Genomic DNA, 56,805 nt, shown 5'->3' with positions numbered 1-56,805 from the left:
CCCGCATCCAGCCGATCGCGTCGGTGACGCCCCAGACCTGGTTGGCGTCGACCGCGATGTGCACGTCCGGGCCGACGGCGCGCCGGGCGATGGCCAGCCGCCGCACGTCGTCCTCGAGGTCCGCCCCGACCTTCAGCTTGATCAGCTGGTAGCCGTCGGAGACCGCCTGCTTGCACAGCCGGGCGAGCTTCTCGTCGTCGTAGCCCAGCCACCCGGGGGTGGTCGTGTACGCCGGGTAACCCTCGGCCAGCAAGGTTCGTTCGCGCTCGGCCTTGCCCGGGGCGGCGTCGCGCAGCATGGCCAGCGCCTCGTCCTCGGTCAGCGCGTCCCGCAGGTAGCGCCAGTCGATCTGGGCCACCAGCTGCTCCGGGGTCAGGCCGGCCAGGAGCTTCCACAACGGCTGGCCCGCGCGCCGGGCGGCGAGGTCCCAGACCGCGTTGACCAGGGCGCCGGCGGCCATGTGCACGACCCCCTTCTCCGGTCCCAGCCAGCGGATCTGGCTGTCGCCGATGAGCCGCCGGGCCAGCGCGCCGGGATCGGCCACCAGCTCGCCGACCGGCAGCCCGGTGACCATCGTGGCCAGCGACCGGATGGCGGCGACCTCGATCTCCGTGCCGCGGCCCACGGTGAAGACGAACCCGTGACCCTCGCCGCCCGCGGTGGTCCGCAGCACGACGTACGCGGCGGAGTAGTCCGGGAACGGGTTCATGGCGTCGGAACCGTCGCGGTGCCGCGACGTCGGGAACCGGATGTCGAAGGTGTCGACGGACGAGATGCGCTCAGTCACCGAGGCTCCTGCTCTGTGCTGGCCCGTGCCGACGTACGACCGCGACAGGCCCCAGACATCTGATGTATTTATAGGCTCCTCCCTGCTCCTGTGTCTACAGCGGGTCAGCGGGATGCCGAAGAAGTTAAAAAATCAGATGTCTCAGGAGCACGGTGCCTGACGACTGGCGCCGGGGAAGTACCGGTGCCAGTCCACGCCGACACCTCGGGCACACGTCTGCCGGATCACCGCGGCGAGGTCCGGGTCGATGCGCCACATCGCCGACTTCCCGTCCAGGACGGCCAGGTCGTTGCCGCTGAGCCGGGGCGAGCTGAGGCGCAGGCCCTGGGTGTGCAGCCGCAGGACGTCCCGGCCGGTCGCGGTGTCCCAGACCTGGGCCCCGGCCCCGTCGACGACCGCCACGGTGCGTCCGGCGGCGTCGAAGGTCAGACCGGTCGTCTCGTCGAGGCCGCCGGCGCGGGCCACGATCCGTGGCGCGTGGGGGTCGGCCGCGTCCAGGACGGTGGTGGTCGTGTCGCTCGCGTACGACGTGACCCCGATCAGTCCGGCCGGTCCGGCTTGCACGATCCCGGGGTGCGGGACCCGCAGCAGAGTGCTGGTCCGGCGGCCGTCGAGGGTCCAGCGTTCGATGACGTCCTGGTCACCGGTGCGCCGGCTGAGGACGATCCCCGAGCCGTCGGCCGGCACCGCCGTCCCGACGACATCGGCGGCCGGCAAGGTGCGGACCGAGCGGTCACCGACGCGCCAGACTCTGGCCGTACGGTCCGGGCCCAGGGCGCTGACCAGGGAGCCGGTCCGATCCATGCCCTGCATCAACCCCAGCCCGGCCGGCGCCGGGACGGACCGGGGGTGGTCCAGGTCGGTCAGGTCCCAGAGCTGGGAGCGGGTGTTGCCGCGCCAGTAGATCGCCCGGCGCTCGTCGATGCTGCTCAGGTGGAGGTAGCTGTTGGCGGTGGGCAGGAGCCCGGCCTGCCGCCACGTCTCACCGTCCCGCCGCCAGAGCCGTTCCCCCAGCGTGCGGGTGTCGTAGGTGACCGCGAAGCGGCCGGGTGGGTGCACGTATCCGCGGCCGAGGGTGGTGGCCCCCGCGGCGGCGTGCGCCAGGAGCAGCACGTCGCGGGCCTCGACAGTGGGAGCGAGCCGGTACGCGGCCAGAGCCAGTGCCGCGGCGTCGACCGGCCGGGTGGCGATCAGGTCACGGGCGGCATCGGTGGCCCGCAGGGACAGTGCCTCGTTGCGCTGGCGGGCAGCCCGGTGCTGGGCCGCCGCCGCGGCGACCGCTGTCCCGGCGAGCAGGACGGCCAGCACCGCCAGCCCCGCGGTGAACCGGCGCAGCCGGCGGGTGGTGCGCTGGTCAGCTCGGCTCCGGGCCTCCTCGGCGGCCAGGCCGGCGGCGACGAACGCCCGCTCGCGAGGATTGAGCCGGTCGCGCAGCCGGGCCGCCTGTTCGAGGCGGGTGCCGCGGTAGAGGGTGTCGGGGTCGTACCCGTGGGCCTCCCAGACCGCGGTGGCCTCGGTGAGCCGGTGCTGGGCGCGCAGGTCGTCACGGTCGTCGGCGATCCAGCCGGCCAGCCGCGGCCAGGCCTTGAGGAGCGCCTCGTGGGTCAGGGTGACGCTGTCGCGCTCGATGGTGATCAGCCGGGCGGCGGCCAGCCGGTCGAGCAGGGCGTCCGGCACCTGCAGGTCGGCCCGCCGGACCCGCCGCTTGGTGTCCTCGGTGCCGTCGCCGGGCACCACCAGGCGCAGGAACAGCAGCCGGGCCGTGCCCCGCTCGGCCTCGGTGAGCTGGTCGAAGGTGTGCTCGGCGGTACGCGCGAGAGCGTGCTCGATGCCGCCGACATCCTCGTAGCCGGTCAGGGTCAGGACCACGCCGCGCCGCCGCCGCCAGGTCTCGGCGAGCGTGTGTGACACCAGCGGCAGCACGGCGGGTTGCCCGCTGACGTCCGAGACGAGCCGGGCCAGCAGCGCCGTCTCGATCGAGGCGCCCGCGTGGGCGGCCGGTCCGGTGATCGCCGACCGCAGCTCCTCGGTGGACATCGGGCCGACCAGCACCTGGGCCCGGTGCAACGCGGCCACCAGCTCCGGGTGGCGGGCGCAGCGACCGTAGAAGTCGGCGCGGACGCTGATCACCACCCGGCTCTGCGGGCCCGCGGCCGTGGTCAGCGCCCGGATCAGCCACAGCCGGGCGGCTTCGTCGCAGAGCGTGAACACCTCTTCGAACTGGTCGACGACCAGCACCAGGTCGGCGGCGGCCTTCGCCAGCCAGCCGCGCAGGGCCTGCGGGTCGGCGGTGAGGTCGTCCCGGACCCGGTCGGCGGGCTCGTCGGCGAGCTTCGCGATGGGCACCGCCAGCTCGGTGATCGGGTCGGCTCCCGGGGTCACCACGATCGCGGTGCGCGCGCTGCGGGCGACCAGGCCGGCCCGCAGCAACGACGACTTGCCGGCCCCGGAGGAGCCGAAGATCCCGACGAACGGCCGTTCCTCGACCAGCGTCAGCAGGGTGTCGGTCAACGCCTCGCGGCCGAAGAACCGGTCGGCGTCGTCCACCTGGTAGGGAGCCAGACCCACGTACGGCATGGGCGCCTCGCCGTCCGCGCCCGGCTGCGCGGCCGCCAGCTGCCGCCACCGCTCGGTCCAGTCGCCGATGTCGCCGTCGCAGGCCCGGACGATCGCCACGGTGACGGCCAGGCTCGGCAGCCGGCGGCCGGACAGCGCCTCGGACAGCGCCGCGGCCGAATAGCTCGTCCGCTTGCCCAGCTCCCGGTACGAGGGCAGGCCGGCCCGCCGCCGCAGGCGCCGCAGGTCACCGGCGAACCGCAGCAGGGGAGTCTCCTCGGACTCCAGCGGACGTTCCTGTCGGGGCACCGGCCCTCCATTCGTCGCGGCCATTGTCCTCGCCGATGTCCAGCGTTGGTTGTTCAGCAGCCGACGCCGAACACGAACAACGCCGCGCTCCCTACGGTCGGGATCGTTCCGCCGGCGCACCCGCCCGTGCAGTATTGAGGAGTTCGTGCATGCGATACACCCGCATCCTGGCGGCCGCATCGGCCGTCGTCCTGACCTTCCCCCTGGCCGCCTGTGGTTCCAGCGAGAAGACGGCCGACAAGAAGACGGCGGCCGGCACCGGCAACGCCGGCGCGCTGATCGGCGTCACCATGCCCACCCGGTCCTCGGAACGGTGGAACGGCGACGGCGAGAACGTCAAGAAGGAGCTCGAGGCCCTGGGTTACAAGGTCGACCTGCAGTACGCCGAGGACGACATCCCCACCCAGATCAACCAGCTGGACAACCAGATCACCAAGGGCGCCAAGCTGCTGATCATCGCGCCCATCGACGGCACCGCGATCACCACCCAGCTGCAGAGCGCGGCGGACAACAAGATCCCGGTGATCTCGTACGACCGGCTGATCCGTAATTCGCCCAACGTCGACTATTACGCCACCTTCGACAACTTCCGGGTCGGCGTGCAGCAGGCGACCTCGCTGCTGACCGGCCTCAAGCTGCTCAACGCCGACGGGTCCAAGGGCTCCGCGAAGGGCCCGTTCAACGTCGAGTTGTTCGCCGGCTCGGCGGACGACAACAACGCGACGTTCTTCTACAACGGCGCCATGTCGGTGCTGAAGAAGTACCTGGACGACGGCACACTGAAGGTGCCCAGCAAGCAGACCGACTTCAAGAGGATCGCGATCCTGCGGTGGAAGCCGGCGGTCGCCCAGGACCGGATGGAGAACCTGCTGACCTCGACCTACCGTTCCGGCCTGAGGGTGGACGGTGTGCTGTCGCCGTACGACGGGCTGTCGATCGGCATCGTCTCCGCGCTCAAGAGCAACGGCTACGGCACGGCCGGCCAGCCGTACCCGGTCGTGACCGGCCAGGACGCCGAAGTGGCCTCGGTGAAGTCGATCATCGCGGGGGAGCAGTACTCGACGATCTTCAAGGACTACCGGGAACTGGCCAGGACCAGTGCGCAGATGGCCGATGCCGTGCTCAAGGGCCAGAAACCGACGACGAACAACAACAAGGACTACGAGAACGGCGTGAAGGTCGTGCCGTCGACGCTGCTCGACACGGCGATCGTGAACAAGACCAACTACGAGAAGATGCTCATCGACAGCGGCTTCTACAAGAAGACCCAGCTGCAGTGAGGATCGTGGCCCTGGCGGCTCTGGCTCTCGTCCCGATGACCGTCGGCGCGGGGGTACCGGGCGCGATCCCGGCGGCGGCTCACGGCGCTGCGCCGTCGCCCTCGGCGCCCGGGACGGGCTGGCGGATCAGCGGCGACACAGTCACCTGGCGGTCGCCGGAGGCGATCCCGGTCGGTGACGCGGCGGTCGAGTTCTGGACGGGGGTGCGGCGGCTCGGGGTGGCCCGCCGGCTCGACGCGCACACCTTCGCCCTGCGCTGGTCCGGTACCACCGCGCCGACCGGCCTGACGGTCCGGGCCGGCGGGCGCCGGCTGGACCGCGCCCCGGCCTCGACCCGGCGCTCCGGCCCCGTACCCGGGACGGCCGCCCCCGGCCCGGCGCTGCCCGCGAATCCGGTGGATCCCGGAGTTCCCGGTCCCTACCGCATCCGGTCCGGCGAGTACACGCTGCCTCCGCTGACGCTGCCCGGCTATCCGGCTGCGGTCGAGATGCAGGCGCTGGTGACAGCGCCCGTGGGTGCGCCCGGCGCGCGCCCGCTGGCGCTGTTCCTGCACGGCAAGCACGCGACCTGCTACGGCGGGCCGGACAGCACCGCTTACCGCTGGCCGTGCCCCGCGGGCAGCCGGCCCCTGCCCAGCTACCGCGGCTACCGTCAGGCCCAGGACCTGCTCGCCTCGCAGGGCTACCTCACCATCTCGATCTCGGCGAACGGCATCAACGCGCAGGACGAGTCCGACGGTGACGGCGGGGCGCAGGCCCGGTCCTCGCTGATCCGGGCGCATCTCGCGCGGTGGGCGGAATGGGCCGGGACCCGGCGATCGGGCGCGCCGGCGATCGCTCGGGCCGCCCCGCCCGCCGACCCGAGCCGGGTACTGCTGATCGGCCACTCCCGCGGTGGCGAAGGGGCCAACCGGGCGGCCATCGACAGCCTCACCCCACCGCCCGCCGCGCGGGACGGCTACCACGGCCCGGTGCGCTGGACAGTGCGCGGCATGCTGCTGATCGGCCCGACGGCGTTCGGGCAGAACCAGGCGCCGGATGTGCCGGCCGCCGTGCTGCTGCCCGGCTGCGACAACGACGTCGCCGACCTGTCCGGTCAGATGGACGTCGACGCCACGCGGGGCGTCAGCAACGGCGCGGCGATGCACAGCGCGCTGTTCATGGTCGGCGCCAACCACAACTACTTCAACACCGAGTGGACGCCGGGACAGGCCGTCGCGCCGGCCGGTGACGACTTCCCGCGCGGTGTCGACGATCCGGTGTGCAGCCCCGGCCGGCCGGCCCGGCTGACCGCGGCCCAGCAGCAGCGGGCCGGGGCGACCTACATCGCGGCCGCGGCGCGGGCGTTCGTGGCCGGTGACGACCGTGTCCGGCCCCTGCTCGACGGCACCGGCGTCCGGGCCCCGTCGGCGGATCCGGCCCGGGTGCTCAGCCACGCCGTGGGCGCCGGCCGGACGCCCGCGGTGCTGCCCGACGAATCGCTGACCGTCACCGGGCACGGCCGGCTCTGCGAGCAGGTCGACCCTGATCCCGGCCGGGCCTGCCTGGCCCACCCGGACGACAGCCTCTGGGCGTGGTCGCCGCACTTCGTGGGAATCGACCTGGCCACCGACGAGCCGGGCCGGCACTCGGTCGAGCTGACCTGGTCGAAACCGGGGGAGGCGACCGGTCTGCGTCCGGCGCGCCCACGGCCGGTCGCCGGCGATCTGGCCCTGCGGCTCATCGTCCCGCCGGGCAGCACCGGTACGCGGATCGGCGTCGTCGCCACCGACCGCCACGGCCGTAGCGCCGACCTCGGCACGGTGACGCTGGACGGGCTGCCCTTCTCGGAGAACCTGCCCCGCTACTGGGCGCAGGAGGTGCGATTGCCGTTGCGGGGCCTCACGTCGCTCGCCGAACTGAGGCTGGTGCCGCGGAGTCCCGGCGGAACGGCCTGGCTCATCGACGCGTGGGGGTGGCGGCCGGGCCTTCCGGCAGCACGGCCGGACGCGTTGCCGCGCATCGACGCCGATGACCTCACTGTCGACGAGAACGATGCCGGCGAACGTACGGTGCAGGTGCCGGTCCGGGTCACCGGCCGCGGCGCCGGCCGGGTGAGATTGTTCCTGGCCGACTTCTCCACCGGCCGGACGCGTTCCTGGGTCGCCGCGGTCCGCCCCGGCCGCAGCACGGTCCCGGTGCCGTTCACCGTCGCGGGCGACCGGCTCTACGGTTCCGACCAACGGCTCGTGGTGAAGGTCAAGGCCCTGCGGGGCGTGCAGGTCGGCAGCTGGATCGGCCTGGTCCGGGTACGCGACGACGACCCGGTCCCGCAGGTCACCGTCGAACCGGTCGACGACTCGGTGGTGGAAGGTGACCCGCTGCGGTGGCGGATCACCCTGTCGGACCCCATCGAAGGCCGGATCTACGTGGACGCGACCGTCCGGCCGCCGGGTGCCGAACCGGAACTGTCCACCACCGACGTACCTCCGGACTGGCTGACCGAGGGGGGCGGCCAGGAGGCGGAACCGAGCCGGCCGCTGTCGGAGCTCGAACACTTCGGCGTCTCGGCCCAGCTGACCCCGGACCGGCTGACGGCCGAGCTGACGGTGCCGACGATCGCCGACGAGCTGCCCGAGCCGGTCGAACGGATCCGGCTCGCGCTGTCCGGCTCGGGGCGCGGCCTGGCCGACCTGGGCACGGTGACCGGAAGCGTCTCGGACCCGCCCGGCGCGCGGCGGTAGCCCTACCGGCCGATCCGTCACGGGCCCGGAGTGACGGATCGGCCGGTAGGGTCGGGCCCGTGGATCTGGAAGACATCGCTGCCCGGCTCGGAGTGCCCGTCGAGGACGTCGAGCGCGTGCAGCGGCTCGCCGGTGACCGGCCGTCGGCTCCGCTGCCCGCCAAGGCGGACGCACCGGCGATGCTCGAGCGGCTGGCGGTACGGCCGGACGACGCCGCGGAGATCATGGCCGGCTGGCCCGACCCGGACTCTCCGCGGTGGACGCCCGAGCTGCGCTGGCTGCTCGACCGCACGACCGCCCTGGTGCGCGCCGACCTCGGGGGCTTCGACTGGCTGGCGCCCGGCCCGGTGCTGCCGCGCGACCGGGGACCGGCCTGGCGGCACCTGTACGTGTACGCGTATCTGGCCCTGGTGGACGTCGTCACGGCGTACCACCGTGAGCACGGCATCGCCAGGGCGGTGTCGTGGCTGACCCTCGCGGATCTAGGCCGCAACCTAGCCGTCGACCGGCGGATGCGCGGTGAGGGCTGGCCGGTCATGCAGAGCTGGCTGACCTTGCACGCGCGCGGCGGCCTGTACGAGCTGGGCCGGCTGCAACACCAGCGCGGCGCCACGGCCATCGGGCTGCACGTCCCCGAGTCGGGCCCGCTGACCCCGCAGGCGGTCACGGCGTCGCTCGACGAGGCCCGGGCGTTCTTTCCGCGCCACTTCCCCGAGGAGCGGTACACGGAGTTCTCCTGCGGCTCCTGGCTGCTGGATCCGCAACTGCTGGAGTATCTGCCCGAGGACTCCAACATCGTGCGGTTCCAGCGCCGGTTCGAGCTGGAGCCGTACGAGGAGCCGGAGGGCCTGGACGCGGACGAGGAGGCGTTGCGGTTCGTGTTCCGTACGCTGAGCACACCGCTCGACCAGCTGCCCCGCGCAACGACCCTGCAGCGCGCGATCGTCGACCATCTGAAGGCCGGCGGCCACTGGCGCTGGCGCAAGGGCCGCTTCCCGCTGTGAACCTCCTTCGTTCGGTCATCGACTAGGTTCCTAGGATGCTGGAGGGGTGAGTTCGCCCTCGGCGCCTACCTCGGTCGTGACTTTCCCGCCCTGGTCGCCTTCGGCGCGTACCTGCTGTCGTTCGCCGCCCTGATCGCCATGCACTTCGCCGTCCGCCGTTCCCGGCAGGCGACGGTGGCCCTGCTGGCGGCCTTCGGCCTGCTGATGGGGGTGGCGGTCGCGCCGACGCTCGTCTACTACGCCAGCACCGATCCGCGGGCCCTCTGGCAGGCCGCGGCCGCGACAGCGTTGTTCGTCGCCGCGTTCGGCGCGGCCGGCTACGCCACCCGGCGCGACCTCACGGCGCTGGCCCGGGTGTCTTTCTGGGCGCTGGTGGGCCTGCTCCTGTTCGGGATCGTGCTGATCTTCGTGAACATCCCGAACGGGGCCCTCATCTACTCCGTCCTCGGCCTGGTGATCTTCGCGGCTCTCATCATGGTCGACTTCCAGCGGCTGAGGCGCTCCTCCGACGTCGCGTCCGCGCCACTGCTGGCGGCGGCCATCTTCCTCGACATCCTCAACGTGTTCCTCTTCTTCCTCCGCACATTCCGCGGCCGATGACGGCCTGACCTCCGGCGCCGCAGCGTGAGCAGTGGCTGCCGGGAGTGATGCGGCCGGCGGTCCTGGCTCTCATGCCCGCCGGTTCGTCTCGGTGATGATCAGCGCGGTCAGCACCGCCACCAGGCCGGCCAGCCCGGCCGCCGGCGGCAGCACCACAGCGACCGGAACGGCCGCGAGCAGGACCCCGGCCGCGATCAGCCGGGGCGCGCTCAGCACCGCGTGCATCCGGTACGCGAACAGCAGATGCCCACCGAGGTACAGCGCCGCACCCCCGTAGAGCGACAGCGCGTACCACGCGCCCAGCGGCTTCGTGTCGCCGGCGTGCGCCACCACCCCCTCGACGCCGAGCGCGGTGAGCACGATGCCGGCGACCAGCGGGAAGTGCCCGTACGTGTAGGCGTCGACGGCCAGGCTGACCCGGGCCTGGCCGTCGGCCCGCAGCAGGCGGCGTTCGGCCGCGGACGCCACCACGTCGAAGTACAGCCACCAGAGGCAGACGGCCACGCCGACGCCCAGCACCGCGGCGGCCAGCAGCGGCACGCTGATCGGCTGGCCGCCCGCACCTACTCCGATCGCGACGACCGACTCGCCCAGGGCCAGGATGATGAACAGGCCGTGTCGTTCGGTCAGGTGCGCCGGGCTGTGCAGCCGCCAGGCGCCGTGCCGGGCGGTGACGTAGATGCCGGCCCAGTCCACCAGCAGGGCGACCGTGAACAGCACCAGCTGGGCCCAGCCGCCCAGCAGAGCCCCGAGCACCAGCAGGGCCGCACCGACCAGCAGCGGCAGCCAGGTGATGGTGATCTGGCGCCGGAGCCCCGCGTCACCGGTCGCGGCCACGGCGTAGACCATCAGGTGCACCGACCGGACGAGCAGGTACGCGCACACCAGCACCAGTGGGCCGGGCAGGCCGCCGGGCGCGTCGTGCCACGCCTCGGGGATGGCCAGGGCGACCACGAACATGGCCGCCATCGCGACGACCATGCCCGCGCGCAGCAGACCCCGGTCGGCCCGGGAGTGGTTGCCCAGCCAGGTGTAGCCGGACCAGGTGCCCCACAGCAGGGCGAGCACCAGCAGGCCCTGCACCGCGCCGTACGCGGTGTGTTCGTGGGCCAGGTAGGCGGTGATCTGGGTGGTCGCGAAGACGTACACCAGGTCGAAGAAGAGCTCGAACGGCGTCGCCCGGTGCTGCTCGCCGGCCGGGCGTACGCTCGCCAGCACTCTGCGTCGCCGCGCCATGCTAGGCCGGGACCAGCGCGGGCGGCCGTACGGGTACGCGGGGCCGCCGGCAGTAGTAGACGAACGCCGGGGGCACGTTGGCCCACACCGTCCGGCCGGTGACCACTTCGTCGAAGCAGGTGCCCAGCGACCGGCGCAGCCGGCGGGCGGGCGGGGCCCAGCGGGCCAGCGTGTAGGCGAAGGTGGTGAACGCGCCGTCCGGGGCCAGGCTGCCGGTGACCGCGTGCAGCAGTTCGTCCTGCCGGCTCCCGGCGAACGCCGCCCACGGCAGTCCGCTCACGATCACGTCGGCGTGCCGGTGACCGCGTTCGGCCAGCACCTCACGCAGGTTGCGGGCGTCGGCCACGGCGACATCGAGCTGCGGGTACCGGCCGGCCAGCAGCCCGGCGAACCGTTCGTTGATCTCGACGGCGATGTGGTGCCCGCGGCCGGCGAGCCGCCGCTGGACGGCGGCGGTGAACGCGCCGGTGCCGGGACCGAGCTCGACGACCACCGGGTCGCCGCCGCGGGGCACGGGTGCGGTGATGAGGTCGGCCAGCGGCCCGCTGCTGGGAGCGACGGCGGCGACGGTGAACGGGTCACGCAGGAATTCGTGCAGGAACGCGGCGCGGTGCCCGGAGCTCATCGTCCAGCTCCCTGCGCGGCGTCGGCCGGGTCCAGGACCCGGGAGAGCCAGGCGGTACGGGTACGGCGCGCCGCGGCGGACAACCGCGCCTGCGGGTACAACGCGTCGAACCCGTGGAAGCCGCCGGCCCAGACGTGCAGCTCGGCGACGCCCCCGGCGGCCCAGATGCGACTGGCGTAGGCGACGTCCTCGTCGCGGAAGACCTCGGCCGAGCCCGTGTCGATGTAGGCGGGTGGCAGGCCGGACAGGTCGTCGGCGAGAGCGGGGGAGACCTGGACGGGCACGGCGCCGGGATCGAGATCGCCGAGCAGCGACCGCCAGCCGAACGCGTTCATCTCGCGGGTCCATGTCCCCGGGCCGCCGGCGAACTGGCGGCTGGAGACGGTGGTGTTGCGGTGGTCGAGCATGGGACAGATCAGCACCTGGGCGGCCAGGGCCGGGGTGCCGCGGTCGCGGGCCAGCAGGGCGACCCCGGCGGTGAGGCCGCCGCCGGCGCTGGTCCCGGCCACGACGATGCGGGCCGGGTCGATGCCGAGCTCGCCGGCGTGCTCGGCGACCCAGAGCAGGCCGCGGTAGCAGTCCTCGACCGGGGTCGTGCCGGTGTGCTCCGGGGCCAGCCGGTACTCCACCGTGATCACGACCGCGCCGAACTCGTCCAGCCATTCCAGCGGGATGTCGAGCTGGGAGAAGCGGTCGCCCATGACCATGCCGCCGCCGTGCATCCAGTACACACACGGTGCGGCGGTGGGACGGGGGCCGCCGGACGGGCTGAGGACCGACAGCGTGATCGGGGCGTCGTCCGTACCGGTGATGGCGACCTCGCGCCGGTCGACGGCGCGGCCGGCGAGCAGGGTTTCGACGGGTCCCGACGAGTACGGGCGGATCTGGGCGAGGACCTCGTCGGTGAGTTCCGGTACGGGTGGCAGGCCGGCCAGGAGTCGGCCCAGCTCGGGGTCGAAGGGTGGACGGTGCTCGGTCATGGTGAAGTCCTGTCGCTGAGAGGGGTTCGTGGGGGAGGGGTGCTCAGAACGTGGCCTTGCCGCCGACCGGTACCTCGTCGGTGTACTGCGACTCGCCGGCCAGCAGCGGCTGGAGCCCGGCCACCAGTTCCTGGGCCGCGGCGGTCGCGAAGAACCGGCTGTGCGCCTCGGCACTGGTCCAGCCCTCGGTGACGTGCACGGTGTCCGGGTGGCCGGCCGAGCGGCCGACCAGGAAGACGACGCAGTCGTCGTCGGACAGTGACGGCGCGCCGAGCAGCAACGCGAGCACCGCGTCACCCTGGCCGGGCCGGGCGGTCATGGTGGCGTGGAAGCCGTGGTTGATGGTCATCGGTTTTCTCCTCGATCGGTGCCGCTGGTTGCAGCTCCCAATCTGGCGGCGCCCGGGCGGATCCTGCTCAGTCATCCGACTGCCGGATCCGCGGCGATCGCGGCCGGTGCGGCTTAGGTCATCTGACAGATGCGCGGCAGCGGTCGGTGCTCGACGATCGACGGCGTGACGAGCCCATCAGGACGGGAAACCGCAGCACCGCCCGCCGTGCTGCGGACGCGTGAGGTCCGCGACCGCGCGTTGTTCGACCTGGACGACGGGCCGGTGACGCCGTCGAACCGGGCCGACCTGACGGCGACCACCCGTCTGCTGAACGTGCTGCTGGCCAGCCTGCTCGTGTCCTCGTTGCAGTACGACCAGCACGCGGTGGCCGTTCCGGCACCCTCGGCGCGAGCGCTGGCGGACTTCCTCCGCGCCTGCGCCGGTCACGACCGTGACAGCGTGCGGCTGCTCGCGGCGCGGATCCGGGACCTCGGGGCCACCGGCGACCACGACCCGCAGCAGCTGAGCGCCCGGTCCCGGATCGCCTTCCGGGCCTTCCCGGACGGCGACCTGACCGCCGTCGTGACGCAGAACCTCGTCGGCGTGCGGATCCTGGTCCAGACGCTGCAGGAGGCGGTGCGCTGGGTCGGCGCCGACGATCCCACCACCCGGCGGCTGCTGGAACGGCTGCTGGAGGACAAGGAGGACCAGGCCGGCCGGCTCAGCGCCGAGGCGGCCCATCAGCAGGCGGCGACAGAGCATCCCGGAGCCCGGCCCGGGACGTGACGCCCAGCTTGGGAAAGATCCGGTACAGGTGGGCGCCGATCGTGCGGTGCGACAGGTACAGCCGTTCGGCGATCTGCTTGTTGGTCAGCCCGCTCGCCGCCAGCTGGGCGATCTGGCGTTCCTGGGCCGTCAGGGCGCTCAGCTCACCCTCCGGTGGCCGGGCCGGCCGGTGCCCGGCCGCCCGCAACTCGGCCTGGGTGCGCGCGAGCCACGGCTCGGCCGCCATGGCGGCGAAACCGTCGCACGCGGCGAGCAGGTGCCGGCGGGCCTGCGCGGATGATCTCGTACGGCGCAGCCGCTCACCGACAGCCAGCCGGACCCGGGAGGCGTCGAACAACCAGCGCTCGGCGGCCGGACCGGCCAGCAGCGCCTCCAGGCGGTCCACCGGCTCGTCGCCGCCGAGCACCAGCGCCTCGGCACCGGCCTGGATCAGCGCCATCCGTCCCGACAGCGCCCCCACGTCAGCGGCCCGCATCGCCTCGACGTGGGCCCGGGCCTCGACCGTGCGCCCGGTCCGCACCGCCGCCTCGACCAGGTCGAACATGACCCAGGTGCAGTGCGGCACGTACGCGGCCAGTACGCCGGGCGGGCTCATCGCGGCGGCATGCCGGAACGCGGCCTCGAAGTCCCCCTGTCCCGACGCGGCGAGCGCGCGCGGCTGGTGGGCGAACAGGGCCGCGGCCGCCACGCCCCGCGGCAGCGCCCAGTTGGTGATCTCGTCGGCGAGCGCGTACGCCTCCCCGAAACGGCCCCGGCCGGCGGCGACCAGCGCCCGGTTGTACCGGAAGTACCACGCGAAGAACGGGAAGCCGCTGGTGTCGCAGATCCGTTGCCCCTCCAGGGCCAGCTCCTCGTCCTCGTCCCACCGGCCCACCAGGAAGTCGTCCAGGCACAGGTGCATGAGGGCGCCGAGGTGCCGGCGTGGCGGGCCACCGTCGCGGCCCTGCCGGACGAGGCGCCAGGACGGCTCGCGGCAGTCGCCGAGGCGGTCCAGATAGACCGAGGCCGTGCCGACGCGCATGATCCGGGTGGGATCCGCCTCGTCGGCCAGCGACCGCAGGATCGCGTCGATCCGGGGCAGCGCCGCCGCCCCGGTGCGGACCGGATCGGGGAAGGTCTCGCTGACCAGGGCGAGAACCTCCGGCGGGGCCGGCCGCAGCCGGCGCAGCACCCGGAAGTAGGACTCCCAGTACTCCGGCGTGCTGCCGTACCAGCTCACCAGCAGCAGCGTGTGCACGGCCTCGACCAGCGCGGGGTCATCGGCCCGGTAGCCGTGATCGCCGGCCTCGATGGCGCCGACCAGCAGCCGGTGCGCGGTGTTGACGTCGCCGTCGCCGTTGAGCATGAGGAAGGCAGCCGCGTTGGCCACGTGCAGGGAGCCGGCGGCATCCGGGGCCGCCCGGCGGGCATCGCGGAGCAGCGCCTCGGCGTCATCGACCCCGCTGGCCTCGGCACCGATGTACGCGGCCTCGGCCAGCCGCCGCCCCCGGCCCGCGCTCGTCGTGCTCAGCTCCGCCGCGCGGACCAGGGCGGCGATCGCGGCGAACGCGTCCCCGCGCAGCATGACCCGGTGCGCCGCGTCCTCCAGCAGTTCCGCCACCGCCTCGTCCGGGCCGGCCGCGGCCGCGGCCAGGTGCCACGCCCGGCGCTCCCGGTCGTCGGTCAGCGCGCCGGCCAGGGCGGCGTGGGCCCGGCGGCGTTCCTCGTGCGTGGACACGGCCACGATGGCCGACCGGATCAGCGGATGCCGGAACGCGATCCGCGCCGTGGCGTCGTCCACCCGCACCAGCTGGGCCCGTTCCGCCGGGGCCAGGTCGGCCAGGCTGATCCCCTCGGGCCGGGCGGCCCGGAGCACCCGGACGTCACCGGTGCTCTCGAAGGTGGCGAGCAGCAGCAACTGCCGGGTCGGTTCCGGCAGGCCGGCGAGGCGCGCGGCGAAGATGGCCTGGAGGCGGTCGCTGAGCGGCACGACCTCGGGCTGCGTCACCGGGCGCCGCGCGGCACCCAGCAAGGTCGCGGGCAGCTCGATCAGGGCGAGCGGGTTGCCCTGCGCCAGATCCAGCAGCCGATGGCGTACCCGGGCCGGCATCTCCGGATGGTTGGCCGTGACCAGCTGCCCGGCGGATTCACTGTCCAACGGCTCGACGACCTGCTCCGACAGTCCGCGCCGGTCCAGGAAGCTGCCCGTTCCGGCCCGGGCCGACGCCAGCAGTCCGGCGCGGCGTCCCGCCAGCCGCCGGGTGATGAAACCCAGGACCACGGCGCTGGCCCGGTCGATCCAGTGCACGTCGTCGACCAGCAGCACGACCGGCGCCCCGGCGGCCGGCTCGGAGATGAGCAGCAGTGCGGCATTGCAGACCAGGAGCACGTCCGGTGGCGAGCCGGCGCCGAAGCCGAGCGCCACCGACAGCGCCTCCCGCGGGCCGGGCGGCAGCCGGTCGAGGTCCGCGAGCACGGGCAGGAACAACTGGTTGAGACCGGCGTAGCTGACGTCGGCCTCGAACTCGGATCCGGAAGCACGCAGCACCCGCAGGCCCCGCTCGCCGGCGAGCTCGGCCGCCGCGGCCATCAGGGCCGACTTACCGACGCCCGGGTCGCCGCTGATCAGGCGGGCGCCGCCGTGCTGCCGTACGCCGTCGAGGAAGGCGGCGAGCCGCTCGAGTTCAGCGTGGCGTCCGAAGAGTCCGATGGGGGCCACACATACCTCACGCGCCTGTCGTTGCCGGTCACCTGCTGCCGGGCACGGTATATCGGCTCATGCGCGCTGCGGCACTCCTGGCGCGGGCACCGGCAGGATCGGGCAAGACTTCGCGAGCTTTGATCAACGGCCGCTCAGGAGAGGTGAAGCCTCGGCCCGGTGCACCCTGAGGCCGTGGTCGATGAAGTCGAGCATCCAGGTGAAGCTGACATCGACGTCGGCGGCGATCTGGAAGCTGCCGGCGGCTTCCAGGGTCGCGAATCCGTGCAGCATGCTGCGCAGCATCCGCAGGGCGTGGATCTCCTGGTCGGGGTCCAGCTGGTAGCCGTGCAGCATGGCGGTCCACGAGGCCAGCACCCGCTGGACGGCCGGGATGAAGGGGTCGTCGGGCCCCCTGACGGCGGCGACGTTGCCCGCCGCGTACCGGCCGGGGTGGGCCAGCACCCACGAGCGCATCGTCTGGGCGCCGGCGACGAGGGCTTCGCGGCCGGATCGCCCCTGCGTGGCGTCGCGGATGGTGTCCGCGAGCTCGTTCATGGACAGCACGGCGATCCCGTGGGCCAGGTCGGCCTGGCTGGCGACATGCTTGTAGAGCGACGGCGTCCGGACGCCGAGCCGTTCGGCCAGCAGACCCATGCTGAGCCCGCTGAAGCCGACCTCGTCGACCAGGTCGGCGCCGGCGGCGGTGACCGTGGCCCGGTCGAGTCCGGCCCTAGGCATTGGTCAGCGTCCGGGCGAGGAACGGCAGCGACAGCGCGACGACCTCGTCCGGGGTCTGGGCGTGCGGGTAGTGGCCGGCGCCCTCGATGACCGCCAGCTGCCCGAGCCCGGCCGGCAGGTCGGCGATGATCTTCTCGCCCTCGGCGCGGGGGTCGGCCCAGTCGGGGTCGAGGCTGCCCATGACGATCAGCACCGGGCACCGGACGTCGGGCAGCCGCGCGCCGGCGTCGGCCGGGCTGGTCTTGCACATGGCCTGCAGGGCCTTCATGCGGCCGGGCCCGCTCATCGTGGTCTCGATCCGCGCCAGCTCACCGGCCCAGTCGGCGGGCTTGGCCGGGTACGCCACGTCGAGGTACTTCTTCCAGGCCGGCAGGCTGCCCAGGGCCATGGTCAGGCCGAGCTGGACGGATCCGGTCCGGTAGCGCTTCACCCGCAGCAGCCCGCCCAGCGAGGCCGTCTGCGTACGGGTGAACGGCGCCAGCTCGATGACCCCGGCGATCAGCTCCGGCGCCGTGGCCGCGGCGATCGTCGCGGCGCCGCCGCTGATCGACTGCCCCATGATCACGGCCGGGCCACCGAGGTGACGCACGAGCGCGACCAGGTCACCGGCGATGTCGGTACGGCTGTAGCCGCCCCAGCCGGGACTGGAGTCCCCGCAGCCCCGGATGTCCATGTTCGCGACCCGGTATCCGGCCGCGACCAGGGCGGGGGCGACGAACCGGTACGAGTGGCGGCTGTCGCCCATGCCGTGCGCGAGGACCACCAGGGGCCCCTCGCCGGTCACGTCGTAAGCGATCTTGTTACCGGCGATGCTGAGGTACTCGGTCATGACCTTCTCCAACGGCTTGGCTAACTGCGTTATCCAAAAGCTACTGCTGTTAGCCAAAAGTGTCAAGGTCACTGTCCGGGCGCGGTCAGGGGCGCTGGTCGGCCATGTCGGGGGTGAACTGCTCCACCCGTCCCCGGCCGTTGCCCTTGGCCCGGTAGAGCGCCAGGTCAGCGTGGTGCAGCAGGGCCGCGGCCTCCTGGTGCTGGTCGTCGAGGGTGGCGATGCCGATGGAGACGCCGATCGTGATCGTGCGGTCGCCGATGACGAACGGGTCGGCCAGGTACGCGCTGATGCGGTCGGCGACGGCACCCGCGTCGTCGGCGGTGCGCACGCCGCGGCACAGCACCACGAACTCGTCGCCGCCGAACCGGCCCACGTAGTCGTCCGGGCGGGTCGCGTCGACCAGGCGCAGAGCGACCTGCTTGAGCAGTTCGTCGCCGACGGCGTGCCCGTACGTGTCGTTGACCGGCTTGAACCCGTCGAGGTCCAGGAAGAGGGCGGCCAGGGCACCGTCGGCCCCGGTCTGCCGCCGGCGCCGCCAGTCCAGGACCGCGTTCTCGGCCCGCTCCATGAACAGCGCCCGGTTGGGCAGCCCGGTGAGCGCGTCGTGCAGGCGGGACCGGGCCAGCCGCGCGGAACTGAGCAGCGCGACCGCCCCGATCAGCAGAATCATGATCATGGCGAGGCTGAAGGCGCCGAAGATCTGCCAGGCGACCCGGCCGGTCGACTGGACCGGGGCGAGCAGGGCCGACTTCGACGTCGTCATGACCACTCGCCACGCCGTGCCGGTCACCGGCGCCGCGGAGAAATAGGTGTCGCCGACGACGCCCTCGTTCTGCTTGCGCAGCGCCGACAGCAGGGCCGCCTCCGGCGCCTCGGTGGCCGGCCGGGCCGATCCGGTCGAGGTGATGACCCGCCCGGCGCCGTCGATCAGGTACGAACTGACACTCGGCAAGTTCAGCGTGCTGGAGAACAATGCCGAGAGCTCCTCGACCGCGACCGGAGCCACGAGCACCCGGATCCCGCCGGGCGCGGCGAAGGGCTGGAAGGCGGGCACGCTCGCGCCGCTCGGGGTCGTCACGACCTCACCGAAGGCGAGCCGTCCGGTCTGCTTCGCGATGCGGAGTCCCGAGCCGTCCGGTAGGCGCCGCGCCACGGCCTCGTGGGACGGGGGATAGCTGGCCAGCTCGGTGCCGTCGGCCTCCAGGACGGCGTACCAGGGCGTGCCGAGCTGCTCCAGCAGCTTGCCGGAGTCCCGGCGCAGCTGGGCCGGGGTGCCGGAGAACGCGGTGACGCCCACCGCCCGGGTCTTGCTGTCGCTGGCCCCCAGCGTGCCGGCGATCGCATTGGCGCCGTCGCGGGGCCGCAGGCCGAACTCGTCGAGGATCTTCACCCGGGAAGCCTCGACGGTCTCCGCGAGGTAATAGCCCACACTGCCCACCAGTGCCACGCTCAGGAACACGGCGAAGCAGACCGCCAGCTTCCGTACCATCACTCATCCCTCACGCTAGAGGCCACATCTGTCCTATCGGCCGGTGGCGCGGGCTTCGTGAGCGGGGCGAGGACCTCGGCGAGGGAAGATGATCCTGACGAGAGGGGACATGCGTGGGGTCGACACCGCTGGAAGGCCGGCTGGCCGCGGCCCGGGCCGAGGCGCTGGTGGGCCGGGACGCGGAGCGGGCGGTGCTGGACCGGATGCTGTCCGGGGCGGCGGATGCCCCGCTGGTCGCGTACCTCCATGGGCCCGGCGGCATCGGCAAGTCCTGGCTGCTGCGCTACGCCGGCCGGCAGGCGGAGCCGGCCGGGCGGCGGGTGGTGCTCATCGACGCCCGGTATCTCGACGCGGACCCCCGCCGGCTGGCCGAAGCGGCGGCCGTGGCGTGCGAGGAACCCGGCGTCGTGCTCCTCATCGACACCTTCGAGCGCTGCCAGCCGCTGGAGGCCTGGCTGCGTGACACCTTTCTGCCGCGGCTGGCCCGGGGTGCGGTTGTCGTGCTGGCGAGCCGGGTCGCCCCGGACGTCGAATGGTCGCTGGATCCCGGCTGGGCGCCGCTGTTCGCCGAGCTGGTCGTGCGGCCGCTCGACGCCGCGCAGTCCGACGCCCTGCTCGCGGCGCGCGGCGTGCCGTCTGATCGCCGGCCCGCGCTGGTGGCCTTCGCCGGCGGCAGCCCGCTCGCGCTCTCGCTCGGCGCCTCCGTGCTCGCCGCCGGCGCGCCCTGGGAGCCCACCGGCGAGGTCCTGACCACCCTGGTCGAGCGCCTGGTGGGCGACCTGCCGGGCCCCGCGCACCGGCGGGCCCTGGAGGTCGTCGCGCAGGCGTACGTCACGCGCGAGTCGCTGCTGCGCGCGGTGCTGGGTGACGAGGACGCCGCGGTGGTCTTCCCGTGGCTGCGCCAGTTGCCCTACGTCGAGGCCACCCCGGAAGGGCTGCATCCGCATGACGCGGTGCGTTCCACCCTGGCGGCCGACCTGCGCTGGCGGGATCCCGAGCGCTATGAGGAGGTACGCGTACGCGTCTCGATCGCCTGCCTGCACGAGGTCCGGCGCGCCGCCGAGGACGACGCGCTGGTGCGGGTGGCGGAGTGGATGTTCCTGTTCCGCGACGACTGCGGACCGGACGACCCGTACGACTGGCGGCCGCACCCGCAGGTCGAGGACGCCCCGCTGCGCCCCGCCGACGTGCCCGCCGTGCTGCGGATGGCGCGGGAATCGGGGCCGGCAGCGGCGGCGGTCGCGCACTGGGCGCGCCGGCAGCCCCAGGGCTTCCGCGTCTACCGGTACGCCGGTTCGCCGGCCCCCGTCGCGTTCGTGGCGTTCCTGCAGCTGGAGGCGCCGTTGTCCGAGGACCGGGCGGCTGATCCGGTCATCGCGGCGCTGTGGGACTTCGTGGAGAAGGCCGCTCCCCTGGGGCCGGGTGAGCACCTGAGCGTCCGGCGCTTCGCGGTGCAGTCCGGCCGGGTCGAGCGGCCCTCACCGTTCCTGGATCTGATCGGACGGCGCGCCGTTGCCGCCGACCTGAGGGCCCGCGGGCGCGCGATGAGCTTCGCGGTCGTCGAGGACGCCGATCGGGTCCGGGGCTACCTCGGCAGCGCCGGTTTGCAGGAGGTCGTGGTCGCGGACGTCGGCGGGCGGGAGCAGCACGTCTTCGGCCGGGACTGGCGGCGGCAGCCGGTGGAGCAGTGGGTGCAGGACCGGGCCCGGACCGGGGTCGTGCCCGCGGCCGGCTGGACCGACGCGGCCTCCGCCGGCGACGACCTGTCGCGGGACGCGCTGGTGGAGGCGGTGGAGGAGGCGCTGCGAACGTGGCACGTACCACGGGAGTTCGCGACCAGCGTGCTGCTGCAGTCGCGTCTCGTGCCGCCGGGTTCGCCCGATCCGGTGGCGGACCTGCGCGCTGTCGTCATGGCCGCGGCCGACGCGTTGCCGGTCGATCCGGCGGGTGTGAAGGCGTACGAGGCGCTCACCGCGACGTACCTCTCGGCCTCGCGTACCCACCAGGCGGCCGCCCGGCGGCTGGGCGTGCCGTACGGCACGTACCGGCGGCATCTCGGCCTGGCCAAGGAGCGGCTCGTCGAGCACCTGCTGCGCCGGCTGACCTGATCGGCGGTCCGGTTCATCACCTGCGTGAGCACTGCTGAGCAGCAGTGAGCACCGCGGGCCCTGGCGTGCGGCCCGGAGCGTGGCGCAGGGTGGTCGGCAGGAGACGTCCTGTCGGCTCGGTCACACCTCATCTTCTTGCTTCGAATTCGAAGCACCGTTATGGTCAGGGAGTGCTTCGAAATCGAAGCAAATGCGGAAGGTGAGGATCAGCCATGAAGGCAGTACGTTTCCACGAGTTCGGCGGCCCGGACGTCCTGCGGTACGAGGACGTCGAGCAGCCCGTCCCGGGCGCCGGGCAGGTCCGGCTGCGGGTGGCCGCGACCACGTTCAACGGCGTCGACGCGAACATCCGCGGCGGCAACATGCAGGGCCCGATCCCCGTCGCCCTGCCGCACACCCCGGGCATCGACGTGGCCGGCACCGTCGACGCTCTCGGCGCGGGCGTCGACAACGTCGCGGTCGGCGACCAGGTGATCGGCTTCCTGCCCATGACCGAGGCCGGCGCCTCCGCCGAGTACGTGATCGCACCCGCCGAGGTTCTGGCGGCGGCGCCCACGACCGTCCCGCTGGCCGATGCCGCCGCACTGCCGGCGGTCGGTCTGACCGCCTGGCAGGCGCTGTTCGAGCACGCCGAGCTGACCGCCGGACAGCGCGTGCTGATCAACGGCGCCGGTGGAGCGGTCGGCGGCTACGCCGTCCAGCTGGCCAAGAGCGCCGGCGCCCACGTCATCGCCACGGCGAGCCCGAGCAGCCGCGAGCAAGTCGAGGCCGCCGGCGCCGACCAGGTCATCGACCACACCAGCACCGACGTCATCGCCGCGGTCACCGAGCCGGTCGACGTCGCGCTCAACCTCGCCCCGGTCGACCCCGCGCAGCTCAGCGCGCTCGTCACCCTCATCCGCGACGGCGGCACCCTGGTGAACACGACCGTGTGGATGCCCGCGCCCTCCGACGACAAGCGCGGCGTGGCCGGGATCAACCTGTTCGTCCGCAGCGACCCCGATCAGCTCGCGCAGCTGGTCAGCCAGGTCGACGCGTGCCGGCTGCACATCGCCGTCGCCGAGCGGGTCCCGCTGGCCGGCCTGCCCGCCCTGCACGCCCGGGCCGCCGCCGGCACCCTGCCCAGCGGCAAGATCACCATCACCGTCTGAGACCGACGAGAGGCCCACGATGATTCCCGACGACGATCCGGCCCGGTCGCTGACCGTGGCAAGCTCTGACGACTCCGCCACGACGTTCGTGTCCCTGGTGGGCGACACGTACGCCATGCTGATCACCGGCGAGCAGACCGCCGGCCGGTACTGCCTGATCGACATGCGCGTCCCCGACGGCGGCGGCCCGCCGCCGCACCGGCACGACTTCGAGGAGATGTTCACGATCCTCGAAGGAGAGATCGAGTTCACCTTCCGCGGCGAGAAGCACGTGGTGAAGGCCGGCTCCACGGTCAACATCCCGGCCAACGCGCCGCACAACTTCCGCAACACCTCCGGCGCACCGGCCCGGATGCTGTGCATGTGCACCCCGGCCGGCCAGGAGGAGTACTTCACGAAGGTCGGCACCATCGTCGACGGCTGGGACGCGCCCCCGCCGCAGCTGTCGGACGACGAACTCGCCGACCAGCGCCGCCGCGCCGGGGAACTGGCCGAGACCTACCGCAGCCAGTTCCTCTGATTGCCGCCCACGCGCTACGCGGACTCCTGAGGAGGGTCCCTCAGTCGCGCACGAGTGCGTCGTACACCTCGGCGAACCGGGCGCGGCGATCCGCGTAGTGCTCGGCGTGCGCCGCTCTGGGCTCGTACGTCGCCCCGGTGGTCCGGGGCGCGCGCGGCACGTCCGGGGCGAGCACGTCGAGCGCCAGCAGGGCCGTGCCGCGCTGCGTAGCGCGGCGCCGGGTCACATGCGTGACCGGTCGCCCGAGCACGTCGGCGAGGACCTGGAGCCACTCGGGCTGGTCGTTGCTGACCCGGCCCGCCGCCGCGACCTCCAGCACCCCCGGGGCGGCCGGATTCAGCTCGTCGACGACGCGGGCGTAGGTCATGGCCACGCCCTCGACGATCCCGCGGAACATGGTGTCGGCATCCGAGGCCGCCGACACCCCGGTCAGCACCGCGCGGGCCCCGCCGACCCAGCCGGGCGCTCGTTCACCGGTGAGATACGGCAGCACGAGCGGCGTGGCGTCGCTGGGCGGCGCGGTCAGGACGGCCCCGAGCGCCGGACTGAGGCGCAACGTGCTCTCGGCCCAGCTGACGGCGCGACCGACGTCGTTGATCGCCCCGCCGAGCAGCGTGCGGCCCGCGTCGACCCGGTAGTTCCACAAGCCGAACGGCAGGGGATCGGCCGGGCCGTCGAGCAGCACCCGCAGGGCACCGCTGGTGGCGGTCGCCGCGGTGAGCACCGTGGCGTCGGTCGCCCCGGCTCCGACGTTGCTGGCGAAGCCGTCGGTGATGACCGGGAACCACACGGCCCGGGCGAGGGCCGGCCAGCGCCCCGGGGCGGCCGGAGATGCCGGCTGGGTCATGTCCCGCGGCGGGCACAGCTGGCCGGGGACGATGCCCGCGGCGGCGAGCAGCTCGGCGTCGAGCTCACCGGTGCGCCGGTCGAGCAGGCCGGTCCACGCCACCGTGGACGTCCCGGCGAGCGGCTGCCCGATCAGCCGGGCCCAGACATACTCACCCAGGGACCACCAGGCGGCGGCCTCAGCGACGATCCGCGGCTGCGTGGCCGCCAGCCAGCGCAGGCGCGGGGCGTGATAGCTGGTGTGCAGGCGGGTGCCGGTGCGCTGCTGCACGGCGTGCTCGTCGAGCTCCCGGCGCAGCGCGGCGACCTCGCCGGAGCTGCGGGAGTCGGCGTAGGTCAGGCACGGGGTGAGCGCGCGCCCGGCGGCGTCGACCGCGATCAGCGAGGCGGCGAAGGTGTCCATCGCGACACCGGCGATGCGCGTCCCCAGCCGCGGGTCGCCGGTCACCGCGGCGAGCACCTGCTCGACCTCCGCGGTCACCTGGTCGGGATCGATGACCGAGGTGCCGTCCGGCGCGACCGTGAAGGCGTGCGGCACCTTGTGCTGCAGGCCGTGGACCCGCCGGCCCGACGCGTCGTGCACGCCGCCCCGGGTGGCGGTGGACCCGATGTCCAGGGCGAGGACCAGCGGGTCCACCGCCGCGTCGAGGGTGACGTCGTCGTCGGTGCGGGTCATCGCGGCCCTTTCAAGACTTCAGCAGGTGTTTCTGGACCTTACCCATCGCATTGCGGGGCAGCGCCTCGACGAACCTGACCTGCCGCGGTCGCTTGTGGGCCGACAGCGTGCGGGCCACGAAGTCGACGAGCTCCCCGGCGGTCACCGCCTCGGCCACCACGAACGCGGTGACCTGCTGGCCGAGGTCGTCGTCCGGGGTGCCGAGCACCGCCGCCTCGCGGACCGCCGGATGGGCGAGCAGGGCGTCCTCGACCTCGCCGGCGCCGATCCGGTAACCGCCACTCTTGATCATGTCGGTGGACCGGCGGCCGACGATGCGGTACGCGCCGCCCGGCGTCGTGCGGGCGATGTCGCCGGTCCGGAACCAGCCGTCGGCGTCCAGCGACTGCGCGGTGACCTCGGGCCGGCCCAGGTAGCCGTCGAAGAGCATGGGGCCGCGCACCCACAGCTCGCCGATGGACTCGCCGTCGGCCGGCAGCGTGGACCCGTCCTCGCCGACCACCCGGGCCTCGACCCCGGCGACGGGCGTGCCGACCAGGCCGGCCTCGCGCGCCGGGTCGTCGGCGCGGTTGCTCAGGGTGATCAGCGTCTCGGTCATGCCGTAGCGCTCGACCGGGCGGTGGCCGGTCAGGTCCTGCATGCGCGCGAACAGCGGGGTCGGCAGGGCGGCGCTGCCGGAGACCAGCAGGCGGGCGGAGCGCAGGCGCCCGGCCACGGCCGGCTGGGCGCACACCCGGGACCAGACGGTGGGTACGCCGAAGTAGATCGTGCCGGCCGCGGCCGCGTACGCCTCGGGGTCGGGCCGTCCGGTGTGGTGCAGGCGGCAGCCGACCCGCAGCGCGCCGAGCACGCCGAGGACGAGCCGTGCACGTGGAACAGGGGCAGGCCGTGCAGAAGATCGTCGGGATGCCAGTCCCAGGCGTCGGCCATGGCGTCGATGCCGGCTTCGAGCGCCCGGTGCGAGTGCACCGCACCCTTCGGCGGGCCGGTGGTGCCGCTCGTGTACATGATCAGGGCGGCCTGCTCCGGCTTCGGCTCCGGGTGCCGGTTGTCCGAGCTCCGGTTCAGGTCAACCTGACGGACGCGGATCCCGGCGGCCGGGTCCGGGCCGGCGGCGAGCAGCAGCGTCGCCCCGGAGTCGCGCAGGATGTGCGTCCGTTCCCGCGGCCCGGAGTCCGGTGGCACCGGGACGACCGCGGCCCCGGCGAGCATCGCCCCGACGACCGCCACCACGGTCTCGGCGCTCGCGGTGGCGTGCACCGCCACGACCGGCTCACCACGGATGTCGTCGGCCACCGCGTTCGCACAGGCGAGCAGCCGCTCCGGCGAGAGTGTGACCGTACCGACCCGGATCGTGTCGTCGGCCGTCGCGGGGGACAGGGCCGTACCAGCCAGCAGGCGCATGCGCTGAACCTACGCCGTACCGGTGACGGTCACAGCCGTCAGCACGAGCCCGGCGGCGACCAGATGGCGACCGCGCACCTCAGTCAGAGCCGGGCCGCCGTCCCGGCGGGTGCCGTCGACCAGGACGTGGCCGGTGAACGCCCGCGCGGCCGGGTCGATGGACAGCCGGGCGTCCTCGAAGCCCAGCCACCGGTGAGTCAGCGGATACCAGGCCTTGTAAATCGCCTCTTTGGCGCTGAACAACAGCCGGTCCCAGTGGATCGACGGGGCGGTACGGGCGAGCCGGCCCAGCATCTCCCGCTCCTCGGCGACGGTCACCGACGCGTCCACGTCCGGCGGCAGGGGACCGTGGGGTTCGGCGTCGATGCCGACGGCGGCCAGGTCACCCGTGCGGGCGACGACGGCAGCGCGGTAGCCGGTGCAGTGGGTGATGCTGCCGGCGACGCCGGGCGGCCACTGCGGCTCGCAGCGCGGACCGGGCCGGAGCGGCGCCGGTGGGTGGCCGAGGCGGCCGAGTGCCTCCCGGGCACAGCGCCGGGCCGTGATGAACTCACTGCGCAGCGTCGGCACCGCCCGGGCGATGAGATCGTCCTCGCCGGGGAACGGTGGCTCGCCGGGGACGTCGGTGAACGCCTCCACCGCCACCACCGACCTCGGCAGCAGAATCTCGGTCATCGCGCCCCCATGATCCGGCGCATCGGGGCCGGGTCGCTGCTCCGCCGTTGCCACTCGCGCGGATAGCCCAGCGAGACCTCCTCGAACCGCACGCCGTCGTAGTGCGTCGTGCGGGGTATGTGCAGGTGGCCGTAGACGGCCGCGGCGGCCCGGTACCGCAGGTGCCAGTCGGCGGTGCGGTCCGTGCCGCACCACTGCGCGAACTGCGGATACCACAGCACGTCGGTCGGCTGCCGGACCAGCGGCCAGTGGCTGACCAGTACGGTGCGCAGCGCGGGATCCGTGGCGTCGAGCCGGCTGCGGGTCTCGCCCAGCCGGGCCCAGCACCACGACTCCCGGTCCGGGTACGGGTCCGGATGCAGCAGCACCTCGTCGGTGCACACGACCCCGGCCTCGTACGCCAGCTTCAACGACTCTTCCTTGGACGTCACGCCCGGCACCCGGAACGAGTAGTCGTAGAGCAGGAACAGCGGCACCACCAGGACCGGCCCGTCCGCACCCGGCCAGACCGCGTAGTCGTCCTCAGGGGTGAGCACGCCGTTGTCGCGGCACATCCGCACCAGCGCGCGATACCGTTCCTCGCCGCGCAGCGTGACCGGATCGCTGGGGAGCGTCCAGAGCTCATGGTTTCCCGGGGCCCAGATGACTGTGCTGAACCTCTCCCTCAGCAGGCGCAGGGTGCGTTCGATGTCGCCGAACAGGTCACCCACGTCGCCGGCCACGATGAGCCAGTCGTCGTCCGACTCCGGGCGCAGGCGATCGACCACCGCCCGGTTCTCGGCGTACGACACGTGCAGATCGCTGGTCGCGAACAGTGAGCCGCTCATGGTCTGAATAGTCCCTGATCCTCTGGCCGTATCGTGGAACGGCCGGCGGCCGGCGGCCGACGGTCTCAGGTCCGCCTGATGCGGGACTTGGCTCCGTCTTCAGGGGCGTCGCGGGACATGATCGGGATGGAGTGACGCGGGGCAGAGGCTGGAGAAGCTGATCTCAGCCGGATCCCCGAGCCTGTCCGCCGGGGCTGTCGGCTCCGCGGCCGAGCGACTACCGCCACTGTTGGCACCGCTGTTCGAGCGGAAGAACGGCTTCGTCCGGCGAGGTGGAGCCGCTCGCGGCGACGATCGAGGAGTGGGCGACCCGGTTGCTCGGCGACTTCGAGGTGATGACCGGCCATCCCCTGGCGCACGAGTGGCAGACGCGGCACCGGCCGCTCGAGCCCGGTGAGAGGCTGTTCCCCGTCGTACCGTTCGTTCTGGGTGGCGACTTCACCGTGGACAACGTTCGGCCCGCCGTGGATGTCAAGGGCATGCGGTTCTACGAGCAGCTCTTCCGGGCCACGTCGCAGGTGCCCGACGGCGATCAGGTGAGGGTCGATCTGGCCGGTCTGGCGAGGATTCTGGACTGAGCGCGGCCGGCCTCAGGCGGCGAGCCCGCCGATCAGCAGGTCGACGATCCGGACGGCGAGGTCGTGCACCTCGTCGGCGCTCTGGCCGTCGATCCGGCGGTACCACATGTCGACCGCGTTGAGGTTGCTCAGCAGGGTCCGGGCGGCCAGGCCCGGGTCCACCGGCCGCAGTGAGCCGTCCGCGATCCCCGCGACCACGGCGGCGTGGAACATCCGCTCGTAGTCGCTGCGGAGCCGGTTCAGGTCCTTGAGGGCCTCGATCTGGCGCGCCTTCAGGGCCGCCGACACCTCACCGCGTACGGCCTGGTGGACGACGTGGTGGTAGGCCAGGGCCTCCATCAGGTTGAGCAGGTGGGCGATCGACATGGCCACGAGCCGGTCACGGGCCGTTCCGGGCCCGGCGGTGTGCGGCTCGACGCGTTCCCGGACCCGGCGCATGCCCTCGCCGTAGACCGCCAGGAAGATGTCGAACTTCGACCGGAAGTGGTAGTAGATCAGGCCCTTGGTGGCCCGCACGACACGGGCGATGTCGTCGATCGTGGTGCCGGCGAAGCCGTTGCGCATGAACGCCTCGGCCGCCGCGTCGAGGATCTTCGCGCGGACGTCGGCGGCCACTTCCGGGGTCGCGCTCAAGGGGGCACCTCCAGGTCCGCGGCCAGCCTATCCGGTCCGGTCGCGACTGTGACCGTTGACACAATACATCGATGGTCATAACGTAATACTCAGTAGTATGCCTGATCAGCGAGCTTACGCGGAGGCATCGCATGATGGACGCCAGGGCCGCACTGCACGAGCCGGCCACCAGGAAAGCGATGGTCCGGCTGCTGCCGATCATCGGTATCGCCTACTTCATGTCCTACGTCGACCGGACCAACGTCGCCCTCGCGAAGACGGCGCTGGAGGCCGACATCGGGATCAGCGCGGCCGCCTACGGACTCGGCGCCGGTCTGTTCTTCGTCAGCTACGCGTTGCTCGAGGTGCCGAGCAATCTGGTGCTGTACCGGGTCGGTCCGCGGGTGTGGATCACCCGGATCGCGATCAGCTGGGGCGCGGTCTCCGCCGCCATGATGGTCGTGCAGAACGAGGCGTCGTTCTACGTGCTCCGCCTGCTGCTCGGCGCGGCCGAGGCGGGCCTCTTCCCGGCGCTGATGTACATGGTGACGCTCTGGTTCTCCCAGAAGCACCGCGTCACGATGGTGGGCCTGATCTACACCGCACCCTGCATCGCCATCTTCATCGGCTCGCCGATGGGCGGCGCCCTCATGGAACTGGACGGCGCCGGCGGCCTGCACGGCTGGCAGTGGATGTTCCTGGTCGAAGGGCTCGTCACCATCCTGGTCGGCGGACTGGTCTGGTTCACCCTGCCCGACCGGCCGGGAGACGCGAAGTGGCTCACGCCGCAGGAGGCGGCCGTGCTGTCCGAGCGGGCCGTCGGCAACGACGCACCCTCGGCGACCCGGGTGCGCGGCAACCTGCGGCTGGCCTTCGGCCGCCCGGTGATCCTCGTGCTCGCCGCGATCTACTTCGTCAACCAGGCGATCAGCTCCGGCGTGGGCTTCAACTTCCCGGCCGTGCTGCAGGCACTCGGGCTGGAGAGCCCGTTCCTGATCGGAGTCGTGGCCGGCAGCGGTGGCATCGCGGGCCTGGCGGGCGTGCTGCTCTTCCCCTGGCTCAAGCGCCGGTACGGCCACGAGGTGCTGCTGATCGGCATCTGCGCGAGCGCCACATTGCTCATCATGACCGGCTTCCTGCTGTCCACCAACGCGGTCTGGCGGGTCGCGCTGATCTTCCTGTCCAGCTTCTTCGCCCTCGGCACCCTGCCGCTGTTCTGGTCCGTCGCCATGTCGCGGATGTCGGGGCTGCTGGCGGCGGCGGGCCTGGCGTTCATCAACACGCTGGGCATCACCGGCGGCTTCGTCGGACCCTTCGTGTACGGCCGCATCGAGGACGCCACCGGCAGTCTGTTCGCCCCGTACTACGTGATCGCCGGGGCAGCGTGTGTGGGTCTCGCGTTGGTGCCCGTGCTGGCCCTGGCTATCCGGCGGGAGAAGGCGCCGGCTGACGGTGCGCCCGCCGTGGCGGATAAGACCCTGGCCGAGCCGGCCCAGTCATGATCCGTCAGATAGTGGTCGGCAGTGCCCTCGGTGCCCTGATCCTGGCCGCTGCGCCCGCTGCGCCCGCTGCGCCCGCGCCTGCCGCGCTCGCCGGTCTGGCCGCGCCCGCCTTCGCCGGTCCGGGCGCGGTCCGCTGGACGCCGTGCGCGGCCGGCTTCGAATGCGCCACCGTCCCCGTGCCGCTGGACTACGACAGGCCGCGCGGTGAGCAGATCAGCATCGCGCTGACCCGGATGCGCGCCACCGATCCGGCCCGGCGGATCGGTTCCCTGGTGGTCAACCCCGGTGGACCCGGTCTCTCCGGGGTCGCCTTCGTCCAGGCCACCTTCCGGGACCTGCCGGCCGAGCTGCGGGCCCGCTTCGACATCGTCGGCTTCGACTCGCGCGGTCTGGCCGGCAGCACCGCGCTGCGGTGCTATGACACCGCCGCGCAGGCCCGGGCCGATCGGGCGCCGTTCCTCTATCCGGAGACGCCGGCCGAGGAGCGCGCCTGGCGGCAGGCCGACGACAAACTGTCAGCCGCGTGCGCCGGGCACGGCGGCGCGATCCTCGACCACATGTCCAGCGCGGACGTCGCCCGGGACCTCGACCGGCTTCGGGTTCACCTGAGCGACAGGAGGCTCACCTACCTCGGATATTCCTACGGTTCACTGCTCGGGCAGACCTACGCCAACCTGTTCCCGGCCCGCTTCCGCGCCCTGGTGATCGACGGCGTGATCGACCCGGTGGTGGCCACCCAGGGCCCCGGCGGCGCGGCCCGGACCACACCGACCGCGTCCCGGATGGCCGCCGCCGACGGCGCGGGCCGGACTCTGGACGAGTTCTTCCGGGTCTGTGACGCGGCCGGCGCTGCCTGCGCCTTCTCCGGGCGGTCGAGCGCCCGTTTCGCCCGGCTGGCCGGCAAGCTCAGGGCGGGCCCGGTGACGATGGTCGATGCTTCCACCGGGCGGCCGAGGACCTTGAGCTACAACGATCTGATCGGCACCGCGCTGGGAGCGATGTTCAACGCGGCGAGCTGGCCCGGCCTGGGATCCTTGCTGTCGAATGTGGAGCGACAGCTGTCGTCGACGGTCCCACGGGCAACTGCCGGCTCAACGCCGGACAAGAGCCCGGCGGGCCAGCAGAGCCCGGCGGGGGAGAAGGGCCGGAAGCAGGAGATGTATCTGAACGAGGTGGAGGGCAAGCCGGGCGTGGCCTGCTCGGACACGGTCAACCCCCGCTCCTTCCGCACCTGGCAGAACGCCGCGGACCGCGCCGAGCGGCGGTACGGCTACTTCGGCCGCATCTACACCTGGGTGTGGAGCCAGTGCCGCTCCTGGCCCACCAGCGCCGGCCAGGACAGCTACCACGGGCCATGGACCACCCCGACAGCCGCGCCCGTGCTGATCGTCGGCAACTACTTCGACCCGGCCACCCCCTACGCCGGCGCCGTCGGTGCCGCCCGGCTGCTGCCGAACTCGCGGCTGCTGTCCTACGCGGGCTGGGGACACGTTGCCTTCCACCTGCAGCGCAATGCCTGTGTGGATGCGCACGTGAGCCACTACCTGCTGACCGCGAGACCACCCGCACCGGGCACGGTGTGCCGCCCGGACCCGCCGTTCCCGCCCTCGCCGGCGCGGTGAGCAGGTGAGCACATGAGCACCGCAGGTTTCGACCCCGACCGCCTGCGAAGGATCGACCGCCATTTCCGCCGGTACGTCGACGACGGCCTGCTCCCCGGCTGGCAGATCGTCGTGACCCGGCACGGCCGGATCGCCCACAGCAGCGTCCACGGGCACCGGGACCTGGCGGCCGGCACGCCGGTCGAGGACGACACGCTGTGGCGCATCTTCTCGATGACCAAGCCGATCACGTCGGTCGCGGCGATGTCCCTGTGGGAGGAGGGCCGGTTCCAGCTGACCGACGAGATCAGCCGGTGGTTGCCCGCCTTCGCCGACATGCGGGTGTACGACAGGGGTTCCGCGCTCAAGCCGTACACGGTGCCCGCCGTGGAGCCCATCCGGATCTGGCATCTGCTGAGCCACACCGCCGGGCTGACCTACGGTTTCCTGCACACCTCGGTGGTCGACCGGCTGTACCGTGAGGCCGGTTTCGACCTGGCGGACCCGGACCTGGATCTCGCCACGACAGTCGACCGGTACGCCGCTCTGCCGTTGCTGTTCCAGCCGGGCACCGCCTGGGGCTACTCCGTCGCCACCGACGTGCTGGCCCGGCTCGTCGAAGTGGTGGCCGGGCAGGACTTCGACACCGTCCTGCGCGAACGGGTCTTCGCCCCGCTGGCCATGACCGAGGCGCGACGCCAGGTGCCGGAGGCCGACGCCGCCCGGCTCGCCGTGCTCTACACCGCCGACCCCGGCACCGGCCGGCCGGTGCCGGCCGAGGAGATGGGCCGGCAGGCTCTGCGACCGCCCGCCCTGCGCGCCGGTGGTCACGGGCTGATCTGTACCGCCGCCGACTACCACCGCTTCACCCAGATGCTGCTGAACGGCGGTGAGCTCGACGGCCGGCGGGTCCTCGGCAGCCGCACCGTACGGCTGATGACCCGCAACCACCTGCCCGGCGGTCAGGACCTCGCCGCCCTGTCGACCGGCGGTTTCGCCGAGACGTCGCTGGCCGGGGTGGGCTTCGGTCTGGGCTTCGCCGTCACCCGGGACACGGTGCCCGGCCGCTCCTCGAACAACGCCGGCGAGTTCTTCTGGGGCGGGATCGCGAGCACCTCCTTCTGGGTGGACCCGGTGGATCGGGTGACCGCGATGTTCTTCACGCAGCTCATGCCGTCGAGCACCTACCCCCTGCGCCAGCAGTTGAGTCAGCTGGTGTATTCGGCCCTGGTGGAATGAGCGCCCCCGCCGGCGGAGGATTGTCGTGGACCCCAGCGAAGGAGCACAGCATGAGTGACTCACCCACCACCGTGGTCTCGGACGCCCACTTCCTGGAGGCGCCCCGCTGGCACGACGGCCGGATCTGGTTCTCCGACTTCTACGGCTACCGCGTCTCGTCGGCCGCCGAGGACGGCTCGGACCTGCGCGTGGAGGCCGAGGTGCCGGGACAGCCGTCCGGGCTGGGCTGGCTGCCCGACGGACGGCTGTTGATCGTCGCCATGACCGAGCGCCGGGTGCTGCGCCGCGAGCAGGACGGCACGCTGGTCACCCATGCCGACCTTTCCCCGTACGCAGAGGGCCTCGCCAACGACATGTGCGTGGACGCCCGGGGCCGCGCGTACGTGGGCAACTTCGGTTTCGACCTGATGGCCGGCGCCCCGATCGAGCCGACCTCGCTGCACCGGGTCGACCCGGACGGCACCGTCACCGAGGTCGCCGACGACCTGTGGTTCCCCAACGGCAGCGCGATCACCGCCGACGGGGTCCTGCTGGTCGTGGAGACCTTCGGTGACCGGGTCAGCGCCTTCGACCTCACCGCCGACGGCCGGCTCACCAACCGCCGGGTGTGGGCCGAGTTCGGGCCGCTGCCCACCGACCGCTCACTGGAGAAGACGCTGCCCACGCTGACCGTCGCCGGAGACGGTGCCTGTCTCGATGCCGAGGGCGCGCTGTGGATCGCCGACGCGACCGGCAGCCGCCTGATCCGGGTGACCGAGGGCGGCACGATCACCGACGAGATCCGTCCCGGCACCCCGGTCTACGCCTGCGGCCTGGGCGGGTCCGACGGCCGCACCCTGTACGCGTGCGCCGCGCCGGACTTCCACGACGAGGCCCGCAAAGCCGCGACGGAGGCGCGCCTGCTCGCGATCCGCGTCGACGTCCCGGCCGCCTGAGCCATGCGCGGCCTGATGCAGGACCGGGCTCTCGACGTCGGCATGCTGATGCGCCGCGCCGAGGGACTCTTCGCGCGCAACCGGGTGGTCACCGCCACCGCGGCCGGCGAGGTCACCGCCACCTGGGGCGAGGTCGTCGCCCGGGCCCGGCGGCTGGCCGGCGTCCTCGACCTGCTCGAAGTGCCGCCCGGCGCCCGGGTCGGGACCTTCGGGTGGAATTCCCAGCGTCACCTGGAGCTCTACTTCGCGGTGCCGAGCGCGGGACGGGTGCTGCACACGCTCAACCACCGCCTCTTCGCCGCCGAGCTGACCGGCATCCTGGCCGACGCGGCCGACGACGTCCTGTTCGTCGACCGGTCCCTGCTGCCCACGGTGTGGCCGGTGATCGGGCCGGCGCCGGCCGTGCGGCATGTCGTGGTCATGGACGACGGCGGCGACGAGCCGATCCCGGACGACGCCCGGGTGCTCGGCTACGAGGAGCTTCTCGCGCGGGTGTCGCAGCCGGTGGCCCCGGCCGTCGTCGCCGAGGACGACGCCGCCGGCCTCTGCCACACCTCGGGCACGACCGGCCGGCCCAGGGGCGTGCTCTACAGCCACCGGTCCGTCGTGTTGCACACCATGGCGCTGCTCGCGGCCGACAGCTTCGCGATCAGCGAGCGTGACGTGGTCCTGCCGATCGTGCCGATGTTCCACGTCAACGCCTGGGGCCTGCCGTACGCCGCCGCGATGGCCGGGGCCGAGCTGGTGCTGCCGGGTCCGCGGATGAGCCCGGACGCCCTCGCGGCGATGCTCACCCGGCACCGGGTCACGTTCACCGCGGCCGTACCGGCGATCTGGCGCGCTCTGGAGCCCCTGCTGCCCGGCCTCGACCTCTCCGCGCTGCGGATGACCGTCAGCGACGGCAGCGCCCTGCCGGTCTCCCTGGCCCGGGAGTACGAGGAGACCGCCGGTGTCACTTTGAGCAGTTCGTGGGGGATGACCGAGACCAGCCCGCTGGTCACCTGCGCGCGGCTCGCGACGATCCACGACGGGCTCGACGCCACCGCGCGACGCGAGGTGCTCTGCTCGCCCGGCCGTCCGGTCCCGTTGACCGAGGTCCGGCTCGTCGGCGAGGACGGCACCATCGTCGCCCATGACGGCAGCGCTCCGGGGGAGGTGCAGGTCAGCGGGCCGACCGTCGCGGCCGGTTATTTCGGCGCGGGGGCCGGCGAGGCGAACCTGACCGCCGACGGCTGGTTGCGCACCGGCGACATCGCCACGATGGACGCCGACGGCCACCTGCGGATCGTCGATCGGACCAAGGACCTCGTCAAGTCGGGCGGCGAGTGGATCTCGTCGGTCACGCTGGAGAACGAGATCATGGCGCACCCGGACGTGCTCGAGGCCGCCGTCGTCGCCGTACCGGATCAGCGGTGGGGTGAGCGTCCCCTGGCGTGCGTGGTCGTCGCGCCGGACCGGGCCCTCACCGCCGAGGACCTGCGGGCCCACCTCGCCGGCCGGGTGGCCTCGTGGTGGGTGCCCGACGAGTTCCGCTTCGTGGCCGAGATCCCCAAGACCGCCACCGGCAAGTTCGCCAAGGTGGCCCTGCGCCGGCTGACCGGTCAGTGAGCAGCCGCGTACGCCGCGGACGCGATGGCCTCGTGCCCGGCGGCGTTCGGGTGGTCCCCGTCGGCGGCGAGCAGCGAGGTCGGGTCGCCGGTTCCGGTGCCGCCCTTGAACACCGGCAGCGTGTCGACGTAGGTGGCGCCCGCCGCGGCCGCCGCCTCGCGTAACGCCTGATCGCAGGCAGCCGTTGCGGCCACGGCCGCCGAGCGCCGGCTGTCGTCGTCGCCCGCGGCGACCCCGTCCTCCACGACGTTCCAGTAGCCGAACACCAGCACCGGTACGCCCGGCCGCAGCTCGTGCACCGATCGCAGCACGGCCGTCACGTTCCGGCCGACCTGCGCGACGGGCGCCGCGTACGCGTCATCGTCGTCGAGCGCCGCGGCCACATCGTTGGCCCCGGCCATGACCAGCACGACGGCCGCCCGTCGTACGGCGTCCCGGGCACGCGCCCCGCTCAGCGTGCGCCGCACGTCGGCCGAGGTCGCACCGGCCTCGGCCAGGTTCTCCGAGTCCGCCGCCGGGGACACCATCCGGGCGTACAGGTCGGGGAAGGGCGTGCAGTGGCAAGCGGTCCCGGCCGGGACGGAGTCGCCGAAGGTGACCACGGTGACCGGCGGGCCCGGCGCCGGTGGCGGCGTGGCACAGCCGCCCAGCAGCAGCGCGCCGAGCACCGCGAGCACCGCCCTCACGGCGTGACCGCGGGACGGGCGAGCCACGACGACAACCAGTCGAACGCGGGCGCCTCCATGGCCTGCCACACCGGGTCACTGTGCCCGCCGTGGGCCACGACGGCCGTGGTGACCGACAGCGGCGGGCGGGCCAGCCGGGCCATGGTCCGACCGTCCCGGCGGGACGGCGGGTCGTCGGCGGCGTACGCCAGATACAGCCCGGCCCGGGGTTGCGGGAGGTGCCGCAGCCGCCAGGCGACGTTGTGGGTAGTCAGCTCGGAGCTGTCGCCGACCTTGATGCCGGGCGAGGCGTACCCGGACAGGCTGGCCGCGGCGGCGTACTGCCGCGGATGCCGCAGCAGCAGGTCGGCGGCGCAGAACCCACCGGCCGAGTAGCCGGCCAGGCCCCAGGCCGGGCCGTCGGACCGGACCCGGAAGCCGGCCCGGACCGCCGCCGGGACGTCCACCGTCAGGAACGTCTCCGCCTTCGGACCGCCGGTCAGGTCGGTGCACTCGGTGTCGGCCAGCGGGTCCGGCGTCTGGTAGGCGAAGACCACGACGGCCGGGGCCATCCGGCCGGCGGCGATCTCCTGGTCGAGGTGCCGGCGCACGTCGAGACGGCGCAACCAGCTCTTCGGCGACCCGGGGAAGCCGTGCAGGGCCTCGATCACCGGATAACGCTCGTGGCCCGAGGAGTAGCCGGGTGGCAGGTAGACGTAGGCGGGCATGGTCATGCGGGAGACCCGGCCGGCCACCGTGATCTCGACGATCCGGCCGCCGGGCCCCGAGACGAATTCCGCGGGCTGCGGCGGGACGGGCGAGTCATCCTCCGGTACGCCGCCGAGCGCGGTCCAGCTGGGGTAGGCCTCGGTGAGCCGGTTCAGCTCCATCGCCGACGTGGCCACCAGGCTCAGCGTGCAGGCCAGGACGAGACCGGCCCGCACGATCCGGCCGGACCGCTCCCAGCGCACCGCGACAGCCACCGCGGAACACACCACCAGGGCCAGGCCGGTCAGCAGCAGCGGGAGCCCGTCGATCCTCATGCCGGCAACGCCGTCGGCAGGACGCGGGGGGACGCGAGCGCGGGCGGGCTCTGGGCGACGGCCCAGCTGGTCGCGGCGGACCAGGTCGCGAACGTACGCGTCGGCATCGCCGGTCCGGGGCCGGCCGGGGTCGGGCCGACGGTCGCCAGCGCGGCGAAGCGGCCGGGGAGCTCGGTCGCCAGCCGCCGGGCGAGCGGCACCTGGGCGGCCGCGGTGACCAGGACCCAGCCGCGCGGCGTCGCCCGCAGATCGGTCTCCAGCAGCCGGGGCAGCGTGGCCAGCGAGCCGGTGCGCGCGCCGGGGGAGAGCGTGACCTCGATCAGATCGGCGCCGGCCGGGCGGCCGCCCAGGGCGAGCAGGACGGGGTACGCGAGCGGGCGGGTCGCGTACCCGGCCGGGACGGTGACCCGGGGTGGCGCCGCGAGCTGCCATGCCGCCGAGCCGGGTGGCTGCCACAGCGCGCTCGGGTCCCGCGCGAACGAGGCGTCCAGCCGGCCGGTCCGGGCCGGGGTGACATCCGCCGGCGCGCCGGTCTGCCCGGCCAGTGCCGCCCAGGAGGGATAGAACTGTTCCTGGCGGTTGTAGAGCAGCCCGACGGCGAGCACCAGCAGGGCCTGGCTGAGCAGCAGGCTGAGCACGCGGGTGGGCACCCGCCGCCGGCGGCTGCCGCGGTTCCACGACCACACCAGGAACGCGCCGGCCGACAGGGCCGCGGCGCAGGTGCCGAGCAACAGCGGCAGGCCGGTGAGCGTCATCGGCGGGCCTCCGCCGGTGCCGCGGCGGGCCGGGTGAGCGGGGCCCGCCGGCCGGGACCGGGCAGGAACGCCTCGGCCGACAGGACGGCGACCGCTATCCGCGGGAGCTCACGGACCGCGGGGAAGCACAGGTAGCGCGGCACCCAGGCGGGCTGGTACTTGGCGTTGGAGCGGTACAGCGACTCGATCTGCCAGACCCGGGAGGCGGCCTTGAGGACCTGGTACGACAGCCGCAGCACCGGCCCGGCCCCGAGCTCGTCGGCCCGGGCGAACACCGAGCGCAGCACGGCGAAGTTCAGCGAGACGCGATGCACGCCCAGCCCGGGCGCGGCCGTCATGGTGGTGACGACCATGAACTCGGTCAGCCCGTTCTCGGCGGTCCGGTCCCCGCGCATCAGGTCCAGCGACAGCCCGTCGGTGCCCCACGGCACGTAGTGCAGCAGGCCACGGACCCGGCCGCCGGCGTCCCGGCAGATCACGAACAGGGTGTCGCCGTCGTCCGGGTCGCCGAGGCGCGACAACGCCATGGAGAAGCCGCGCTCGACCCGGCCGTCGCGGAAGGCGTCGGCGGCCCGCTGAGCCTCGGTCAGGGCCTCGGGCGTGAGGTCGCGCAGCCGGGTGACCGTACAGGTGTAGCCGGCCCGCTCCACCCGGGCGACCGCCTGCCGCACCGCGCGCATCGCCCGGCCCTGCAGGGTGAAGCCGGCGACGTCGAGGATCGCCTCGTCGCCCAGCTCGACGACGTCAAGACCCGCTTTCCGGTACGCCCGGCCGGCGGCATTGCCACAGCCGAGGACCGCGGGCGTCCAGCCGTGCCGGGCGCAGTCGCGCAGCCACACCGCGATGACCTCCGGCCACTGCGACGCCAGGCCGATCGGATCACCGGAGGCCAGGCTCACCCCGTTGATCACCCGGTACGCGATCACCGCCTTGCCCGACGGCGCCCACAGCAGTGACTTGTCCGGGCGCAGGGCGAAGTAGCCCAGCGAGTCGCCCGCCCCGTGCTGCCGGACGAGCGCGCGGACCACCGCGTCGTCGTCGCCGGTGCGCTGCGGCAGCCGGTTCGCGGGGCGCAGCAGCAGCACGACGGCCGCCGCGACCGAGACCAGCCCGAACATGCCGGTGGTGTAGCTGACCGTCTCGGCGCCCAGCGGGTACGCGAACCGGATCGGCCCTGAGATCCCGACGAGTCCGAGCGCGGACTCCTGCATCCAGGCGATCACTCCCGGACGGCCTTCGAGCCGGTTCATCCGTACGGCGATCTCCACCAGCCCGACCGCGAACCCGGCGCCGGCGAAACCGATGAAGGCGGCCAGCGCCCGCCACCGGTTCCACGGATCGGCCTGCGCGTGGAAGCGGCGGCGTACCACGATCAGCATCACCAGCAGTGCCACCGAGACGGCGGCAGCGTCGTAGTGCCAGCCCCGCGCCAGGTGCAGCACCACCCCGGCGCCGGCCAGGACGACCGCCATCTGCCAGGCCCGGTGCTTGCCCCGGCGCAGCCCGGCCCCGAGATAGACCAGCAGCAGACCGGACGCCGCGCCGGCTGCCCGGGCGGTGAGCACCCCGGCCATCGGCAGGAGCCCGGCCAGTTCCCCGAAGCGGCCGTGCGGCGACGGCAGCACCACGGTGAGGACGTTGTAGAGCCCGGCCAGCTGGACCAGCCGGGCGACCGCGACGCGCGACAACGGCGGCTGCGGCCGCCAGGGTTCCTCGGGATCGTCCGGCGCTGCTTCCCCGGTCCTCGCTGCTGCTGCCTGCCTCATAGCGCGATCGTCTGTCCGCGCGCTTGGCGCCAGCCGAGAGTTCTCTGTGTCCTTCCTGGGCATCCGGGCCCGGCTCGATGCCGGTCTTCCGCTCGGCGCCGCAACCGTGATAGACCCATGTCAATGCACGATTGTTAACGTGATCGAAACAAGGAGGCCGCATGGCCACGTCGATCAGCCGTCGCTCCGTCCTGGCCGCCGGAGCCGGCGCCGCCGCGGGGCTGGCCTTGCCCGGGGCAGCCGCACAGGCCGGCGGCCACTCGGCCACCAGAGCGCGATTCATCCTCAACGCCGAGACCCTGGACGGCGGCGAGCAGGTCACCTCGCTCACCATCGCCACCGGCGGGCTCGGCCGGATCGATCCGGCCAGTCTCACGACCGGCACCTTCACCGTGCACGCGAAGGCGACGAGCCCGATCCCGATCGCGCCGGGCGACCAGATCTTCAGCGAGTACGACCTGGACCGGGCGGTGACCGCGGTCCGGCTCGACCACCACGGCAACATCGTGCTCGACCTGGCGTACGCCGAGGGCCAGACCGGCGGCGGCACGCTCGGCTACATCGCGAGCCGGGGCCGCAACGTGCGGCTCGACCTCGCGTACACGATCACCCAGCACGCCCCCTTCACCGTACGGGGACACCGCCCGGTCACCATCACCGAGTTCGTCCAGGGCCGGCTGTCCAACCCCGAGGTGGACGCCTTCCGGTACGCGATCTCCGCCTCGGGGATGAAGTACCGCCTGTACCAGCCGTCCCGCCGCTTCGCCGGTCGGGGCCGGCGCCCGCTCGTCGTCTGGCTGCACGGCGGGGGCGAGGGCGCCTCGCTGCCCGACAACTACTACGACAACGAGACCACGCTGCGGGCCAACCGCGGTGCGCTGGGCTTCGCCACCCCGCAAGCCCAGCGGATCTTCGCCGGCGCCTACGTCGTGGCCCCGCAGAGCACCTCCTTCTGGCTCGAGGACGGTGACCGCTTCGCCCCGCTGATCCGCGAGATCATCCGTGAGGTCGCGCGCCGGCACCCGGTCGACCACGACCGGATCTACGTGGTCGGCGCCAGCAACGGCGGGTACATGAGCCTGAAGATGACCACGGTCTACCCGGACCTGTTCGCGGCGTCGGTGCCCATCTGCGGCGTCGTCGAGTCCCTGCAGCCCGGCGGCCCCACGATGATCACCGACGCCGAGCTGCGGGCCATCCGGACCCCGACCTGGCTGGTGGCCTCCCGCGACGACGACACAGTGCCGCCGGTGCCCAACACCGTCCACGCCCACGAGCTCATCAGAGGCTCCCTGCTGTCGCTCTACGACCACGTCGTCTGGGACGGCCACCAGTTCCCCGGCCACTGGTCGTGGATCTATGTGGCCCGCAACGATCCGCGCATCGACGGCACCCGTATCTGGCAGTGGATGGCCCGGCAGCGCACCTGAGCGGTCCGGGCCGTCAGGAGTCGCGGAATCGAAGAGCCAGGCCGCCGCCGAGCAGGGCTGCGGCGGCCCAGGCGGCCAGCACGGCCAGGCCCGCCCAGGGCCCGATCGGGAGGCGGTCCAGGTCGGTGGTGGTCTGGACGGCCAGGCCGGCCGGCATCGGCGCGAACCGGCGCAGTGTGCGTTGCAGCTCCGGATTGTTGATCACCGACGCGACCATCGGTACGGCGTAGAGCAGGACCAGCACCGCTCCCGCCGAGGCCGCCGCGTCCCGGATGACGGCGGCGACGCCGAGCGCCAGGAGCCCGACCAGCACCAGGTAGAGCACCGACCCGGCGGCGGCTCGCAGCGTCGGACCGTCGGTCAGTGACGGCGCCGCGATGCCGCTGCCGGGCAGCACCGCCCGGCCGGCGGCCACGCAGCCCAGCACGGCCACCGTCCCCGCGACCAGGGTCAAGCCGCCGGTCAGGACGGCCTTGGCAGCCAGGACCACGATTCGGCGGGGCATGGCGGTGAACGTCGTGCGGAGCAGGCCCGTGCTCTGCTCGCCGCCGATGGTCAGCGCGGCCAGCAGCACGACGACGGCCTGGCCGAGCTGCACCCCGGCCAGGCTCAGCACGGCCGGATCGATGCCGCATCCGCCCCGGGCACAGCGGGCCGAGGCTACTGCGAACAGGCTGGTCAGCACCGTCGCCACGACGAAACCCGGCACCAGCCAGAGGACGGCGGGTTCGGTGCGCAACTTCGTCCACTCCGCGTACAGCGTCCGGCTCACGCGTCGCTCCGGCGCAGCCGCACGGCGGCCAGGCCGAGGACCAGCGCGGCGTACCCGGCCAGGACGGCGAGGCCGCCCCACGCCGGCAGCGGGTAGTAGCCGGACGCGGGCGTGTAGCTCGCCAGCACGTGCGCGTACTCGGGCGCCACCTGCTGGAACGCGAAGGCTGCGGCCGGGGTCAGCCGCAGCAGCCAGTCCGCGGCCGCGGTGGGCAGACCCCCGATCACCGCCAGCAGGTACGGCACCACGACCACCGCCACCGCGATGCCCACCGCGGCCAGCCCCCGCCGGAGCAGCACTCCCAGCCCCAGCGCGAGCAGCGCGGTGCCGGCGACGAGCAGACCGGCCTCGGCCGCCACCCGGACCAGGGTGCTCAGGGGCAACCCCGGCTGCCGGAAGCCGTTGCCGGTCAGCACTCGCCAGCCGAACGGGATGACCAGCGCGGCGGCGGCCGTACCGGCGAGGAACGTGGCGGCGCCGAGCACCACGGCTTTGGCCGCCACGACCCGGCCCCGGCGCGGGCTGGCCAGCAGCGTCACCCCGATCAAGCCGCGCCGGAACTCGCCCGAGACGGTACGGGCGGCCACCACGACCACCACGATCAGGCCGATGACCAGCCCGATCAGCAACAGCTGGACCCAGGGTCCCGTCTCGCCGGTCAGGGGAGCGATGTCACCGTTGCCGGACACCGTCAGGACCCCGCCGGCCTCCTGGGCACTGCCCGGGTGGTGCACGGCGCCGTCCGGCTCGAGCTCGGCCCCGATGTCGTCGCGCCGCCAGTCGCCGCCGGGCGCGGTGCCGGTCGAGGCGACGTTGTCGAAGGCGGCGGTCGCCGTGGCCAGCCGGGCCTGGACGCTGCCGCCGCCGGCTCCGCCGTTCACCGTGAGGTCGCTCGGTGAGGTGACGAAGAGCCCGAGCTCCACGGGTCCGGCCAGCGTCGCGGTGCCCACCCGGCTCCAGGCGGTGCCGTCGGCCGACTCCTCCCCGGTGAGCGTGTCCCCGGCACGGGTCAGCCGCAGCCAGCGCGGGGTGTCCGCCGACACGGCGCCGGGCCGGCCCGCGGTGTCGTGGACGAAGTCGTGCTGCATCCGTACGCCGTGTCCCGCGGTGACCATCAGCGCCACGTAGCGGGAGCCCACGGCGGTGCCCTCCTTGGCGATGACGCCGGCCTTCGCCCACTCCACCAGACCCGGGACGATCTCGTCGTGGTCCGGCGGCGGGTAGGTGATCAGGCCGGTCATCGAGGTCACCCGTACGGTGACGGCGCCGTCCCCGGCCAGCGTCCGGTGCACGAAGAAGAACTTGTCGCGGACCGGCTCGCCGTCCGGGCCCAGCGGGAGCGCCGGGCACTCGATGTCCACCGTCCCGTTCGAGCACGACGAGATGCTGTTCGACGCGACGAACAACCCCAGCAGCACGATCACCACGGTCGCGGCCACCGTGCCGAGCACCCAGCCGCGGACCGTGCGGAACTTGACCCATTCGGCCCGTACGAGCCGGGCGAAGTCGCTCATCGGGCTGCCTCCCCACGGAACTCCACCGCGTCACGGGTCAGCGCGAAGTACGCCTCCTCCAGCGACGGTGACGCCGCCAGCAGCTCGGACACGGTGGTGTCGGCGAGCACCCGGCCCCGGCCGACGATCACCACGTGCGCGGCGATGTGCTGCAGCTCGCTCATCAGGTGGCTGGCGACCAGCACGGCCCGTCCCTGGGCGGCCAAGGTCCCCAGCAGCCCACGCATCCACACGATGCCCTCCGGGTCGAGGCCGTTGAACGGCTCGTCCAGCATCAGCACCGGCGGGTCGCCGAGCAGCGCGGCGGCGATCCCGAGCCGCTGCCGCATGCCCAGGGAGAAGCCGCCGGCCCGGCGGCGGGCGACCTCGGCCAGGCCGGCCTGCTCCAGCACCTCGTCGACCCGCCGGGCCGCGAAGCCCTGCGAACGGGCCAGCCAGAGCAGGTGGTTGCGCGCGGAGCGGCCGGGCTGCACCGCCCCGGCGTCGAGCAGCGCCCCGACGTGGGTCAACGGCCGGCGCAAGGTCCGGTACGGCACGCCGCCGACGAGCGCGGTGCCGGCGTCCGGGGTAGCGAGGCCGAGAACCACCCGCATGGTGGTGGACTTGCCGGCGCCGTTGGGGCCGACGAAGCCGGTGACGTGTCCCGGCCGGACCGTGCAGGACAGGCCGTCCAGGGCGACCGTGCGCCCGTACCGTTTGTGGAGGCCGGTGACCTCGATCGTGGGTTCCATGGCCCCGGTTCTACGCAGCGGGCCGTAACGGCGGCCGAACGTGCACCGTCATTCCGCTGTTAGGTGCGGACCGGCATGCTGGTCACGTGCCGGCCGGCGGCACGGCAGGGGGAACGGGATGCGCACGGCTCGGCGTCAGTTCACGATCATGTACGTGGTGCTGTTCATGCTCTCCGGCGTCGCCCTGCTCGGCCTCACCGGCCTGATCACCATCTCCAGCACCCGGGCCAGCGTCCCGGTCGGGTCCGGGCCGCCCCAGCAGGGGTCCGCCGCACGGATCGCGGAGCTGGAGGCCCAGCTGGCGGCCGTGCACCAGGACCAGGCGCGGCAGCTGCTCGCCGGTTCGGTGATCGCGCTGACCGTGATGGCCGTGGCCTCGGTGCTGCTCGGCCGGTCGGTCGCCGGGCGGGTGCTGCGCCCGCTGCGCACGATCACCGCCGCCACCCGCGCCATCACCGCTGACAACCTGCACGAGCGGCTCGCCGCGCCCGGCCCCGACGACGAGGTCAAGGCGCTCGCCGACACCATCGACGAGCTCCTCGAACGCCTCGAGCAGGCGTTCGCGGCGCAGCGCCGGTTCGTGGCCAACGCCTCCCACGAGCTGCGCACGCCGCTCGCCACGATGCGCGCGTCGCTGGACGTCGCGGTGGCGAAGCCCGGACCGGTGCCGCCGCAGACGGTGGCGCTCGCCGGCCGCCTGCGCACCGAGCTGGACCAGGTCGACGGTCTGCTCGACGGCCTGCTCATCCTGGCCCGCACCCAGCACGGCGCGCTCGCCGACCGCGCTCCGGTGTCACTCGGGGAGCTCGTCACGGAGGTGCTGGCCGCCCGCGCCGCCGGCCTCGCGGCCGAGCGGCTCACGGTCGACGCCGACGTGCGGCGCGACGCCTGGACCCACGGCAACGCCGTGCTGCTCACCCGGATGATCGGCAACGTCGTTGACAACGCGATCACCCACAACGAGCCGGACGGCTGGGTCCGGGTGGTCGCCGCCGCCGAGAACGGGACCGCGCTGCTGACCGTCGAGACCGGTGGCCCACCGCTCGACCCGGACCAGGTCGCCCGGCTCGGCCGGCCTTTCCAGCGGCTCGGCGTGGCGCGGACCGCCGGGACCGGCACCGGGCTGGGACTGTCCATCGTGGCGGCTGTCGCGGCGGCCCACGGCGGCACGATGGCGTTGCGGGCCCGGGCCGAGGGCGGTCTGCACGTGGCGATCCGGTTGCCGCTGCTGCCGGAGGGCGCCGCGTGAGGGTGCTGGTGGTCGAGGACGCGCGGGCGCTCGCCGAGGTCGTCGCCGAGGGCCTGCGCGATCAGGGGATGGCCGTCGACGTCGCGCTGGACGGCCTGACCGCGGTCGACAAGCTGGAGCTGGCGCCGTACGAGGTGGTGGTCCTCGACCGCGACCTGCCCGGCCTGCACGGCGACATGCTCTGCCAGCTGATCACCGAGCGGGACGAGCGGCCGATGGTCCTGATGCTGACGGCGGCCGGCGCTCCCGGCGACCGGGTCAGCGGCCTGACGCTGGGTGCCGACGACTATCTGGCCAAGCCGTTCCACTTCCCCGAGCTGGTGCTGCGGGTCCGTGCGCTGGCCCGGCGCCGCCCGTCGGCCCGGCCGCGGACGCTGCACGCCGCCGGCCTGGAGCTGGACCCGGCCCGGCGCACCGCCACCCGCGACGGCCGCCGGCTGGACCTCTCGGTCAAGGAGTTCGCCCTGTTGGAGGCGCTGCTCCGGGTGGCGCCCGCGTTCCTGAGCGCCGAAGCGCTGCTGGAGCAGGTGTGGGACGAGAACGCCGACCCGTTCACCAACACCGTGACGGTCACGATCGGCCGGCTGCGCCGCAAGCTCGGTGAGCCGCCGATCATCACCACCCGGGCCGGGGTCGGCTACCGCATCACCGGTTCGTGACCGCGAGGTTGTCGAAGGCTGCGGCGGCGTTGTAGACGCGTACGCCCGAGGAGCCGGCGGTGTACGTACCGTCGGTGACTGTGATCCTGGGGTTCGCCATGTCGTTCACGAACACCTTCAGCGACGTGCCCACCGCCTCGACCCGCAGGTGGTAGCGCGTGCCCACGGTGACGGACAGGGCCGCGGCACCCAGCCGGGTCCAGTTGTTGTCCGCCTTGCCCAGCACGACCTGGCCCGCCGGGCTGATGCCCGCGTAGTAGCCGCGGTAGCTGTCCGTGCCGACGGCGGGGGAGGTGGCCCGGAAGACCAGACCGGCGTCACCCGCGCCGGAGGTGACCGTGACGTCGGCGTCGTAGACCGCGTTCGTGTGGTTGTCGGTCAGCAGCGCCTTGCCGCCGTACGAGTGCTGGGCCCGGTACTGCCCGCCGGTGGCCGTCCACGAGCCGCCGTAGGTCTTCCAGCCGATCGCGTTGTTGTCGTCGAAGTTGTCCTTGACGAGCATCTTCACCCGCTGGATGGTGCCGTCGGCGGCGAAGGTCATCCGGTCGTAGGCCAGGTAGCGGGCGTTGCCGTCGGTCTCGCCGAGCGGCCGGCGGTGGTAGAAGATGTACCAGGTGTCGGTGCCCGGGATGTTCACGACCGAGTTGTGGCCCGCGCCGCGGGCGACCGCGGCGTCCTGGGCCAGGATCTTGTCGAGGCGCTGGAACGGCCCGGTGGGTGAGTCCGAGATGGCGTACGCGACGGAATAGTCCGGGCCGGTCCAGCCGCCCTCGGACCACATCAGGTAGTACTTGCCGTTGCGCTTGAGCATCTGCGGGCCCTCGACGTAGCCCGCCGGCGTGATCTCCTTGAACACCGAGCCGTCGGGGAACGTGCCCAGGCTGGTCATGTCGCTGTTGAGCCGGGCCACGTTGGCGTGCCCGTGGCCGCCGTAATAGATGTACGCCTGCCCGTCGTCGTCGATGAACACGTCCTGGTCGATCGGCTGCGCGCCGTTGACGAAGCGGTCGATGAGCGGCCGGCCGATGGCGTCCCGGTACGGTCCCTCGGGCCGGTCCGCGACAGCGACGCCGATGCCGCCGAGCTCGGTGTTGCTCTGGATGTCGTTCGCCGCGAAGTAGAGGTAGTACCGGCCGTTGCGCTGGACGGGGGCGGGGGCCCAGACCGCGTACTTGGCCCAGGAGACGTTCGCCGTGCTCAGGACGGTCGGGTGCTTGGTCCAGGTGACCAGGTCGGTGGAGGAGAACGCGTCCAGGTAGGTCTGTTCGGCGTAGGGCCGGGAGGAGGTGGGGAACACCCAGTACCGGTCGTTGTAGAGCGCGATGTCGGGGTCGGCGTAGCGCCCGTCGACGAAGGGGTTGCCGGCCTCAGCGGTCGTGTACGTGGGCGGCGCTACGGCGACGGCCGGGGCCATCAGCAGGGCCACCAGCGCCGCGGCGATCGAGTTCATATTGCCCCCATCGATGATCCCCGATGAATGATAAGGATTGTTTACTTGTGTCGGGACGTGTCGTCAAGCGTTCTGCTCTGCGCACCGGATGGACGGCAGTCGCGCGACCGGTCTAGGGTGCCGATCCGTGAAGGTCCTTTTCCTGCTCAACGACGGCTTCGGTATCGGTGGCACCATCACCACGACCTTCAATCTCGGCAGCGCCCTGGCCGAGCGGGGCCACCAGGTGGAAGTGCTCAGCACCGCGCGCCGGCGCGACGTGCCCCACATGCCCCTGCACCCGGCCGTCCGGCTGATGGCGCTCGTCGAGGCTCGCACCGACCACCCCGACTACCTCGCCGACGATCCGCTGCGCGGCCAACCGGCGCGGTACTACCCGAAGGCCGACTACCGGTCCAGCGACTACGACCGGATGGTCGAGGAGCGGTACGCGCGCTACCTGGCCGCCAGCGACGCCGACGTGGTGATCGCCACCCGCCCCGGCCTGATCGCCTATGCCGCCCGGTTCGCCTCCGACCGGATGATCAAGATCGGCCAGGAGCACCTGACCCGGCTCCAGCAGCGCAAGGCCATGCGCGAGGAGCTGCCGCGCCACCTGCGCAAGCTCGACGCCTTCGTGACCATCACCGCGCGCGACGCCGAGGACTACCGGGCGCACGTACGGCTGACGGACACCGAGCTGACCTTCATCCCGAACAGCGTGCCGGCGCCGGCCGTCCCACCGTCGCACGGCCGCGACAAGATCGTGGTGGCGGCCGGCCGGCTGGTCCAGGGCAAACGGTACGACCTGCTGATCCGGGCCTTCGCCGCGGTGACCGCCGAACGTCCGGACTGGCAGCTGCGGGTCTACGGCCAGGGCAAGCTCCGGGCCGAGCTGCGCACCCTGGTCGCCGAGCTCGGGCTGCACGACAACGTGCTGATGATGGGCCCGTACACGCCGATCGAGACGGAATGGGCCAAGGGCGCGATCGCGGCCGTGCCCTCCGACCAGGAACCGTTCGGCATGACGCTGGTCGAGGCGATGCGGTGCGGGGTGCCGGTGGTCAGCACGGACGCGCCGTACGGTCCGGCCGAGATCCTCCAGGACGGCATGGACGGCCTGCTCACGCCGGTCGGGGACGAGGCCGCCCTGGCGGCCGCGCTGCTGCGGCTGATCGACGACGACGCGCAACGGGAGGCGATGGCCGCCGCCGCGCTGAAGAACGCGCAACGCTACGACCCGGCCCTGATCGCCGAGCAGTACGAGCAGCTGTTCGACCGGCTCGCGGCCCGCAAGGCCGCCCGCCGGCGCTGGTGGCCCCGCCGGGAGCGGCCGGCCCCGCCGCAGCCGGTGCTCGGCCCGGCCCCGACCTCCGCCGTCCCGACCGTCGACGCGCTGGTCACCGCGGACGGCGAGCTGATGCTGGCCGACAGCGCGGAGCTGATCTGGTGCCGCGACGACGACAAGGTGCCGGTGGGCGGCGACCTGCCCGAGGGGACCTGGCAGCTGCGCACCCCGGACGGCGCGGCGGTCCGGGCCGGCCGGCTGGACACCCGGGCCCTGATCCCCGGTACGGCCAGGCGGGTCCAGCTGCCCTACCGGCTCAGCGACGGCTGCCTCGGCCTGCGGGTCTGGGACCGGCCGGTGTACGCCGAGATCGCCGGCGTGCTGATCGACGCCGACGGCCTGCGGATCGAGGGACGCCTGGTCGGGGCCGAGCCCGTCGAACCGGTGCTGGAGCTGCGGAGCACCGCCACCCGGGAGCTGCCGGGCTCCGTCACCGACGTGGGCTTCGCCGTCCGGATCGGCGCCCTGCCGGCGGGCACCTGGCAGCTCTGGCTGCGCTACGCGCCGGGCCGGCCCGCGGTCCGGCTCGGCCGGTTCCTGGACGACGTGGCCCGCAAGGACGTCGCGTACGTGTTCCCGCCGATCACCACCGGCGGCGTCACGATGCAGCCGCACTACGACGCGAACAACGAGTTCTCGATCCGCGTCACGCCCTGACCGGCCGGTGATGAGTTTCCCCGCTCCGGGCCGTCATACCTGCGACAAGGCTGCCGAGACGGAAGGGTGACGTCATGGGTGTGGACGTGGTGGAGGAGCTGGGCGTGAGCGGACTGGGCGAGGTCAGCGAGCCGGTGTTCTCCGGGCTGGTCGAGGGACACCGGCGCGAGCTGCATGTGCACTGCTATCGGATGCTCGGATCGTTCGAGGATGCCGAGGACGCCGTGCAGGAGGCGTTCCTGAGGGCCTGGCGGCGCCGGGAGACGTTCGAGGGGCGCTCGACCTTCCGGGCCTGGCTGTACCGGATCGCCACCAACGCCTGCCTCGACCTGCTGGCCAAGCGGCGTCCGGAGCCGGCGACCGGCGGCGAGGTGCGGTGGCTGCAGCCGTACCCGGACCGGCTGCTCGACGAGCTGCCCGCGGGTGACGGGGACGGGCCGGAGGCGGTGGCGGTCGCGCGGGAGACGATCGAGCTGGCGTACGTGGTCGCGGTCCAGCATCTCGCTCCGCGCCCGCGGGCCGCGCTGATCCTGCGCGACGTGCTCGGCTGGCCGGCCAAGGAGGTCGCGGAGCTGCTCGGGGACTCGGTCAACTCCGTGAACAGCGCGTTGCAGCGGGCCCGGGCCGGCATGCGGGAGCACCTGCCGGCCGAGCGGCAGGACTGGACCGGCGGCGAGGAGGACGCGCCGACGCGCGAGCTGGTACGCCGCTTCACCGACGCCAGCGTGGCCGCCGACATCGACGGGCTCGCCGCACTGCTGCGCGACGACGTCCGCTTCGCGATGCCACCCACCCCGGGCCTGTACGTGGGCCGCGAGGCGGTCGTGAACAACTGGGTCGAGGACGGCTTCGAGGGCATGACCGGCCTGCGCGCGGTCCGTACCGCGGTGAACCGGCAGCCCGCCTTCGCCTTCTACCTCTGGCGGGAGGAGGAGGGCGCGTACCTGCCGCTGACGCTCGACGTGCTGCGGATCAGCGGCGGGGCGATCACCGAGATCACCGTCTTCCATGACGACCAGTTCCCGCGACTCGGACTGCCCGAGCGCCTGCCGGCGGTGACGGCATGACCGGCATGGACGACGTCGGGGTCGCCACCCGCCCGGCCTCGGCCGGCCGTACCCACCGGCTCCGCTGGCTCGTCGGGGCGGGGCTGGTCGCCACGCTCGCGGCGATGGTGGCCACCACGCTCGCCGCGGCGCTGGCCCGGGCCGCCGGGGTCGACTTCGCGATCCCCGACGGCGGTGAGACGATCCCGCTGTCCGGGTTCGCGGTGGTGACCGGCTTCTTCTCGATCGTGGGGGTGGTGATCGCCGCGGCTCTGCTGCGCTGGAGCGCTCGCCCCGCCGACCGGTTCCGGTGGACGGCCGGGTCGCTGACGGTGATCTCGTTGATCCCGCCCTTCATCTCCGGGGCGGACACCGCCACCATCGCCGCTCTGGTCGGCCTGCACCTGATCGCCGCGGCGGTGATGATCCCGGCCCTGACGTGGAGCCTCCGCAGCCGCACCGGCTGAGGATGCCGGGCATAGGCTCCGGTCTGTGACCGCCATCGAGCTGAGACATCTGGCCACCCTGGCCGCGATCGTCGACGAGGGCTCATTCGGCCGGGCGGCCACCCGGCTCGGCTACACCCAGTCGACCATCAGTCAGCAGATCGCCGCGCTGGAGAAGGCCGTCGGTGGCCCGGTGTTCGACCGGCCCGGCGGCCCCCGGCCGGTGCGGATCACCCCGCTCGGTGCCGTGGTGCTCGAACACGGCCGGGACCTGCTGGCCCGGGCCGCGGCGTTGACCGGCGCGGTGGACCGGTTCCGGGCCGGAGCCGGCCGGCTCGACATCGGCATCTTCCAGAGCATGTCCAACGTCCTGCTGCCGACCGTCGTGCGCCGGCTGCGCGACGAGCACCCCGGCTGCGACATCCGGACGACCGAGGAGGTGCCGGGCCGGCCGCCCCGGATCGACGAGCTCGACCTGCTGTTCTACGACGGCCTGCTCGACGGCGACGTCGATCACGTCAAGCTGCTCGACGACCGTTACGTGCTCGTGGCCGGCCCGGGCGCGTTCCCCGACGGCCCGGTCCGGGTCGACCAGCTCGACGGGCGGCCCCTGGTCGCCTACCCGCCGGTCTGCGATCAGCCCCGGCTGGAGCTGGCTCTCGAACGCGCCGGGGCCCGCCCGCGGATCGTGTTCCGCAGCGCCGGTGACGACACGCTCCTGTCGATGGTGCGGGCCGGGATGGGCTCGGCGGTGCTGCCCTGGCTGGCCGTGCACGGGGCCGGCGTCGAGGCCGACGAGCGGCTGCGCACGCACGAACTGCGGCCGGCCCTCCCGCCCCGCGAGGTCTTCCTGCTCTGGCCGGCCGGTCGGAGTCACTCCCCGCTGGCCGCGCGGGCGATCGCCGTCGCTGTCGAGGCGGCCGCCGCCCTGGCCCGGCGGAGGTGAGATCGCTCCGAGCGATCACCTCGATCGGGAACAATCGCTTTTGTCGATGATGGCGCCGTTCTACCGTCAGCGACATGACGACGAGGTCCGACCTGTTCGACTACGACGCCGAACTGCGCCTGCACAACGAGCACTTCCGCGCCGCTGCCCGCGTCGGCTCCCACGACCGGGTGCTCGACATCGGCTGCGGCGCCGGCCGGACCACCCGCGAGGCGGCCCGCGCCGCCGTCGACGGGAGCGCGACCGGCGTCGACATCTCCGCGCCGATGCTCGCCCAGGCCCGCCGGCTCAGCCGCGACGAGGGCCTGCGCAACGTCACCTACCAGCAGGCGGACGCCCAGGTCCACCGCTTCGCACCGGCGCACTTCGATCTCTGCATCAGCCGGTTCGGCACGATGTTCTTCGCCGACCCGGTCGCCGCGTTCACCACCATCGGGCAGGCCCTGCGCCCCGCGGCACGGCTGGTGCTGCTGGTCTGGCAGGGACGCGACCGCAATGAATGGGCCACCGAGATCCCCTGGACCCCCACCGCCGCATCGGCCGCACCGAGCGGCCCGGACGCGTTCTCCCTGGCCGAGCCGGCCGTCACGGAAAGCATCCTGACCGCGGCCGGCTTCACGGAGGTCAGCTTCACCGACGTGCACGAGCCGGTCTACTACGGCCCGGACACCGCCGCTGCCACCGACGCCGTGCGGCGGCTGTGGAAAGTGCCGGCCACCGAGCCGGCGATCACGCGGCTGCGCACCGTTCTCGACGCCCACCGCACGGACGACGGCGTGTACTTCGACTCGCGCGCCTGGATCGTCACGGCCCGGCGCGGTCACTGAGGACCGCGGAGGCCTCAGGAATCGGCGAGGACGACTTCCTGCACCGGGTCCACGGCCGGCGGTGACGGGTCCACCGGGTCCGGCTCGTCCGGCGGGTCCGTCGGCTCCACCGGAGGCTGGGTGGTGGCCGGGGGTTCCGACGGCTCCTCCGGCTCCGGCTTCGTCGTGGTCGGCGGCGGGTCGCTCGGCGGGGTCGCGTGGGGCCTGGTCGGCCGGATCGTCGGCCTCGTGGTCGGGGTCTTGCTCGTCGGCTCCGGCTTCGGCTTCGAGATCTGCGGCGGCGTCGTGGCCTCGCGGGTCCAGGTGTCGGTGATCCGGCGGACCGGCCGGTCACTGTCGTCGTCCGGGACGTCGGGCACCGGCCGGGTCGAGGTCGGGGTCGGCACCGGGGTGGTGATGGGCCGCGGAGCCGGGGGTACGGGCGCACCGTCGACGGCGGCCTCCGCCGGCCGGCCGGCCGGCGTCGCGTAGCCGTTGGCCACCTGGAGCCCGATGATGCTCGCGAACGCCGCGGCCACCGCGATCGACGCCGTGATGGCCGCGCGGCTGCGGGAGCGCTTGGTCCGTACCGGTGGGATCGTGCGGGTGAGCACGGCGGCCGGGCGTACCGTCGGGGTCCGGCCCGCGGCCCGGCGCAGGGTCTCCGCGACCTCGGCGGCCGACGGACGCCGGGCCGGGTCGTCGGCGATGCAGGCCTCGTAGAGCCGGTTGATCTCCCGGGGGAGCCCGGCGATGGCCGGCAGCCGCGGCGCCCGCTGCTGGAAGCGGGCGGCCAGGATGTCGCCGACGCTGGTGCCCGGCCACGCGCGGGTGCCGGTGAGGCATTCGAACAGCAGCAGGCCGAGCGCGTAGACGTCGGCCGCGGGGTACGTCGGTTCGCCGCGCAGCTGCTCGGGGGCGAGGGTGGCCGGGGTGCCCCAGAGCTGCCCGTGCTTGTCGAAGCTGTTCTGCCCGGCCAGGGCGGCGATGCCGAAGTCGAGGACCTTCACGCCGCCCGGGGTGAGCATGACGTTGCGGGGCTTCACGTCGCGGTGCACCAGGTCACGCGCGTGCGCGGCGGCCAGGGCGGCGGCGACGTCCGCGCAGATCTCCGCGGCGCGCTCCCATCCGAACGCGCCCGTCGCGGCGAGCCGGTCGGCGACGGTGTCACCCTCGAGAAATTCCATGATCAGGTACGGGATCCGCTGGTCCCCGTCGGTGGCCTCGCCGTAGTCGTAGACGCGGGCGACGTTCGGGTGGCTCAGCGTCGCCGCGGCCCGCCCCTCGCGCAGCACATCGAGGAACGGCTCGCCGCTGCCCGGCCGGTACGGCGAGAACAGCTTGACCGCGACGCGCCGTTTGAGCGTACGGTCGTAGCCGCTGTGCACGACGGCGCTGCCGCCGTGGCCGACCGGCTGCTCGACCCGGTAACGACCTGCCAGAGATCGCATGGTCATCCTCCTGGCCGTCGCGCGAATCCGTCACCCACAGTGTGGATCTTTCTTGGCACCGATCCCGCTGCGAGTGTCGCATGTCATACCCAGCCGCGCACTGGTAGAAGCACGCCGGATTCGCCGGCGGGGCTACGGCGGGCCGGGTAACCGGACGGTGACGCGAAGACCCCCGGTGTGACCGGGCCCGAGGTCGAGGGTTCCGTTGTGGGCTCGGACGATGCTGTGCACGATGGCCAGGCCGAGGCCGGCGCCGGCGTGTTCGTCCGTGCGTACCCGTTCTGTTCCACGCTGGAAGGGCTCGGTCAGCGTCGGCAGCAGTTCGGGCGGGAGCCGGCGACCCGTGTTCTCGACCCGCAACACGCTCGTGGTGCCGTGCGTCTCGGTACGCACAGTGACGGTTCCGTCGGTCGGGACGTTGTGGACGATGGCGTTCTGTACAAGGTTTGTCACCATTCGCAGCAGAAGCTGGGGGGAGCCGGTGGTCCGGGCCGCCCCGCCGGTGACTTCGAGGGCGATCCGGCGCCGTTCGGCCAGGGGGAGCAGCGTCTCGGCGGCTTCCTCGGCGAGCAGGGACAGGTCGACGCTCTCGCGGGTGAAGTCCCCGCGATCGCCCCGGCTGAGCACCAGCAGCGCCTCGGTGAGGTCGATGGCCCGCTGGTTGACGGTGTGCAGCCGCTCGACGAGCTCGCCCCGTACCCCGGCCGGGTCCTTGCGGGCGACGTCGAGCAGCGTCCGCGAGATCGCGAGCGGGGTGCGCAGTTCGTGCGAGGCGTTCGCGGCGAACCGTTGCTGTTCGGCGACATGGGACTCGAGCTGGTCGAGCATCGCGTCGAACGCGTCGGACAGCTCACGGAACTCGTCGCGGCGGCCCTTCATGCGGATCCGGTGCGACAGCGACCCCCGGCCGGTGGTCCGGGCCGCCTCGGCGATCTGGGTGAGCGGCGCGAGGATCCGGCCGGCCAGGACCCACCCTCCGACCAGGCCGAACACCAGCACGAAGGCCAGCACGGCGGCGGCCCGCGGCGCGAAGATGTGCAGCAGGTTGGACCGGACGGGGAAGACGCCGTTGATGTTCGTGTCGCCGCCGATCAGCAAGGCCCGGTCGGGGACGTAACGCAGCAGGAACACCCACACGGCCGCGAGCAGCAGGGCCCCGGCCAGCAGGAGAAAAGCGGCGTAGCTGAGGGTGAGCTTGAGGCGGACGCTCATCCCGGGTGCTCTGGTCACGCTCACCCCTCGATGCGGTAGCCGACGCCGGGCACGGTGGCGATGATCCACGGTTCGCCGAGCCGTTTGCGCAGCGCCGAGACGGTGATCCGCACGGCGTTGGTGAGCGGGTCGGCGTTGACGTCCCAGGCCCGTTCCAGCAGGTCCTCGGCGCTGACCACCCCGCCCTCGGCGGCGACCAGGACCTCCAGCACGGCGAACTGCTTGCGGGTGAGCGCGACGTAACGCCCGTCGCGGAAGACCTCCCGGCGGAACGGGTCGAGGCGCAGGCCGGCGATCTCGCGGACCGGGGGCCGGGCGTACCCCCGCCGGCGGTCGAGGGCCCGCAGTCGGAGCACCAGCTCCCGCAGCTCGAACGGCTTGGTCAGATAGTCGTCGGCGCCGAGCGCGAAGCCGGAGGCCTTGTCGTCGATCCGGTCGGCCGCGGTGAGCATGAGGATCGGGATGCCGCTGCCGGAGGCGACGATGCGCCGGGCCACCTCGTCGCCGGAGGGGCCGGGGATGTCGCGGTCGAGGACCGCGAGGTCGTACGAGTTGAGCCCCAGCAGCTCCAGAGCCGCGTCGCCGTCCCCGGCGATGTCGGCGGCGATCGCCTCGAGCCGCAGCCCGTCACGGACGGCTTCGGCCAGGTAGGGCTCGTCCTCCACGATCAGTACGCGCATGCCGGAAGCCTATGGTCAGCGCGGTCCGGAGGTGGCCGCTGCCGGTGCGGACCGGTGCTGGTCGGGCGGCGCCCCGGCCGTGCCGCGCCACCAGCGGCGGGACGCCAGCGCGGCCAGCGCGGCCCCGGCCGCGTTGACCAGCACGTCATCCACCGACGACACCCGGTCGAGGCGGAAGGCGAACTGCGCGGTCTCGATCAGGATCGAGCAGCCGGCCCCGAGGGCCAGGATCCGCGGTACGGAGGCCAGCGCCGCGAACCGCATCGGGGCGAAGAAGCCCAGCGCGGCGAGGATCAGCAGGTTGCCGCCGATGCCGAGCGGGCCCATCGTGATCAGGTCGCGCAGCGGCACCAGGCTGACCCGGCCGGGGACGACACCCGCGCCCGGACCCGGCATCAAGGTCATCCAGATGAACGGCACCGTCCCGTAGACCAGGCCCACCTCGGCCACCGAGATCCGCCACGCCAGGGAAGCGCCGATGGCCCGCCGCCGGTAGGCCAGGGCCCACACCAGCAGAGCGGTCGGCGGCAGCCCGACCAGCATCATCAGGATCAGGCCGTTCTCGGTGTCGTAGCAGCCGTGCCATCGCCCGGCCAGACACGCCGGAGCAGCCATCATGAGTGGCCGCCGCACGACGAACACGGCGCCGGCCAGGCCGAGAACGGCCAGGCCGGCGGACAGGGTGCTCCTGGGGCTCATGGCCCCATTGAAGAGGGCCGGCCGTTGCCGGGGCGTATGCGATTTTCCATACGCCGGCGATACCCGCGGTGCACCGGACGGGGACGCCAAAAGGCGGCCCGCTGAATCAGTCGGGCCGCCGGTTGGTGCAGAGCGAAGGTCAGAGCGGGCGGATGTTCTCCGCCTGCAGGCCCTTCTGGCCCTGGGTGATGTCGAACTCCACCTTCTGGTTCTCGTCGAGGCTGCGGTAGCCGCTCGTCGCGATGGCGGAGAAGTGGGCGAAG

Annotated in this window: 48 protein-coding genes and 2 pseudogenes (1 of these 50 only partly in view); 22 read left to right on the top strand and 28 right to left on the bottom strand. The window is 73.1% G+C overall.

The features are described 5' to 3' along the window. Window positions 1-787: the 5' portion of an enolase C-terminal domain-like protein gene (locus ACWEOZ_RS20690; protein WP_451912297.1), read on the bottom strand. Its footprint begins 536 nt before the window's first position; the window shows 787 of its 1,323 coding nt (coding positions 1-787); its start codon is at window positions 785-787; the stop codon falls past the left edge of the window. Between the two features lie 141 nt (window positions 788-928). Next, window positions 929-3,652, bottom strand: a complete 2,724-nt coding sequence (locus ACWEOZ_RS20685; RefSeq protein WP_451912296.1) for an nSTAND1 domain-containing NTPase — start codon at window positions 3,650-3,652, stop codon at window positions 929-931. A gap of 149 nt (window positions 3,653-3,801) precedes the next feature. Between ACWEOZ_RS20685 and chvE the strand changes: the two genes are divergently transcribed. From chvE to ACWEOZ_RS20665, 4 genes and pseudogenes are all read left to right on the top strand, one after another. Beyond that, on the top strand, window positions 3,802-4,932 hold the full coding sequence (gene chvE / locus ACWEOZ_RS20680; RefSeq protein WP_451912295.1) for a multiple monosaccharide ABC transporter substrate-binding protein: 1,131 nt from the start codon (window positions 3,802-3,804) through the stop codon (window positions 4,930-4,932). After that, entirely contained in the window at window positions 4,929-7,655 is a 2,727-nt protein-coding gene (locus ACWEOZ_RS20675; RefSeq protein ID WP_451912294.1) for a hypothetical protein, read from the top strand. Before chvE ends, ACWEOZ_RS20675 begins: the two co-directional genes overlap by 4 nt. A 59-nt stretch (window positions 7,656-7,714) precedes the next feature. After that, on the top strand, window positions 7,715-8,659 hold the full coding sequence (locus ACWEOZ_RS20670) for an acyltransferase domain-containing protein (RefSeq protein WP_451912293.1): 945 nt from the start codon (window positions 7,715-7,717) through the stop codon (window positions 8,657-8,659). Between the two features lie 66 nt (window positions 8,660-8,725). Then, window positions 8,726-9,259 (top strand): annotated as a pseudogene (locus ACWEOZ_RS20665) (Bax inhibitor-1/YccA family protein); the annotation flags it as partial. Window positions 9,260-9,328: 69 nt separating this feature from the next. Here the strand turns inward: ACWEOZ_RS20665 and ACWEOZ_RS20660 are convergent. The 4 genes from ACWEOZ_RS20660 to ACWEOZ_RS20645 are packed head-to-tail and all read right to left on the bottom strand — an operon-like array spanning window position 9,329 to window position 12,449. After that, window positions 9,329-10,477, bottom strand: coding sequence for a low temperature requirement protein A (locus ACWEOZ_RS20660; RefSeq protein ID WP_451912292.1), 1,149 nt, complete (start codon window positions 10,475-10,477; stop codon window positions 9,329-9,331). Between the two features lie 19 nt (window positions 10,478-10,496). Continuing rightward, window positions 10,497-11,120 carry a class I SAM-dependent methyltransferase gene (locus ACWEOZ_RS20655; protein WP_451912291.1) on the bottom strand — a complete coding sequence of 208 codons (624 nt, stop codon included), beginning with the start codon at window positions 11,118-11,120 and terminating at the stop codon, window positions 10,497-10,499. Next, window positions 11,117-12,100 (bottom strand): alpha/beta hydrolase, encoded by a 984-nt coding sequence (locus ACWEOZ_RS20650; RefSeq protein WP_451912290.1) that lies wholly within the window; start codon window positions 12,098-12,100, stop codon window positions 11,117-11,119. The genes ACWEOZ_RS20655 and ACWEOZ_RS20650 overlap by 4 nt, the downstream gene beginning before the upstream one ends. A gap of 43 nt (window positions 12,101-12,143) precedes the next feature. After that, on the bottom strand, window positions 12,144-12,449 hold the full coding sequence (locus ACWEOZ_RS20645) for a putative quinol monooxygenase (RefSeq protein ID WP_451912289.1): 306 nt from the start codon (window positions 12,447-12,449) through the stop codon (window positions 12,144-12,146). A 165-nt stretch (window positions 12,450-12,614) separates the two neighbouring features. On the opposite strand from ACWEOZ_RS20645, the gene ACWEOZ_RS20640 reads away from it, so the two are divergent. Continuing rightward, entirely contained in the window at window positions 12,615-13,217 is a 603-nt protein-coding gene (locus ACWEOZ_RS20640) for a ferritin-like domain-containing protein (protein ID WP_451912288.1), read from the top strand. On the opposite strand, the gene ACWEOZ_RS20635 is transcribed toward ACWEOZ_RS20640, so the two are convergent. From ACWEOZ_RS20635 to ACWEOZ_RS20620, 4 genes are all read right to left on the bottom strand, one after another. After that, window positions 13,153-15,915, bottom strand: a complete 2,763-nt coding sequence (locus tag ACWEOZ_RS20635) for an ATP-binding protein (protein ID WP_451912287.1) — start codon at window positions 15,913-15,915, stop codon at window positions 13,153-13,155. The genes ACWEOZ_RS20640 and ACWEOZ_RS20635 overlap by 65 nt on opposite strands. A 123-nt stretch (window positions 15,916-16,038) precedes the next feature. Continuing rightward, on the bottom strand, window positions 16,039-16,635 hold the full coding sequence (locus tag ACWEOZ_RS20630) for a TetR/AcrR family transcriptional regulator (RefSeq protein WP_451912286.1): 597 nt from the start codon (window positions 16,633-16,635) through the stop codon (window positions 16,039-16,041). After that, window positions 16,628-17,464: an alpha/beta fold hydrolase gene (locus ACWEOZ_RS20625; protein ID WP_451912285.1), complete on the bottom strand. Its 837-nt coding sequence runs from the start codon at window positions 17,462-17,464 to the stop codon at window positions 16,628-16,630. Before ACWEOZ_RS20625 ends, ACWEOZ_RS20630 begins: the two co-directional genes overlap by 8 nt. A gap of 85 nt (window positions 17,465-17,549) precedes the next feature. Continuing rightward, complete coding sequence (locus ACWEOZ_RS20620) at window positions 17,550-18,956, bottom strand: diguanylate cyclase domain-containing protein (RefSeq protein ID WP_451912284.1); 1,407 nt, start codon at window positions 18,954-18,956, stop codon at window positions 17,550-17,552. Between the two features lie 113 nt (window positions 18,957-19,069). On the opposite strand from ACWEOZ_RS20620, the gene ACWEOZ_RS20615 reads away from it, so the two are divergent. From ACWEOZ_RS20615 to ACWEOZ_RS20605, 3 genes are all read left to right on the top strand, one after another. Beyond that, entirely contained in the window at window positions 19,070-21,064 is a 1,995-nt protein-coding gene (locus tag ACWEOZ_RS20615; protein WP_451912283.1) for an ATP-binding protein, read from the top strand. Between the two features lie 212 nt (window positions 21,065-21,276). Next, window positions 21,277-22,215, top strand: a complete 939-nt coding sequence (locus ACWEOZ_RS20610; protein ID WP_451912282.1) for an NADP-dependent oxidoreductase — start codon at window positions 21,277-21,279, stop codon at window positions 22,213-22,215. A 19-nt stretch (window positions 22,216-22,234) separates the two neighbouring features. Then, on the top strand, window positions 22,235-22,735 hold the full coding sequence (locus ACWEOZ_RS20605) for a cupin domain-containing protein (protein WP_451912281.1): 501 nt from the start codon (window positions 22,235-22,237) through the stop codon (window positions 22,733-22,735). A gap of 40 nt (window positions 22,736-22,775) precedes the next feature. On the opposite strand, the gene ACWEOZ_RS20600 is transcribed toward ACWEOZ_RS20605, so the two are convergent. The 4 genes and pseudogenes from ACWEOZ_RS20600 to ACWEOZ_RS20585 form a co-directional block, all read right to left on the bottom strand. Continuing rightward, window positions 22,776-24,257 carry a gluconokinase gene (locus ACWEOZ_RS20600; RefSeq protein ID WP_451912280.1) on the bottom strand — a complete coding sequence of 494 codons (1,482 nt, stop codon included), beginning with the start codon at window positions 24,255-24,257 and terminating at the stop codon, window positions 22,776-22,778. A gap of 10 nt (window positions 24,258-24,267) precedes the next feature. After that, a pseudogene (locus tag ACWEOZ_RS20595) lies at window positions 24,268-25,661 on the bottom strand (acyl-CoA synthetase). A gap of 9 nt (window positions 25,662-25,670) precedes the next feature. Further along, window positions 25,671-26,336 (bottom strand): 4'-phosphopantetheinyl transferase family protein, encoded by a 666-nt coding sequence (locus tag ACWEOZ_RS20590; RefSeq protein WP_451912279.1) that lies wholly within the window; start codon window positions 26,334-26,336, stop codon window positions 25,671-25,673. Then, window positions 26,333-27,163, bottom strand: coding sequence for a metallophosphoesterase family protein (locus ACWEOZ_RS20585; RefSeq protein WP_451912278.1), 831 nt, complete (start codon window positions 27,161-27,163; stop codon window positions 26,333-26,335). The genes ACWEOZ_RS20590 and ACWEOZ_RS20585 overlap by 4 nt, the downstream gene beginning before the upstream one ends. Before the next feature lie 272 nt (window positions 27,164-27,435). On the opposite strand from ACWEOZ_RS20585, the gene ACWEOZ_RS20580 reads away from it, so the two are divergent. Then, window positions 27,436-27,741 carry a hypothetical protein gene (locus ACWEOZ_RS20580; RefSeq protein ID WP_451912277.1) on the top strand — a complete coding sequence of 102 codons (306 nt, stop codon included), beginning with the start codon at window positions 27,436-27,438 and terminating at the stop codon, window positions 27,739-27,741. Between the two features lie 12 nt (window positions 27,742-27,753). Here ACWEOZ_RS20580 and ACWEOZ_RS20575 read toward each other — a convergent pair whose 3' ends face one another. Continuing rightward, complete coding sequence (locus tag ACWEOZ_RS20575) at window positions 27,754-28,374, bottom strand: TetR family transcriptional regulator (RefSeq protein WP_451912276.1); 621 nt, start codon at window positions 28,372-28,374, stop codon at window positions 27,754-27,756. 131 nt (window positions 28,375-28,505) lie between these two features. Here ACWEOZ_RS20575 and ACWEOZ_RS20570 point away from each other — a divergent pair, with 131 nt between their 5' ends. The 5 genes from ACWEOZ_RS20570 to ACWEOZ_RS20550 are packed head-to-tail and all read left to right on the top strand — an operon-like array spanning window position 28,506 to window position 35,238. Beyond that, complete coding sequence (locus tag ACWEOZ_RS20570; protein ID WP_451912275.1) at window positions 28,506-29,855, top strand: MFS transporter; 1,350 nt, start codon at window positions 28,506-28,508, stop codon at window positions 29,853-29,855. After that, window positions 29,852-31,477 carry an alpha/beta hydrolase gene (locus ACWEOZ_RS20565; protein WP_451912274.1) on the top strand — a complete coding sequence of 542 codons (1,626 nt, stop codon included), beginning with the start codon at window positions 29,852-29,854 and terminating at the stop codon, window positions 31,475-31,477. The genes ACWEOZ_RS20570 and ACWEOZ_RS20565 overlap by 4 nt, the downstream gene beginning before the upstream one ends. Before the next feature lie 12 nt (window positions 31,478-31,489). Then, complete coding sequence (locus ACWEOZ_RS20560) at window positions 31,490-32,695, top strand: serine hydrolase domain-containing protein (RefSeq protein WP_451912273.1); 1,206 nt, start codon at window positions 31,490-31,492, stop codon at window positions 32,693-32,695. Between the two features lie 50 nt (window positions 32,696-32,745). Next, window positions 32,746-33,630: an SMP-30/gluconolactonase/LRE family protein gene (locus ACWEOZ_RS20555; protein WP_451912272.1), complete on the top strand. Its 885-nt coding sequence runs from the start codon at window positions 32,746-32,748 to the stop codon at window positions 33,628-33,630. Window positions 33,631-33,645: 15 nt separating this feature from the next. Then, window positions 33,646-35,238 (top strand): long-chain fatty acid--CoA ligase, encoded by a 1,593-nt coding sequence (locus ACWEOZ_RS20550; RefSeq protein ID WP_451912271.1) that lies wholly within the window; start codon window positions 33,646-33,648, stop codon window positions 35,236-35,238. Here the strand turns inward: ACWEOZ_RS20550 and ACWEOZ_RS20545 are convergent. From ACWEOZ_RS20545 to ACWEOZ_RS20530, 4 genes are read right to left on the bottom strand one after another with little or no spacing between them, the layout of a single operon-like run. Beyond that, window positions 35,232-35,924 (bottom strand): GDSL-type esterase/lipase family protein, encoded by a 693-nt coding sequence (locus ACWEOZ_RS20545; RefSeq protein WP_451912270.1) that lies wholly within the window; start codon window positions 35,922-35,924, stop codon window positions 35,232-35,234. The two genes, ACWEOZ_RS20550 and ACWEOZ_RS20545, sit on opposite strands and share 7 nt — an antisense overlap. Next, on the bottom strand, window positions 35,921-36,946 hold the full coding sequence (locus ACWEOZ_RS20540) for an alpha/beta hydrolase (RefSeq protein ID WP_451912269.1): 1,026 nt from the start codon (window positions 36,944-36,946) through the stop codon (window positions 35,921-35,923). The genes ACWEOZ_RS20545 and ACWEOZ_RS20540 overlap by 4 nt, the downstream gene beginning before the upstream one ends. Then, window positions 36,943-37,701 (bottom strand): hypothetical protein, encoded by a 759-nt coding sequence (locus ACWEOZ_RS20535; RefSeq protein WP_451912268.1) that lies wholly within the window; start codon window positions 37,699-37,701, stop codon window positions 36,943-36,945. The genes ACWEOZ_RS20540 and ACWEOZ_RS20535 overlap by 4 nt, the downstream gene beginning before the upstream one ends. Then, the gene (locus ACWEOZ_RS20530; RefSeq protein WP_451912267.1) at window positions 37,698-39,467 is read right to left on the bottom strand and encodes a phosphatidylglycerol lysyltransferase domain-containing protein; all 1,770 of its coding nucleotides are present in this window, start codon (window positions 39,465-39,467) and stop codon (window positions 37,698-37,700) included. Before ACWEOZ_RS20530 ends, ACWEOZ_RS20535 begins: the two co-directional genes overlap by 4 nt. A gap of 161 nt (window positions 39,468-39,628) precedes the next feature. On the opposite strand from ACWEOZ_RS20530, the gene ACWEOZ_RS20525 reads away from it, so the two are divergent. Then, window positions 39,629-40,897, top strand: coding sequence for a prolyl oligopeptidase family serine peptidase (locus tag ACWEOZ_RS20525; protein WP_451912266.1), 1,269 nt, complete (start codon window positions 39,629-39,631; stop codon window positions 40,895-40,897). Window positions 40,898-40,910: 13 nt separating this feature from the next. Here ACWEOZ_RS20525 and ACWEOZ_RS20520 read toward each other — a convergent pair whose 3' ends face one another. The 3 genes from ACWEOZ_RS20520 to ACWEOZ_RS20510 are packed head-to-tail and all read right to left on the bottom strand — an operon-like array spanning window position 40,911 to window position 43,914. Then, window positions 40,911-41,669, bottom strand: a complete 759-nt coding sequence (locus ACWEOZ_RS20520; protein WP_451912265.1) for an ABC transporter permease — start codon at window positions 41,667-41,669, stop codon at window positions 40,911-40,913. Next, the gene (locus ACWEOZ_RS20515; protein WP_451912264.1) at window positions 41,666-43,183 is read right to left on the bottom strand and encodes an ABC transporter permease subunit; all 1,518 of its coding nucleotides are present in this window, start codon (window positions 43,181-43,183) and stop codon (window positions 41,666-41,668) included. Before ACWEOZ_RS20515 ends, ACWEOZ_RS20520 begins: the two co-directional genes overlap by 4 nt. Continuing rightward, window positions 43,180-43,914, bottom strand: coding sequence for an ABC transporter ATP-binding protein (locus ACWEOZ_RS20510; protein ID WP_451912263.1), 735 nt, complete (start codon window positions 43,912-43,914; stop codon window positions 43,180-43,182). The genes ACWEOZ_RS20515 and ACWEOZ_RS20510 overlap by 4 nt, the downstream gene beginning before the upstream one ends. 118 nt (window positions 43,915-44,032) lie before the next feature. On the opposite strand from ACWEOZ_RS20510, the gene ACWEOZ_RS20505 reads away from it, so the two are divergent. Then, window positions 44,033-45,163, top strand: a complete 1,131-nt coding sequence (locus ACWEOZ_RS20505) for a sensor histidine kinase (RefSeq protein WP_451912262.1) — start codon at window positions 44,033-44,035, stop codon at window positions 45,161-45,163. Continuing rightward, window positions 45,160-45,822 (top strand): response regulator transcription factor, encoded by a 663-nt coding sequence (locus ACWEOZ_RS20500; RefSeq protein ID WP_451912261.1) that lies wholly within the window; start codon window positions 45,160-45,162, stop codon window positions 45,820-45,822. The genes ACWEOZ_RS20505 and ACWEOZ_RS20500 overlap by 4 nt, the downstream gene beginning before the upstream one ends. Here the strand turns inward: ACWEOZ_RS20500 and ACWEOZ_RS20495 are convergent. Next, window positions 45,809-47,272, bottom strand: a complete 1,464-nt coding sequence (locus ACWEOZ_RS20495; protein ID WP_451912260.1) for a family 43 glycosylhydrolase — start codon at window positions 47,270-47,272, stop codon at window positions 45,809-45,811. The genes ACWEOZ_RS20500 and ACWEOZ_RS20495 overlap by 14 nt on opposite strands. A gap of 127 nt (window positions 47,273-47,399) precedes the next feature. Between ACWEOZ_RS20495 and ACWEOZ_RS20490 the strand changes: the two genes are divergently transcribed. The 5 genes from ACWEOZ_RS20490 to ACWEOZ_RS20470 all read left to right on the top strand — a co-directional run bounded on the left by ACWEOZ_RS20490 (window position 47,400) and on the right by ACWEOZ_RS20470 (window position 52,521). Continuing rightward, complete coding sequence (locus tag ACWEOZ_RS20490) at window positions 47,400-49,256, top strand: glycosyltransferase (protein ID WP_451912259.1); 1,857 nt, start codon at window positions 47,400-47,402, stop codon at window positions 49,254-49,256. 74 nt (window positions 49,257-49,330) lie between these two features. Continuing rightward, window positions 49,331-50,323, top strand: coding sequence for an RNA polymerase subunit sigma-70 (locus ACWEOZ_RS20485; protein ID WP_451912258.1), 993 nt, complete (start codon window positions 49,331-49,333; stop codon window positions 50,321-50,323). After that, the gene (locus tag ACWEOZ_RS20480; protein ID WP_451912257.1) at window positions 50,320-50,769 is read left to right on the top strand and encodes a DUF6069 family protein; all 450 of its coding nucleotides are present in this window, start codon (window positions 50,320-50,322) and stop codon (window positions 50,767-50,769) included. Before ACWEOZ_RS20485 ends, ACWEOZ_RS20480 begins: the two co-directional genes overlap by 4 nt. A 25-nt stretch (window positions 50,770-50,794) precedes the next feature. Further along, window positions 50,795-51,694 carry a LysR family transcriptional regulator gene (locus tag ACWEOZ_RS20475; RefSeq protein ID WP_451912256.1) on the top strand — a complete coding sequence of 300 codons (900 nt, stop codon included), beginning with the start codon at window positions 50,795-50,797 and terminating at the stop codon, window positions 51,692-51,694. A 74-nt stretch (window positions 51,695-51,768) separates the two neighbouring features. Next, window positions 51,769-52,521: a class I SAM-dependent methyltransferase gene (locus ACWEOZ_RS20470; protein ID WP_451912255.1), complete on the top strand. Its 753-nt coding sequence runs from the start codon at window positions 51,769-51,771 to the stop codon at window positions 52,519-52,521. 14 nt (window positions 52,522-52,535) lie between these two features. Here ACWEOZ_RS20470 and ACWEOZ_RS20465 read toward each other — a convergent pair whose 3' ends face one another. From ACWEOZ_RS20465 to ACWEOZ_RS20445, 5 genes are all read right to left on the bottom strand, one after another. Next, window positions 52,536-53,951 (bottom strand): protein kinase domain-containing protein, encoded by a 1,416-nt coding sequence (locus ACWEOZ_RS20465; RefSeq protein WP_451912254.1) that lies wholly within the window; start codon window positions 53,949-53,951, stop codon window positions 52,536-52,538. A gap of 132 nt (window positions 53,952-54,083) precedes the next feature. Then, window positions 54,084-55,181: a sensor histidine kinase gene (locus ACWEOZ_RS20460; RefSeq protein ID WP_451912253.1), complete on the bottom strand. Its 1,098-nt coding sequence runs from the start codon at window positions 55,179-55,181 to the stop codon at window positions 54,084-54,086. Between the two features lie 2 nt (window positions 55,182-55,183). After that, entirely contained in the window at window positions 55,184-55,843 is a 660-nt protein-coding gene (locus ACWEOZ_RS20455; RefSeq protein ID WP_451912252.1) for a response regulator transcription factor, read from the bottom strand. A gap of 15 nt (window positions 55,844-55,858) precedes the next feature. Beyond that, entirely contained in the window at window positions 55,859-56,542 is a 684-nt protein-coding gene (locus tag ACWEOZ_RS20450) for a VanZ family protein (protein WP_451912251.1), read from the bottom strand. Between the two features lie 139 nt (window positions 56,543-56,681). Then, on the bottom strand, window positions 56,682-56,805 hold a 124-nt coding region (locus tag ACWEOZ_RS20445), incomplete at its 5' end, for a cold-shock protein (protein ID WP_360831463.1).

The sequence above is a fragment of the Actinoplanes sp. NPDC004185 genome, assembly GCF_053603475.1.
This window is presented reverse-complemented; position numbering and strand designations above follow the sequence as displayed.

Bases quoted from the DNA above. Each gene is read 5' to 3' on its own strand.
- ACWEOZ_RS20535 (WP_451912268.1), bottom strand. From the start codon at position 37,701: ATGACGCTCACCGGCCTGCCGCTGTTGCTCGGCACCTGCGCCGCGGCC.
- ACWEOZ_RS20585 (WP_451912278.1), bottom strand. From the start codon at position 27,163: ATGAGCGGCTCACTGTTCGCGACCAGCGATCTGCACGTGTCGTACGCC.
- ACWEOZ_RS20510 (WP_451912263.1), bottom strand. From the start codon at position 43,914: ATGGAACCCACGATCGAGGTCACCGGCCTCCACAAACGGTACGGGCGC.
- ACWEOZ_RS20505 (WP_451912262.1), top strand. From the start codon at position 44,033: ATGCGCACGGCTCGGCGTCAGTTCACGATCATGTACGTGGTGCTGTTC.
- chvE (WP_451912295.1), top strand. From the start codon at position 3,802: ATGCGATACACCCGCATCCTGGCGGCCGCATCGGCCGTCGTCCTGACC.
- ACWEOZ_RS20455 (WP_451912252.1), bottom strand. From the start codon at position 55,843: ATGCGCGTACTGATCGTGGAGGACGAGCCCTACCTGGCCGAAGCCGTC.
- ACWEOZ_RS20630 (WP_451912286.1), bottom strand. From the start codon at position 16,635: ATGCCTAGGGCCGGACTCGACCGGGCCACGGTCACCGCCGCCGGCGCC.
- ACWEOZ_RS20470 (WP_451912255.1), top strand. From the start codon at position 51,769: ATGACGACGAGGTCCGACCTGTTCGACTACGACGCCGAACTGCGCCTG.
- ACWEOZ_RS20605 (WP_451912281.1), top strand. From the start codon at position 22,235: ATGATTCCCGACGACGATCCGGCCCGGTCGCTGACCGTGGCAAGCTCT.
- ACWEOZ_RS20485 (WP_451912258.1), top strand. From the start codon at position 49,331: ATGGGTGTGGACGTGGTGGAGGAGCTGGGCGTGAGCGGACTGGGCGAG.
- ACWEOZ_RS20515 (WP_451912264.1), bottom strand. From the start codon at position 43,183: ATGAGCGACTTCGCCCGGCTCGTACGGGCCGAATGGGTCAAGTTCCGC.
- ACWEOZ_RS20620 (WP_451912284.1), bottom strand. From the start codon at position 18,956: ATGGTACGGAAGCTGGCGGTCTGCTTCGCCGTGTTCCTGAGCGTGGCA.
- ACWEOZ_RS20610 (WP_451912282.1), top strand. From the start codon at position 21,277: ATGAAGGCAGTACGTTTCCACGAGTTCGGCGGCCCGGACGTCCTGCGG.
- ACWEOZ_RS20650 (WP_451912290.1), bottom strand. From the start codon at position 12,100: ATGACCGAGCACCGTCCACCCTTCGACCCCGAGCTGGGCCGACTCCTG.
- ACWEOZ_RS20525 (WP_451912266.1), top strand. From the start codon at position 39,629: ATGGCCACGTCGATCAGCCGTCGCTCCGTCCTGGCCGCCGGAGCCGGC.
- ACWEOZ_RS20570 (WP_451912275.1), top strand. From the start codon at position 28,506: ATGATGGACGCCAGGGCCGCACTGCACGAGCCGGCCACCAGGAAAGCG.
- ACWEOZ_RS20465 (WP_451912254.1), bottom strand. From the start codon at position 53,951: ATGCGATCTCTGGCAGGTCGTTACCGGGTCGAGCAGCCGGTCGGCCAC.
- ACWEOZ_RS20560 (WP_451912273.1), top strand. From the start codon at position 31,490: ATGAGCACCGCAGGTTTCGACCCCGACCGCCTGCGAAGGATCGACCGC.
- ACWEOZ_RS20540 (WP_451912269.1), bottom strand. From the start codon at position 36,946: ATGAGGATCGACGGGCTCCCGCTGCTGCTGACCGGCCTGGCCCTGGTG.
- ACWEOZ_RS20590 (WP_451912279.1), bottom strand. From the start codon at position 26,336: ATGACCGAGATTCTGCTGCCGAGGTCGGTGGTGGCGGTGGAGGCGTTC.
- ACWEOZ_RS20600 (WP_451912280.1), bottom strand. From the start codon at position 24,257: ATGACCCGCACCGACGACGACGTCACCCTCGACGCGGCGGTGGACCCG.
- ACWEOZ_RS20565 (WP_451912274.1), top strand. From the start codon at position 29,852: ATGATCCGTCAGATAGTGGTCGGCAGTGCCCTCGGTGCCCTGATCCTG.
- ACWEOZ_RS20550 (WP_451912271.1), top strand. From the start codon at position 33,646: ATGCAGGACCGGGCTCTCGACGTCGGCATGCTGATGCGCCGCGCCGAG.
- ACWEOZ_RS20530 (WP_451912267.1), bottom strand. From the start codon at position 39,467: ATGAGGCAGGCAGCAGCAGCGAGGACCGGGGAAGCAGCGCCGGACGAT.
- ACWEOZ_RS20480 (WP_451912257.1), top strand. From the start codon at position 50,320: ATGACCGGCATGGACGACGTCGGGGTCGCCACCCGCCCGGCCTCGGCC.
- ACWEOZ_RS20495 (WP_451912260.1), bottom strand. From the start codon at position 47,272: ATGAACTCGATCGCCGCGGCGCTGGTGGCCCTGCTGATGGCCCCGGCC.
- ACWEOZ_RS20645 (WP_451912289.1), bottom strand. From the start codon at position 12,449: ATGACCATCAACCACGGCTTCCACGCCACCATGACCGCCCGGCCCGGC.
- ACWEOZ_RS20655 (WP_451912291.1), bottom strand. From the start codon at position 11,120: ATGAGCTCCGGGCACCGCGCCGCGTTCCTGCACGAATTCCTGCGTGAC.
- ACWEOZ_RS20625 (WP_451912285.1), bottom strand. From the start codon at position 17,464: ATGACCGAGTACCTCAGCATCGCCGGTAACAAGATCGCTTACGACGTG.
- ACWEOZ_RS20450 (WP_451912251.1), bottom strand. From the start codon at position 56,542: ATGAGCCCCAGGAGCACCCTGTCCGCCGGCCTGGCCGTTCTCGGCCTG.
- ACWEOZ_RS20555 (WP_451912272.1), top strand. From the start codon at position 32,746: ATGAGTGACTCACCCACCACCGTGGTCTCGGACGCCCACTTCCTGGAG.